This is a genomic window from Rhizobium sp. WCS2018Hpa-16 (assembly GCF_031843705.1).
Classification (GTDB): domain Bacteria; phylum Pseudomonadota; class Alphaproteobacteria; order Rhizobiales; family Rhizobiaceae; genus Agrobacterium; species Agrobacterium tumefaciens_C.
Genome location: NZ_JAVTIX010000001.1, coordinates 224,124 through 281,794 on the forward strand (window position 1 = coordinate 224,124; position 57,671 = coordinate 281,794).

52 protein-coding genes (2 of these 52 cut by a window edge) are annotated in these 57,671 nt (G+C 56.7%); 27 read left to right on the forward strand and 25 right to left on the reverse strand.

Annotated features, from left to right (window positions below; genetic code table 11):
- The 6 genes from RQI55_RS01165 to RQI55_RS01190 form a co-directional block, all read left to right on the forward strand.
- Positions 1-604 carry the 3' portion of a DUF1045 domain-containing protein gene (locus RQI55_RS01165; protein WP_192064260.1) on the forward strand. It extends 104 nt beyond the left edge of the window, so the window shows 604 of its 708 coding nt (coding positions 105-708); its start codon lies beyond the left edge, outside the window; it ends in the stop codon at positions 602-604.
- A 75-nt stretch (positions 605-679) separates the two neighbouring features.
- The gene (puuE, locus tag RQI55_RS01170) at positions 680-1,603 is read left to right on the forward strand and encodes an allantoinase PuuE (protein WP_243255236.1); all 924 of its coding nucleotides are present in this window, start codon (positions 680-682) and stop codon (positions 1,601-1,603) included.
- A complete protein-coding gene (uraD, locus tag RQI55_RS01175) occupies positions 1,603-2,136 on the forward strand; it encodes a 2-oxo-4-hydroxy-4-carboxy-5-ureidoimidazoline decarboxylase (RefSeq protein WP_243255238.1) in 534 nt (177 codons plus the stop codon). Before puuE ends, uraD begins: the two co-directional genes overlap by 1 nt.
- A gap of 7 nt (positions 2,137-2,143) precedes the next feature.
- The gene (locus RQI55_RS01180; protein ID WP_311272327.1) at positions 2,144-2,644 is read left to right on the forward strand and encodes an ureidoglycolate lyase; all 501 of its coding nucleotides are present in this window, start codon (positions 2,144-2,146) and stop codon (positions 2,642-2,644) included.
- Positions 2,641-2,997, forward strand: coding sequence for a hydroxyisourate hydrolase (uraH, locus tag RQI55_RS01185; protein ID WP_311272326.1), 357 nt, complete (start codon positions 2,641-2,643; stop codon positions 2,995-2,997). The genes RQI55_RS01180 and uraH overlap by 4 nt, the downstream gene beginning before the upstream one ends.
- Positions 2,998-3,002: 5 nt before the next feature.
- Entirely contained in the window at positions 3,003-3,743 is a 741-nt protein-coding gene (locus RQI55_RS01190; protein ID WP_311272325.1) for a metallophosphoesterase family protein, read from the forward strand.
- Here RQI55_RS01190 and RQI55_RS01195 read toward each other — a convergent pair whose 3' ends face one another.
- From RQI55_RS01195 to RQI55_RS01240, 10 genes are all read right to left on the reverse strand, one after another.
- Positions 3,744-4,988, reverse strand: a complete 1,245-nt coding sequence (locus RQI55_RS01195; RefSeq protein ID WP_311272415.1) for a D-alanyl-D-alanine carboxypeptidase — start codon at positions 4,986-4,988, stop codon at positions 3,744-3,746.
- A 491-nt stretch (positions 4,989-5,479) separates the two neighbouring features.
- A complete protein-coding gene (locus tag RQI55_RS01200) occupies positions 5,480-6,616 on the reverse strand; it encodes an alpha-hydroxy acid oxidase (protein WP_311272324.1) in 1,137 nt (378 codons plus the stop codon).
- Positions 6,617-6,801: 185 nt separating this feature from the next.
- Positions 6,802-8,760: a methyl-accepting chemotaxis protein gene (locus RQI55_RS01205; protein WP_311272323.1), complete on the reverse strand. Its 1,959-nt coding sequence runs from the start codon at positions 8,758-8,760 to the stop codon at positions 6,802-6,804.
- A 226-nt stretch (positions 8,761-8,986) separates the two neighbouring features.
- Positions 8,987-10,303 (reverse strand): guanine deaminase, encoded by a 1,317-nt coding sequence (gene guaD, locus RQI55_RS01210; RefSeq protein ID WP_311272322.1) that lies wholly within the window; start codon positions 10,301-10,303, stop codon positions 8,987-8,989.
- Positions 10,300-11,547 (reverse strand): urate hydroxylase PuuD, encoded by a 1,248-nt coding sequence (puuD, locus tag RQI55_RS01215; protein ID WP_243255246.1) that lies wholly within the window; start codon positions 11,545-11,547, stop codon positions 10,300-10,302. The genes guaD and puuD overlap by 4 nt, the downstream gene beginning before the upstream one ends.
- A gap of 115 nt (positions 11,548-11,662) precedes the next feature.
- A complete protein-coding gene (locus RQI55_RS01220; RefSeq protein WP_243255247.1) occupies positions 11,663-12,556 on the reverse strand; it encodes a LysR substrate-binding domain-containing protein in 894 nt (297 codons plus the stop codon).
- 224 nt (positions 12,557-12,780) lie between these two features.
- A complete protein-coding gene (gene xdhC / locus RQI55_RS01225) occupies positions 12,781-13,638 on the reverse strand; it encodes a xanthine dehydrogenase accessory protein XdhC (RefSeq protein WP_243255248.1) in 858 nt (285 codons plus the stop codon).
- Between the two features lie 15 nt (positions 13,639-13,653).
- Complete coding sequence (xdhB, locus tag RQI55_RS01230) at positions 13,654-15,993, reverse strand: xanthine dehydrogenase molybdopterin binding subunit (RefSeq protein ID WP_311276905.1); 2,340 nt, start codon at positions 15,991-15,993, stop codon at positions 13,654-13,656.
- A gap of 5 nt (positions 15,994-15,998) precedes the next feature.
- A complete protein-coding gene (xdhA, locus tag RQI55_RS01235) occupies positions 15,999-17,468 on the reverse strand; it encodes a xanthine dehydrogenase small subunit (RefSeq protein WP_243255250.1) in 1,470 nt (489 codons plus the stop codon).
- Between the two features lie 23 nt (positions 17,469-17,491).
- Positions 17,492-18,268, reverse strand: a complete 777-nt coding sequence (locus tag RQI55_RS01240; protein ID WP_243255251.1) for a 3-hydroxybutyrate dehydrogenase — start codon at positions 18,266-18,268, stop codon at positions 17,492-17,494.
- Positions 18,269-18,425: 157 nt separating this feature from the next.
- On the opposite strand from RQI55_RS01240, the gene glpK reads away from it, so the two are divergent.
- The 4 genes from glpK to sbmA all read left to right on the forward strand — a co-directional run bounded on the left by glpK (position 18,426) and on the right by sbmA (position 23,331).
- The gene (gene glpK / locus RQI55_RS01245) at positions 18,426-19,919 is read left to right on the forward strand and encodes a glycerol kinase GlpK (RefSeq protein ID WP_243255252.1); all 1,494 of its coding nucleotides are present in this window, start codon (positions 18,426-18,428) and stop codon (positions 19,917-19,919) included.
- A gap of 116 nt (positions 19,920-20,035) precedes the next feature.
- Entirely contained in the window at positions 20,036-21,097 is a 1,062-nt protein-coding gene (locus RQI55_RS01250) for an LLM class flavin-dependent oxidoreductase (RefSeq protein ID WP_243255254.1), read from the forward strand.
- A gap of 17 nt (positions 21,098-21,114) precedes the next feature.
- The gene (map, locus tag RQI55_RS01255) at positions 21,115-21,867 is read left to right on the forward strand and encodes a type I methionyl aminopeptidase (protein ID WP_243255256.1); all 753 of its coding nucleotides are present in this window, start codon (positions 21,115-21,117) and stop codon (positions 21,865-21,867) included.
- 186 nt (positions 21,868-22,053) lie between these two features.
- A complete protein-coding gene (gene sbmA, locus RQI55_RS01260; RefSeq protein ID WP_243255258.1) occupies positions 22,054-23,331 on the forward strand; it encodes a peptide antibiotic transporter SbmA in 1,278 nt (425 codons plus the stop codon).
- 54 nt (positions 23,332-23,385) lie between these two features.
- On the opposite strand, the gene RQI55_RS01265 is transcribed toward sbmA, so the two are convergent.
- Positions 23,386-24,369, reverse strand: a complete 984-nt coding sequence (locus tag RQI55_RS01265) for a polysaccharide deacetylase family protein (RefSeq protein WP_243255260.1) — start codon at positions 24,367-24,369, stop codon at positions 23,386-23,388.
- A gap of 195 nt (positions 24,370-24,564) precedes the next feature.
- Between RQI55_RS01265 and RQI55_RS01270 the strand changes: the two genes are divergently transcribed.
- The 4 genes from RQI55_RS01270 to RQI55_RS01285 all read left to right on the forward strand — a co-directional run bounded on the left by RQI55_RS01270 (position 24,565) and on the right by RQI55_RS01285 (position 28,156).
- Complete coding sequence (locus RQI55_RS01270; RefSeq protein WP_311272320.1) at positions 24,565-25,149, forward strand: NnrU family protein; 585 nt, start codon at positions 24,565-24,567, stop codon at positions 25,147-25,149.
- A gap of 156 nt (positions 25,150-25,305) precedes the next feature.
- A complete protein-coding gene (locus RQI55_RS01275; protein ID WP_311272319.1) occupies positions 25,306-25,977 on the forward strand; it encodes a tetratricopeptide repeat protein in 672 nt (223 codons plus the stop codon).
- A gap of 33 nt (positions 25,978-26,010) precedes the next feature.
- Positions 26,011-27,447 carry a ribosome biogenesis GTPase Der gene (gene der / locus RQI55_RS01280; protein ID WP_192064242.1) on the forward strand — a complete coding sequence of 479 codons (1,437 nt, stop codon included), beginning with the start codon at positions 26,011-26,013 and terminating at the stop codon, positions 27,445-27,447.
- Positions 27,448-27,547: 100 nt separating this feature from the next.
- Entirely contained in the window at positions 27,548-28,156 is a 609-nt protein-coding gene (locus RQI55_RS01285; protein WP_311272318.1) for a DUF2026 family protein, read from the forward strand.
- A 147-nt stretch (positions 28,157-28,303) separates the two neighbouring features.
- Here RQI55_RS01285 and RQI55_RS01290 read toward each other — a convergent pair whose 3' ends face one another.
- Positions 28,304-29,392: a bifunctional monoglucosyl/glucuronosyl diacylglycerol synthase gene (locus RQI55_RS01290; protein WP_311272317.1), complete on the reverse strand. Its 1,089-nt coding sequence runs from the start codon at positions 29,390-29,392 to the stop codon at positions 28,304-28,306.
- Between the two features lie 96 nt (positions 29,393-29,488).
- Positions 29,489-30,406 (reverse strand): sugar kinase, encoded by a 918-nt coding sequence (locus RQI55_RS01295; RefSeq protein ID WP_042617364.1) that lies wholly within the window; start codon positions 30,404-30,406, stop codon positions 29,489-29,491.
- A gap of 163 nt (positions 30,407-30,569) precedes the next feature.
- Here RQI55_RS01295 and RQI55_RS01300 point away from each other — a divergent pair, with 163 nt between their 5' ends.
- Positions 30,570-32,237 (forward strand): alpha glucosidase, encoded by a 1,668-nt coding sequence (locus RQI55_RS01300; protein WP_311272316.1) that lies wholly within the window; start codon positions 30,570-30,572, stop codon positions 32,235-32,237.
- Between the two features lie 12 nt (positions 32,238-32,249).
- On the opposite strand, the gene RQI55_RS01305 is transcribed toward RQI55_RS01300, so the two are convergent.
- The 3 genes from RQI55_RS01305 to RQI55_RS01315 all read right to left on the reverse strand — a co-directional run bounded on the left by RQI55_RS01305 (position 32,250) and on the right by RQI55_RS01315 (position 36,238).
- Positions 32,250-33,200 (reverse strand): HD-GYP domain-containing protein, encoded by a 951-nt coding sequence (locus RQI55_RS01305; RefSeq protein WP_311272315.1) that lies wholly within the window; start codon positions 33,198-33,200, stop codon positions 32,250-32,252.
- A gap of 102 nt (positions 33,201-33,302) precedes the next feature.
- A complete protein-coding gene (gene ade / locus RQI55_RS01310) occupies positions 33,303-35,000 on the reverse strand; it encodes an adenine deaminase (protein WP_243255270.1) in 1,698 nt (565 codons plus the stop codon).
- A 131-nt stretch (positions 35,001-35,131) separates the two neighbouring features.
- Positions 35,132-36,238, reverse strand: coding sequence for a branched-chain amino acid ABC transporter substrate-binding protein (locus RQI55_RS01315; RefSeq protein ID WP_192064235.1), 1,107 nt, complete (start codon positions 36,236-36,238; stop codon positions 35,132-35,134).
- A 271-nt stretch (positions 36,239-36,509) separates the two neighbouring features.
- On the opposite strand from RQI55_RS01315, the gene RQI55_RS01320 reads away from it, so the two are divergent.
- Positions 36,510-37,679 carry a DUF3095 domain-containing protein gene (locus RQI55_RS01320; RefSeq protein ID WP_042617359.1) on the forward strand — a complete coding sequence of 390 codons (1,170 nt, stop codon included), beginning with the start codon at positions 36,510-36,512 and terminating at the stop codon, positions 37,677-37,679.
- Positions 37,680-37,787: 108 nt separating this feature from the next.
- Here the strand turns inward: RQI55_RS01320 and RQI55_RS01325 are convergent, their stop codons facing one another.
- From RQI55_RS01325 to RQI55_RS01340, 4 genes are all read right to left on the reverse strand, one after another.
- Positions 37,788-38,105 carry a helix-turn-helix transcriptional regulator gene (locus RQI55_RS01325; RefSeq protein ID WP_042617358.1) on the reverse strand — a complete coding sequence of 106 codons (318 nt, stop codon included), beginning with the start codon at positions 38,103-38,105 and terminating at the stop codon, positions 37,788-37,790.
- A gap of 459 nt (positions 38,106-38,564) precedes the next feature.
- Positions 38,565-39,611 carry a choline ABC transporter ATP-binding protein gene (gene choV / locus RQI55_RS01330; protein ID WP_042617357.1) on the reverse strand — a complete coding sequence of 349 codons (1,047 nt, stop codon included), beginning with the start codon at positions 39,609-39,611 and terminating at the stop codon, positions 38,565-38,567.
- Positions 39,608-40,459 carry a choline ABC transporter permease subunit gene (gene choW, locus RQI55_RS01335; protein ID WP_311272314.1) on the reverse strand — a complete coding sequence of 284 codons (852 nt, stop codon included), beginning with the start codon at positions 40,457-40,459 and terminating at the stop codon, positions 39,608-39,610. Before choW ends, choV begins: the two co-directional genes overlap by 4 nt.
- Positions 40,460-40,546: 87 nt before the next feature.
- On the reverse strand, positions 40,547-41,506 hold the full coding sequence (locus tag RQI55_RS01340; protein WP_409233673.1) for a choline ABC transporter substrate-binding protein: 960 nt from the start codon (positions 41,504-41,506) through the stop codon (positions 40,547-40,549).
- Positions 41,507-41,706: 200 nt separating this feature from the next.
- Between RQI55_RS01340 and RQI55_RS01345 the strand changes: the two genes are divergently transcribed.
- The 4 genes from RQI55_RS01345 to RQI55_RS01360 all read left to right on the forward strand — a co-directional run bounded on the left by RQI55_RS01345 (position 41,707) and on the right by RQI55_RS01360 (position 45,383).
- Complete coding sequence (locus RQI55_RS01345) at positions 41,707-42,288, forward strand: thymidine kinase (protein ID WP_243255272.1); 582 nt, start codon at positions 41,707-41,709, stop codon at positions 42,286-42,288.
- A gap of 119 nt (positions 42,289-42,407) precedes the next feature.
- Positions 42,408-42,857 carry a pseudoazurin gene (locus tag RQI55_RS01350; protein WP_243255274.1) on the forward strand — a complete coding sequence of 150 codons (450 nt, stop codon included), beginning with the start codon at positions 42,408-42,410 and terminating at the stop codon, positions 42,855-42,857.
- Between the two features lie 93 nt (positions 42,858-42,950).
- Positions 42,951-43,976: a hypothetical protein gene (locus RQI55_RS01355; RefSeq protein ID WP_243255275.1), complete on the forward strand. Its 1,026-nt coding sequence runs from the start codon at positions 42,951-42,953 to the stop codon at positions 43,974-43,976.
- 210 nt (positions 43,977-44,186) lie between these two features.
- Positions 44,187-45,383 carry a DUF2333 family protein gene (locus RQI55_RS01360; protein ID WP_243255276.1) on the forward strand — a complete coding sequence of 399 codons (1,197 nt, stop codon included), beginning with the start codon at positions 44,187-44,189 and terminating at the stop codon, positions 45,381-45,383.
- Between the two features lie 32 nt (positions 45,384-45,415).
- On the opposite strand, the gene RQI55_RS01365 is transcribed toward RQI55_RS01360, so the two are convergent.
- Together RQI55_RS01365 and RQI55_RS01370 are read right to left on the reverse strand one after the other, a co-directional pair.
- Entirely contained in the window at positions 45,416-46,132 is a 717-nt protein-coding gene (locus tag RQI55_RS01365) for a LuxR C-terminal-related transcriptional regulator (RefSeq protein WP_311276906.1), read from the reverse strand.
- A gap of 241 nt (positions 46,133-46,373) precedes the next feature.
- A complete protein-coding gene (locus tag RQI55_RS01370; protein ID WP_243255277.1) occupies positions 46,374-46,895 on the reverse strand; it encodes a TIGR00645 family protein in 522 nt (173 codons plus the stop codon).
- Between the two features lie 314 nt (positions 46,896-47,209).
- On the opposite strand from RQI55_RS01370, the gene RQI55_RS01375 reads away from it, so the two are divergent.
- The gene (locus RQI55_RS01375; protein WP_243255278.1) at positions 47,210-49,456 is read left to right on the forward strand and encodes a TonB-dependent hemoglobin/transferrin/lactoferrin family receptor; all 2,247 of its coding nucleotides are present in this window, start codon (positions 47,210-47,212) and stop codon (positions 49,454-49,456) included.
- Between the two features lie 55 nt (positions 49,457-49,511).
- On the opposite strand, the gene RQI55_RS01380 is transcribed toward RQI55_RS01375, so the two are convergent.
- Positions 49,512-50,369 (reverse strand): extensin family protein, encoded by an 858-nt coding sequence (locus tag RQI55_RS01380; RefSeq protein ID WP_243255279.1) that lies wholly within the window; start codon positions 50,367-50,369, stop codon positions 49,512-49,514.
- A 266-nt stretch (positions 50,370-50,635) separates the two neighbouring features.
- On the opposite strand from RQI55_RS01380, the gene RQI55_RS01385 reads away from it, so the two are divergent.
- The 5 genes from RQI55_RS01385 to queF all read left to right on the forward strand — a co-directional run bounded on the left by RQI55_RS01385 (position 50,636) and on the right by queF (position 55,788).
- The gene (locus RQI55_RS01385; RefSeq protein WP_243255281.1) at positions 50,636-52,825 is read left to right on the forward strand and encodes an anthranilate synthase; all 2,190 of its coding nucleotides are present in this window, start codon (positions 50,636-50,638) and stop codon (positions 52,823-52,825) included.
- Positions 52,826-52,893: 68 nt separating this feature from the next.
- Positions 52,894-53,595, forward strand: a complete 702-nt coding sequence (locus tag RQI55_RS01390) for a TIGR02117 family protein (protein ID WP_243255282.1) — start codon at positions 52,894-52,896, stop codon at positions 53,593-53,595.
- 37 nt (positions 53,596-53,632) lie between these two features.
- Complete coding sequence (locus RQI55_RS01395; protein WP_243255283.1) at positions 53,633-54,268, forward strand: LysE family translocator; 636 nt, start codon at positions 53,633-53,635, stop codon at positions 54,266-54,268.
- A 134-nt stretch (positions 54,269-54,402) separates the two neighbouring features.
- Positions 54,403-55,320, forward strand: coding sequence for a cation diffusion facilitator family transporter (locus tag RQI55_RS01400; protein WP_192064220.1), 918 nt, complete (start codon positions 54,403-54,405; stop codon positions 55,318-55,320).
- A gap of 3 nt (positions 55,321-55,323) precedes the next feature.
- Positions 55,324-55,788 carry a preQ(1) synthase gene (gene queF, locus RQI55_RS01405; protein WP_243255285.1) on the forward strand — a complete coding sequence of 155 codons (465 nt, stop codon included), beginning with the start codon at positions 55,324-55,326 and terminating at the stop codon, positions 55,786-55,788.
- 16 nt (positions 55,789-55,804) lie between these two features.
- On the opposite strand, the gene RQI55_RS01410 is transcribed toward queF, so the two are convergent.
- Together RQI55_RS01410 and RQI55_RS01415 are read right to left on the reverse strand one after the other, a co-directional pair.
- Positions 55,805-56,575: a DUF2076 domain-containing protein gene (locus RQI55_RS01410; protein WP_243255287.1), complete on the reverse strand. Its 771-nt coding sequence runs from the start codon at positions 56,573-56,575 to the stop codon at positions 55,805-55,807.
- Between the two features lie 111 nt (positions 56,576-56,686).
- Positions 56,687-57,277 (reverse strand): HupE/UreJ family protein, encoded by a 591-nt coding sequence (locus tag RQI55_RS01415; protein WP_243255289.1) that lies wholly within the window; start codon positions 57,275-57,277, stop codon positions 56,687-56,689.
- 220 nt (positions 57,278-57,497) lie between these two features.
- Between RQI55_RS01415 and RQI55_RS01420 the strand changes: the two genes are divergently transcribed.
- A protein-coding gene (locus RQI55_RS01420) for an ATP-dependent Clp protease proteolytic subunit (RefSeq protein ID WP_042617342.1) crosses the window boundary here: on the forward strand, positions 57,498-57,671 show its 5' end (the start). The gene runs 408 nt beyond the window's last position; 174 of the gene's 582 nt are visible here — the first part of the coding sequence; its start codon is at positions 57,498-57,500; its stop codon lies off the right edge, out of view.

A 57,671-nucleotide genomic window follows, 5' to 3' on the forward strand; every position in this document is an offset into this window, starting at 1 on the left:
ACCTGCGGTTTCGAGCCTTGGCATGCAGGAAATCTCCTATCACACGGCCCTGCCGCGTCGTTATGGTTTCCACGGCACGATCAAGGCGCCGTTTCGGTTGTTGAATGATGTCAGCGAAGCCGCACTTCTGCGCGGGCTGATGCATTTTGCCGGAACCCATCAACCTTTTTCACTGCCACCGCTGGAAATTGCGAAACTGGGCAATGTCTATGGTCTGGTACCATCATGGCCATGTGAGATGCTGAATTTCCTTGCCGCCAGTGTCGTTCAGGAATTTGATCACTACCGCGCACCCTTGTCCGATGCTGATATTGATCGTGCCGACCCGGATCGCCTTTCGGCCACTCAACTCACGAACCTGCATCGCTGGGGCCATCCCTATGTCATGGATGAGTTTCGCTTCCAGATGACGTTGACCGGTGGGGTGGCGCCCGCAGATTGCGCGCGCGTGGAGCGGGCAGTGCGCAGCGTCTTTGCGCCAGCGCTTGAACGGCAGATCGAGTTTTCCAATCTGGCACTGTTTGTCGAGGATGAGCCGGGTGCGCCTTTCAGGGTCCATTCGCTGCATCCCATGGGGCGTGTGTCTGCCCGCAAGAGTGCATGACGCTGCTTTTGAAAATGCTCTCGACTTTCCGGCCCGCGATGTTACCGTTCACGAAATTTGCGTGAAGGTGATTTGATGATTTCCGCTGACTATCCCCGTAATCTCATTGGTTACGGCCGCCACACCCCTGATCCGAAATGGCCTGGTGATGCAAGAATTGCGGTGCAATTCGTGATCAATTACGAAGAAGGTGGCGAAAGCTGCATTCTGGATAGCGATAAGGCTTCAGAATCGCTTCTGTCGGAAATTGTCGGTGCACAACCCTGGCCGGGGCAGCGCAACCTCAACATGGAATCGATCTATGAATATGGGTCGCGCGCCGGTTTCTGGCGGCTGTGGCGCATGTTTACCGATCTCGGTGTCACGGCAACCGTTTATGGCGTTACCTCTGCCATGGCGCGCAACCCGCAAGCGGTCGCCGCGATGAAGGAAGCCGGATGGGAAATTGCCAGCCACGGTTATCGCTGGCTGGAATACAAGGACTTTTCCGAGGAAGACGAGCGCAAGCATATTCTCGAAGCGGTGCGCCTGCACACGGAACTGACGGGCGAACGCCCCTACGGCATGTATCAAGGCAAGCCATCCGACAACACGCTGCGGCTTGTCATGGAAGAAGGGGGCTTCCTCTATTCGTCCGATAGCTATGCGGATGATCTGCCGTTTTGGGTCAAGGGCCTGAAAGACGATCCGTTCCTCATCATTCCCTACACGCTCGACGCCAATGACATGCGCTTTGCAACGCCGCAGGGCTTCAACTCCGGCGATCAGTTCTTCACCTATCTGAAGGACACGTTCGATGTGCTTTATCAGGAAGGCGCAGATGGTGCCGCCAAGATGATGAGCATCGGTCTTCACTGCCGTCTGGTTGGCCGCCCCGGTCGCGCAGCAGCACTGCGCCGCTTCATGGAATATGTGCTTGGCCATGAGAAGGTCTGGATACCGCAGAGGGTCGAGATCGCCCGTCACTGGCATGAGCATCATAGACCGGAGGCTGTGTAATGGTGGACCGTCTTGAGTTTATCAGCCGTTTCGGCGGCGTATTCGAGCATTCGCCCTTTATCGCAGAGCGGGCCTTTGATGCCGGGGACATCCACGAGCCTCTGACGGCGGGGAGTGTCCATACGGCACTTGCCAAGCAATTTCGTGCCGCGAGTAACGAAGAGCGGCTCGGCGTGTTGCGCGCCCACCCTGATCTTGCCGGAAAGCTGGCGATTGCGGGCGGTTTGACCGAAGACAGCCGCAACGAGCAGGCCGGGGCGGGTCTGGACCGTCTTTCGCCAAGTGAACATGCACGCTTCACGCAGCTCAACTCTGCCTATGTCGAGAAGAATGGCTTCCCGTTCATCATCGCCGTCAAAGGTCTGACAAAGGACGACATTCTGCGTGCTTTTGAGACGCGCATCGATAACAATGCGAAGGACGAGTTCGCCACCGCGACGGAACAGGTCGAGAAAATCGCCCTGCTGCGATTGTCTGCTCTGCTGCCGGAAAACGCTGAGGGTTCCGATCAGGCGCGCGCGGACCAGAGGTGAATGTATTGTGACTGACTTTTTGGAAATCCGGCCTCTGACCAAGGCGGCATTCGCGCCCTTTGGCGATGTGATCGAGACAGACGCCGCCACCATAAGGCTCATCAATGGTGGCAACACCGAACGGCACCATGCGCTGGCAGCAACAGATGTGACGGGTGAGGGCGCGCGGGTCGTCCTGAACATTTTTCGTGGCAAGCCTCGGCAGTTTCCCTATGCTGTTGATATGATGGAGCGGCATCCGCTGGGGAGCCAGAGCTTTACGCCCTTGAGCGGCAATCCGTTTCTGGTGGTTGTGGCGCAGGATGATGAGGGCAGACCCGGTAAACCTCACGTGTTTCTGGCGCGGGCAAGTCAGGGCGTGAACTATCATCGCAACGTCTGGCACCACCCATTGATGACGCTGGCTTCGACCAGCGATTTTCTGGTTGTCGATCGCGATGGCCCGGGCAACAATCTAGAAGAGTTCTTTTTCGATCAGCCCTATTTCATTGCGGAGCCCCAGCCATGACCGGCCTTACCACCCATGTTCTCGATGCCGCCCAGGGCACGCCTGCGCAAGGATTGAAGATCGACCTTTACCGGCTGGATGGCGAAAGCCGCGAAAAGCTGAAAACCGTTGAAACCAATAGCGACGGGCGCGTGGATGGCGGCCCCTTGTTGATCGGGGAGGCATTCCGCGCCGGGCAATATGAACTTGTGTTTCATGCAGGCGATTACCTGCGAACAAAAGGTCTTGTTCTGCCGGAGCCAGCCTTTCTCGACATCATTCCCATTCGTTTCGGCATCGCGGATGAAAGCGGGCACTATCACGTGCCACTGCTGCTTTCGCCCTATAGCTACTCGACCTACCGGGGAAGTTGAGCACCATGATCTTTGCCGCCATCGCTGATATCCATGGAAATTGCGCCGCTCTGGAGGCCGTTCTCCGCGATATCGAGAGGCTTGGCATCACCGATATCGTCAATCTGGGTGATTGCTTCAGCGGCCCGCTCGATGCTGGCCGCACGGCTGATATTCTGGTGGGGCAAGCCATGCCGACGGTGCGCGGCAACCATGATCGCGCCTTGATTGACCGCCCGTTTGAAGAGATGGGCGACTGGGAAAAGCCTGCATATCAGCAGCTTTCGCCAGCCCATATTGCATGGCTAAAGGCTTTGCCTTTCGACCTCGTTTTCAAGGATGTGGCCTATTGCTGCCACGGCTCACCGGTGGATGATCTGGGTTATTGGCTGGAGCAACTGGCGCCGGAAGGGTTTCTCCATCAGCGCGCGCTGGCTGAGATTGAGGCTCTGGCCGATGGTATCAAGCAGCCGCTCATGCTGTGTGGCCACACTCACATCGCCCGCACGGTTCAGCTTTCGGATGGTCGGCTGATCGTGAACCCCGGCAGTGTCGGGTGCCCGGGCTGGAAGGATACCGAACCGTTTTACCATCAGGTTGAGGCGGGCCATCCGCTTGCCAGTTACGCCGTGCTGGAACAAACGGCGCAGGGCTGGCAGGTTTATTTCCGGCAGGTGCGTTATGACAGTGCGACAGCGGCAGAGCTTGCACGAGCCAATGGCATGCCCGCTTTGGGCAAAGCCATTGCCACCGGCTGGCTCGGCTGATTATCCCTCATTCGCCATCACGACACAGGAATAGGACTGCGCCTTCAAATCCTTGCAGGCGGAAAGGGCTGCCGCCTGGCTATCGAAGCCGGTAAACCGGGCGCGATAGAGCGTCGTTGCGCCGCTTCGCACCGCTTCGGTGTAGGGCGCAATTCCTGTGTATGCAGAGACTATGGTTGGGCGGGCACGGCGCAGCAGCGACATGGCGGCGGCTTGGGTATCCGCTGCCGCGATCTGCACTTCCCAGTCGCTGCGCTGAGGGTCGGCCAAGGGATGAGCCGATGAAGCGTCGACCATCGCCATGGCGTTGCTGGCTGTGGCGATCTGCATGGCCACAGGATCTGTCCGGCGTTCCCGGAACATCGGCAATGGCACGGTGGCTAACGCAACATCGAAGGTGCGGCTTGTGCTGGCACTGGCAACCAGCTGCTGATTGACACCTGACCTGGATGCCTTCGGCACCGTCTGGTCCAGAAGAGACGCCATCCGGGCATCGCGGCTACGGGCGGTCTTGCCGCCAAGAACCACGCCTACGACACTGCGGCCATTGTGGTTGACCGCGCTGACCAGATTGAAACCGGAGGCATTGGTATAGCCGGTCTTGATGCCATCGACGCCGGTATAGCGCGCCATCAGGCGGTTGTGGCCGCGTATGGTCTTGCCACGAAATTTGAAGGACTGCGTGGCGAAGAGTTTGTATTCTCTCGGGAAATCACGCTGAAGCGCCAGGCCGAGCTTGGCCATGTCACGCGCCGTTGTGACCTGCGACTTGTTGGGCAGGCCGGATGCGTTGCGGAAAGTCGTTTTCGTCATGCCAAGCTGGCGCGCCTTGCGCGTCATCATCTGTGCGAATTTCGCTTCGGAGCCACCGATGTGATCTCCCATGCCTTCCGCCATATCATTGGCAGACTTGACGATCATGCCATAGACCGCCTCACGCACTGTAAAGGTCGTCCCAGCCTTGACCCAGAGTTTCGAGGGGATCACGGAGGCTGCGTGTCTGGACATGGTGATTTTCTGATCCCAGCGCAGCCGTCCCTCGTTCAAGGCTTCGAAAACCATGTAGAGCGTTATCATCTTAGTGAGGGAGGCTGGATAATTGACCGTATCGGCATTTTGCGACGCCAGCACTTTTCCCGTCTTGGCATCCATGACGAAATGCGCGTAGCCCGCATGGGCCTCAGATGCTTGTAACGCGAAGACCATACTGAGGAACGCCAATGCAAAGATCCATGCTCCAGCCATTCCTTGTTTGATCGGTCCCAGCATCAATTCACCCCTTGTTCGTCCATGTCTTCTGGTCCCGAGCCTACCGATAGATTGAGGCAACGAAACCGCTCAAACTTTAAAGATCGCTTTCATCCCTAATTAAGTATGAAAATCGACCCCTATTGGTGGCGGGTTATTTTCTTGGAGGATGACCGCCGCAAGAGACGTTTCCGCCCAAAATCTTGCTCAGAGCGAGATGAGGAAATGCCGTTGGGTTCGCGCAGTGATCTGGCCAACAGTGCGACCAAACGCGCTGGATATTAGGGATTTTGCGGGGCTTTACGCATGCGGGCGGTCGTGCCTCTGACGAGACGGAGCGTGGGCTGTTCTAGTCTGGAAGGCAGCCGTGGATGTTAAACGTCCCGGCCATTTTTCTGGGTAAATTGAAGAAAGTGCCTCACGGGATCGTGACGACCGCGGTCGCCTCGAAACTGCCTGCGCTCTCTTTTGAGAGCGCAGGCTTGGCCTCAACGAACGAGAATGCTGCGATCCACATCGGTCAGCAGGCGCTTGCCGCACAGCGCCATGGTCACATCCATTTCCTTGCGGATGATTTCCAGAGCGGTGGTTACGCCCTGCTTGCCTGCTGCGCCCAGGCCATAGAGGAAAGGGCGGCCGATATAGGTGCCCTTGGCGCCGATGGCGATGGCCTTCAGCACGTCCTGACCGGAGCGAATGCCGCCATCCATATGGACTTCGATCCTGTCACCAACGGCATCGACAATCCTCGGCAGGATCTCGATGGAAGACAGCGCGCCATCCAGCTGCCGACCGCCATGGTTGGAAACGATGATGGCATCGGCTCCCGTATCGGCTGCGGCGCGGGCGTCTTCCTCATCCAGAATACCCTTGAGGATCAGCTTGCCGCCCCAGCGCTCCTTGATCCATTCGACATCTTTCCAGGACAGGCGCGGGTCGAACTGTTCCGCTGTCCAGGAAGATAGCGATGACAGATCGGCAACATTCTTGGCATGGCCGACAATGTTGCCGAAGGTGCGGCGTTGTGTGCGGGCCATGTCGAGGCACCATTGCGGGCGCGTTGCCATTTGCCAGATGTGTTTTGGCGTGAATTTCGGCGGAGCAGACAGTCCGTTGCGCAGATCCTTGTGGCGCTGGCCGAGGATTTGCAGGTCTAGTGTCAGGACCAGCGCCGAGCATTTGGCGGCGTTGGCGCGGTCGATGAGGTTGTTGACGAAATCACGGTCCCGCATCACGTAAAGCTGGAACCAGAAGGGGCGGGAGGTGACAGAGGCCACGTCTTCGATGGAGCAGATGCTCATGGTCGACAATGTGAAGGGAACACCGAACTCCTCGGCTGCCTTGGCGGCCAGCATTTCTCCGTCAGCGTGCTGCATGCCGGTCAGGCCGGTGGGGGAGAGCGCCACCGGCATGGAAACCTTTTCGCCGATCATTTCGGTTGCCAGCGACCGGTTGGTCATATCCACGAGCACACGCTGGCGAAGCTTGATCTTGGCGAAATCATCTTCATTGGCGCGGTAGGTGCTTTCGGTCCATGCGCCACTGTCCGCATAATCAAAGAACATCTTCGGCACGCGGCGTTGAGCCTGTTTCTTCAAGTCAGAAATCGTCAGTGCTTTGCTCATGGATGAAGCCTTCAAATTTGAATGTCTTCTTCACCTACCATGAGCGCGGGATTTGTAACATTGAAAATGTTGGCCTGTGGTCTGCGACGCGCAGCAAAAAATGCGGAGGACAAAACCGCATCACAGGTAAAAGCTCATAAAAAAAGGGCGGCACAAGCCGCCCGATTTTCGGTCTATCGTTGCTTTCAGAATTCTTCCCAGCTGCTTTGAACTGCGGCAGCCGATGCGCCGCCGCCGAAAGCGCCTGCGATCTTGCGGCCAAGGGCGCGGGCAGGGGATGGCGCGGGTTTGGACGCGGTTGACGCTGCTCTGACCGGTGCGGCCTGTATCGGTGCCGCACGGGCTGCGCCATCTGAGGCGCCGAGGTTGAAGCGCTGCAGCAACTGGTTGAGGGATGCTGCTTCCTTGGCAAGGCTATGGCTGGCCGCAGTCGATTGCTCGACCATGGCAGCATTCTGCTGCGTGCCCTGATCCATGGTATTGACGGCGGTGTTGATCTCCTGAAGTCCAACAGACTGTTCACGCGAGGATTCAACAATCGCCGTGATGTGACGGTTGATTTCCTGCACTTCGCCAACGATGACTTCCAGAGCGCGACCGGTTTCACCGACCAGATGCACGCCAGAGCGAACGTGTTCGCCAGAGGTGGTGATCAGTGCCTTGATTTCTTTCGCGGCCTTTGCAGAGCGCTGGGCCAGTTCACGCACTTCCTGTGCAACAACAGCAAAGCCCTTGCCCGCTTCGCCCGCACGTGCGGCTTCGACACCGGCATTGAGCGCGAGAAGGTTGGTCTGGAACGCGATTTCATCAATGACGCTGATGATGTTGGTGATTTCACCCGAAGAGTGCTCAATCTCGTTCATTGCAGTCACAGCCTGACGAACGACATCGCCGGATTTTTCCGCACCTGCACGCGCCTTGGCCACGAGACGGCCGACTTCTTCGGCGCGGTTGCTGCTATCTTTCACCGTTGTGGTGATCTCTTCCAGCGCCGCTGCCGTTTCTTCGACAGAGGCCGCCTGCTGTTCTGTGCGTTTGGACAGATCGTTGGCAGCAGAGCGGATTTCATTGGCACCTGCATCGATCCCGCGGGCGTTCTGTCCCACAGCACGCAAAGCGTCATTCAGGTTGCCGACGGAATCGTTGAAGTTGGCGCGCAGCGTATCGAGATGGGCCACGAATGGCGTGTTGATGCGATAGCCAACATCACCGGCGGCCAGACGTCCGAGACCCCGGGCCAATTCATCAACGGCAAACTGGGTATCAGCTGCGTCCTGCTCTTTCTGGGCTTCGCGCTCCAGGCGTTCTTTCTCGGAAAGGCTGCGGCTTGCTTTGGCTTCATCTTCCAGACGCGTGCGCTCCAGCGCATTTTCGCGGAAGATGGACACTGCCTTTGCCATCAGTCCAACTTCGTCGTTGCGGTCCTGTCCATCCACAGGGGCAGCGGTTTCACCCTGTGCAAGGGTCGTCATGCGTTCACGCAGCGCGGCAATGGGTGTTGTAATTCCCTTGGCGGCAACAATAAGCGCGGCAAGAATTCCAAATGCGAATACGCTGCCGACGACAGTGAGGCCCATCAGAATGGCGGAGTTCGTCGCGTCGGTCAGACCGTCACTTTCTTCTGCTACCGATTCTACGATCTTATCCAGAGCGCTTGCATTGTCTTTGGTCAGGGGAATAATCAGGGCGTCAGCCTTGGCCAAAACCGCGGCAGCTTCGGTGTTGCGGTCTTGCTGACCCAACAGAACGGCCTGATCGGTGAGGATGGTAACTTCCTTCGCTCTGGATATCAGCGCATCGATGGCTGCCGTTTCTTCGGGAAGGTTGTCTTTCGCCCCCTGAAGGCGCTTGAACATCGCCGTCTTGCTTTCATTATAAAGGGTAACCGCCGCCTGCAGACGCGGATCCTCTTTGTTATATGAAAGTGTTTGGTAGGCAGAGTAAGCGGCGGCAACCAGATTTCTGTTGGCGCGAGCCAGTTCAACAGTGGACGTATTATCCTTGGAGATGAACTCGCTGTAAGCGTCGTCTGCTGCTTTGAACTGGACTGAAATATATGCAGTGCCGCCCATTCCTACGATGCAGAGCGGGACAATTAAAGATAGGATTTTGGTGCGAATACTCGCATTTTTTAAAAAAGACATCTTCCCTCGCGATTGGGTAATGGGTGCGAAAACGGTGCATCTGAGCGGCAGCGTGGGAGTCGCTTCGTTTCAAAGCAGAATGTTTTCGTGAAATGACGCTGCATGACAGGAGGGGATGCCGTCATGGCGACCGTGGGCATTACTGTCACTTCCACGATTAGAAAGTTACAGTTTACACAAACTTAATTTTGAATTGCGTGTTTTAGTAGTGCTAGTTCTCGCAGGATTATTTAAGCTCAATAAAGCTTTTGGTTGCGACGCCGGCTAAATATGTTTCGCTGACGGTTCTGTCGTCCCCCATGGTCAGCATCAGGAACAATTCTTCCGTCAGGCTTTTGACCACTTCCATTTTAAGCGCCATGGCGGGCGTGGATGACGCGTTGAGAACGGTTATATCCGCATCGGTGCCAAACTCCAGAGTGCCGATGCGATCAACCATCGACAGGGCCTCGGCATTGCCGCGGGTCATCATATACCAGCTTTCGAGCGGATTGAGGCGCTCACCCAGAAGCTGTTGAATCTTGTAAGCCTCGTCCATGGTGCGCAACATGGAATAGCTGGAGCCGCCGCCAATATCGGTGGCAATCGCGATGCGCACGGGCTTTTCGCGCCGCTGCAACTTTCTCATCGGGAACAGGCCGGAGCCGATGAACAGGTTTGAGGTTGGGCAGTGCACGGCGACCGCGCCTGTCTCTGACAAGACATCCGCTTCCCGATCCGACAGGTGAATGGCGTGGCCGAGCAGGGTCTTGTTGCCCATCAAACCGTAACGCACGTAAATATCCGTGTAGTCGATGGCCTCAGGGTAAAGTTCGCAGGTATATTTGATCTCGTCCAGATTTTCCGACAAATGCGTCTGGATGAAGAGATCAGGAAACTCCTGCGCCAGTGCCTGCGCTGCTTCCATCTGCTTTGGTGTGGATGTGATGGCAAAGCGTGGTGTGATGGCGACGTGGTTGCGGCCTTTGCCGTGCCAGTCCGCAATCACCTGGCGTGTCTCATCATAGCCCTGTTCAGGCGTATCGAGCAGACCCTGCGGGGCATTGCGGTCCATCATGACCTTGCCGCCCACCATCAGCATGTTGCGCTTCATGGCCTCGGCAAAGAATGCATCGGCGGAGGTTTTGTGGACAGAGCAATAGGCAACCGCCGTGGTGGTGCCGTGGCGGATCAGCTCATCGTAAAAATGCGTGGCGATGCGTTGCGCATGCGCGCTTTCCACAAAACGGCATTCTTCCGGGAAGGTGTAGGTGTTCAGCCATTCCAGCAGATTTGCCGCATAGGAGCCAATGACCTGCATTTGCGGAAAGTGCACATGCATGTCGATGAGGCCCGGCACGATGAGGTGAGGGCGATGATCCTTCTCGAGGACACCTTCAGGGGCCTGTGCGCGGATGTCTGCATAGTCTCCGATAGCGCTGATCTTGCCGTCTTTAATCAACAGGCCGCCATCTTCGATATAGAGATAGCTGGCCGTATCATCGATGGAAAGCGGTGCGCGATTGAAGCTGAAAAGACGTCCGCGCAGCAGGAGCATGCTCATTGTGTTTTTCCTTGAGACACGGCGCTTTCATACCAGGCGGTCAGCACCTTGCGTTCTTGCGGCGTTATCGCCGTGATGTTGCCGGGGGGCATGGCATGGCTGCGGCCTGCCTGTAAATAGATTTCCCGCGCATGGGCTGCAATCTGTGCATCCGTTTCCAGTTTCACCCCCTTCGGTGGGAAGGGAACGCCCTCCCAGACGGGCTCTGCCGCATGGCACATGGAACAGCGGCCCTGCACCACATCGCGTGCGGATGCAAAATGCATATCGCTGGCGAAAAGTTGCTGGGTGGGGGAAAGCATTGCGGCTTTTTCTTCCTGCTCGCCGGTCAGTATCTTCGGCACGGTGGACAGCCACATGATGACGATGAAGATCAGCAGCGTGACCAGCCACGTCCATGTTGGCCGACCCTTGCGTGCATGGGTGGTGTTGAACCAATGACGGATCGTCACGCCCATCAGGAACACGAGCGCGGCGATGATCCAGTTGAACTGCGTGGCAAATGCCAGAGGATAATGGTTCGACAACATGAAGAAAATGACGGGCAGCGTCAGGTAGTTGTTGTGCAGCGAGCGCTGCTTGGCAATGCGGCCATATTTCGGGTCTGGCGTGCGTCCTGCGATGAGGTCTGCGACGACGATCTTCTGGTTAGGAATGATAATCATGAAGACGTTGGCCGACATGATGGTGGCGGTAAACGCGCCCAGATGCAGGAAGGCGGCACGGCCGGTAAAGACCTGCGTATAGCCCCATGCCATGCCCACCAGCGCAATATAGAGCACGACCATCAGGCCCCAGGTGTTGTTGCCAAGCGGAGATTTGCAGAGGAAATCATAAAACAGCCAGCCGACGGCCAGCGATGCGAGCGAAAGACAGATGGCCTGAAACTGCGTGAGTTCCAGCACCGAATGGTCGATGAGAAACAGATCTGCGCCGCCGTAGTAGACGATGCACAGCATCGCAAAGCCGGAAAGCCATGTGGCATAGCTCTCCCATTTGAACCAGGTGAGATGTTCCGGCATCTGCGCAGGCGCCACCAGATATTTCTGGATATGATAGAAGCCACCGCCATGGACCTGCCACTCTTCGCCATAGGCGCCGACAGGCAGATGCGCGCGCTTGACCAGTCCCAGATCGAGCGCGATGAAATAAAAGGATGAGCCAATCCAGGCAATGGCGGTAATCACGTGCAGCCAGCGGACGGCAAAAGCCATCCATTCCCACGCAATGGCGTATTCGTACATTCTGTTCCCCTGACGTTGCACCGCACTGTGCGAGAAAATCCCACGTTAGAAAAGAGGGAACCGTTGTCTCGCCGCCCGTTGTCCGTCTGTTTTTTGATGAGTGATGGCTTGATGCTTACTTGGCCTGTGGGACAAGACTGAAAATCCAATCACAGAACAAGGCGATCTTGCGCGATCGGCTGCGGTTTTCCGGATAAACCAGCCAATAGTTCGCGGCGTCATAGCTTAAAATATCGAAAGGCTGGATCAATCGCCCCAAGGCGATCTCGTCTGTATAGAATTCAGGCGTGAGAATGGCGACGCCCTGTCCGGCAATGGCCGCTGCCGCTTCGAAAGTCTGTGCGCCCATGCGGCTGCCCGTTCGCTGTAAAAACGAGGGGTCGTCTATGCCTGCGGCCTTGAACCAGAGCGTCCACCACGGGTCGGTTGGATCGATGATGCGAAGCTTCAGCAGGTCTTCAGGGGTCTTTACGCCTCCGATACTATCTGCCAGCGAGGGGCTGAGCATGGGGCTAAAGCCCCCACGCATCAGCAAATGCGACTTCAATCCTGGCCAATTGCCTGAGCCAGCGCGGATTGCGAGATCGACATTCAGCCCGCTAAAGTCCACGAAGTCCTGAGAGGTTTCGAGCCTGACGGCAAGATCGGGATTTTCGATCTGGAACGAGACAAGGTGGCGAGAAAGCCAGCGCGCCGCAAATGTCGGCGTCGTATGAATGAACAGCGTGCCTCCAGTGCTTTGCTTGAGGTCGGAGACCGCCTCCACAAGAGTCGTCAAACCATCTGTCACGCGCGGTGCTAGCCGCTTTCCGTTTTCCGTCAATCGAAGCTGACGGGGCTTGCGCTCAAAAAGTGCGGAGCCGACGAAATCCTCCAGCAGCTTGATCTGATAGCTGACCGCCGTCTGCGTCATGCCCAACTCCTCGCCAGCTTTGGTGAAGCTGAGATGTCGGGCGGCGCTGTCGAAAACGCGCAACGCGTTCAACGGAAAATTGCGGGACAGCTTCATAGATAAGTTCTCTTTATCCATAAGGTCTGAAGTTTCATTGGTTATTCCATAAAAACAGGAGCATTAGTCTCTCATAGCATCAAAAGAGCTCAGGAGAAATACAATGCGTACAGCCGCTTTCAGCGTCTGGCCACGGCTATTGGCGCGCCTATGGATTGGGATGAGATTTCCGCGTTACGTGACAATCCCCCAGGATTGCCCGGAAGAAGAATTACCGGATCATCTCAAGCGAGATCTTGGGCTTTTGGATGGAAGGGAAGGGGTTGGTCCGGGGCGACGGCGGCAGAGCGATGCAATGCGTGAAGCACTTGCGCTACCACCAAGGCCGCTATGACGGCGGGGCGTTTGTCTTTGACTGCCTCTCCACCAATTGGCAGAACCAGCCGCTCCAGTGTGGACCTCGGCGCACCCTCACGCTCCAGCCAGTGCGCAAATGTTGCCCGCTTGGTTTTCGAGCCAATCATGCCGACATAGGCAAGGTCGTTACGAGCGAGTGCTTCCTTCGCAATCAGGAAATCGAGCGCATGGTCATGGGTCACGATGATGGCCGCGCCGCCTGCCGGAATATTCTTCACGAAGCCTTCTGGCATGGCTGTCAGCTTCGATGAAACGGTGACGGGCAAGCCTTCCAACTCGTCAGCGCGTGTTTCGATCACAGTCACGGATAGTGGAAGCAGCGATAGCGCTTGTGCCAATGCCTTGCCCACATGGCCCGCGCCGAAAATCACGACAGCGGGGCGCGACTGATCATCCTGCGCCAGCCGGGCTTTTACGGCGTCCGCGATCTGCTCTGAAACCGGCGTAAACCGAAGCAGGGTGCGCCCGCCGCAGCACTGGCCGATTTCGGGGCCCAGCGGAATGTCCATGCTATCGAGCACTGTCTTGCCAGCCAGCATCGCCCGGGCGTGGTCAATCGCCATATATTCGAACTGCCCACCACCAATCGTCTGCCAGATCAGATCTTTTGAAACCAGCATGAAGGTGCCGGCCTCGCGCGGGGCCGAGCCTTTGATAGACTCGATCTCGATGAGAATGCTGGGGTTTTCGCCGTCCAGAAAGAAGGAGATGGGGGTATCAGCCATGGGCGCGGGCTCCGGTCAAACCTTCCTCAGCCGTTCCACCGCCATCAGCACCCTCTCTGGCGTTGCGGGTGCATCCAGCCGCGGGCAGACCTTGTAATCGGCAACGCTTGCGACCGCCATGGACAGGGCTTCCAGAACCGAGATCGCCAGCATGAAGGGTGGCTCGCCCACGGCCTTGGAGCGGCCAATGGTCGGCTCCACATTCTGCGACCATTCCGCCAGCTTGATGTCGAAAATCTTCGGACGGTCGGAGGCAAGGGGGATCTTGTAGGTCGAGGGCGCGTGGGTACGCAGCCGTCCCTTGTCATCCCACCACAATTCTTCCGTTGTTAGCCAGCCCATGCCCTGCACGAATGCGCCTTCCACCTGACCGATATCTATGGCCGGGTTGAGGGATTTTCCGACATCGTGAAGAATATCGGTTCGCTCCATCATATATTCGCCGGTCAGTGTATCGATGGAGACTTCGCAGCAGGAGGCGCCATAGGAGAAATAATAGAACGGCTTGCCTCTGCCCGCCGCCCGGTCCCAGTGAATTTTCGGGGTCTTGTAAAAACCCGCAGCGGACAGTTGAACGCGGGCGAAATAAGCCTGTTTGATAAAGTCGTTAAAGGCGATTTCTTCCGTTCCGACTCTGACACGATTGGGCAGAAACGCGACCTCGTCTTGACCAACCTTCCATTTCTCCATCGCAAACTGAACAAGGCGCTCCTTGATCTGGCGTGCCGCATCATAGGCTGCCATGCCGTTGAGGTCGGTGCCTGACGAGGCGGCGGTCGCGGAGGTGTTGGGCACCTTGCCAGTGGTTGTTGCGGTGATCTTGACGCGTTCGATATCCACCTGAAACGCATCGGCAACCACCTGAGCCACCTTGGTGTAAAGCCCCTGGCCCATTTCCGTGCCGCCATGGTTCAGGTGAATGGAGCCGTCATTATAGACGTGGATTAGCGCGCCAGCCTGATTGAAGGCGGTCATGGTGAAGGAAATGCCGAACTTGACCGGCGTCAGGGCGATGCCCTTGCGGATGACAGGGCTGGTCTTGTTGAATTCGATGATCGCATTTCGCCGTGCCTGATAATCGCTCGACGTTTCCAGCTCTTCCACGATGCGGGCAATGATGTTGTCTTCGACCTCCTGATGGTAGGGCGTGGTGGTACGGCCCGAGCCGGTCTGGCCGTAGAAATTCAGCTTGCGGACCTCCAGCGGGTCCTTGCCGACAGCATAGGCGATTTCCTCGATGAAGCGTTCTGCGCCCAGCATGCCCTGTGGCCCGCCAAAACCTCGAAACGCGGTGTTGGAAACGGTGTGCGTTTTCAGTGGCTTGGATTGAAGTTTTACATGAGGATAGAAATAGCTTGAATCCGCGTGGAAAAGCGGGCGGTCGGTGACCGCGCCTGACAGGTCCGAGGAGAAACCGCAGCGTGCCGCATAGGTCGCATCAACCGCATGGATACGGCCTTCGTCATCGAAGCCTAGCTCATAATCGACTCTGAAATCATGGCGCTTGCCCGTTGCCACCATGTCCTCGTCTCGATCAGGGCGGATTTTTACGGCGCGGTTCAGTTTCTTGGCTGCAATGGCACAAAGGGCCGCGAACTGGTTGCCCTGCGTTTCCTTGCCGCCAAAGCCACCGCCCATGCGCCGCACCTGCACGGTCACAGCATGGGAGGGCACTTGCATTATATGGCTGACGATGTGCTGTATTTCGCTGGGGTGCTGGGTGGAACTCCACACCGTGACCTCATCATCCTCACCGGGAACCGCCATGGCAATATGGCCTTCCAGATAAAAATGTTCCTGCCCGCCGATGCGCATGGTGCCAGTCAGGCGGCGGGGTGCGACGTCCATTTCGACCTCGGCATCGCCGCGTTGAAGCACCATGCCGGGCGTCACCAGTGGCTCGCCGTTTTCCATCGCGCTGTCGATATCGCTCCAGTGAGGAAGGTCATTGTAGGTGATTTTCGCCTTGCGGGCGGCCTTGCGCGCAATGTCGCGCGTCTCCGCGAAGACGGCAAAGATTGGCTGGCCGTGAAATTGCACGAGCTTTTCCGCCAGCAAGGGCTCATCGTGACGCCCGCCGGAGGAAACGTCGTTTTCGCCCGGAACATCTTTTCCGGTCATCACCCAGAGAACGCCGGGGGTTGCTTCAACCTGCGACAAATCCATGGAGACGATTTCCGCATGGGCTCGATCTGCCATGCCCAGCGCGCCGTGGATCAGACCAGCGGGTTCGGGAATATCGTCGATATATTCAGCACTTCCGGTGACATGCTTGTGTGCTGAATCATGGCGAATAGATCCGTGAAGTTCGCCGTTTACTGCTGTTTTCTTGCGCTCGAATGTGTTGGTATCCATGGCCTTCACGCCTCCGCCAGCGCAAAGCGCTGCAACTCTTGGGCCTCACCTGTGGTTTCCAGGAAAAAGCGGGTCAGCAGGTTTTTCGCGGTCAGCAGCCGGTATTCTGCCGTGGCGCGCCAGTCGGTCAGCGGCTGAAAATCTGCTTCGATCACATCCCGAACCGCTTGAATGGTTTCAATGTTCCAGGCTTTGCCCTTGAGTGCGCCCTCAAGTGCCACGGCGCGCTTGGGCGTTGCCGCCATTCCGCCAAAGGCAATGCGTATGTCTTCCACGACGCCTTCGGCATCCAGCTTCAGATGATAGGCGGCACAGAGTGCTGAAATATCCTCATCGCGGCGTTTGGAAATCTTGTAGATCGCGCAATGGGTAGCGGCTGAAGGTATCGGCACGAAAAGCTTTTCCACGAACTCGCCGGGCAGGCGGTCCTGCTTGCCGTAGTCGATGAAATAGTTTTCGAGCGGCATTGTCCGGCTGCCGGTTGATGAGCGCAGCGTCAGCGCGGTCCCAAGTGCGATCAGCGCTGGCGGTGTGTCGCCGATGGGTGAGCCATTGGCAATGTTGCCGCCAATCGTTCCCATGTTGCGAACCTGCTGGCCACCGATGCGGTCAATCAGACGGCCAAGCGAGGGAATATGCTTTGCCAAGTGTGCGAAGGCATGGGCGTAAGTCACGCCAGCGCCTATCGAAATGCCACCATCTCTTACCGAAATGGACTGAAGTTCGCTCAAGTGATTGATGAAGATGACGGAGGTCAGCGTCCGCATCTGCTTGGTCACCCACAGGCCGACATCGGTGGAGCCAGCCACGATGGTGGCCTTGGGCTCAGCCGCATAGGCGGAAGCGAATTCGGAAATGTTCGACGGTATGATCGTGCGACAGTCGTCTTTGGTGATGATGATCGTTTCAGTCTGCTGGATCGCCCAGAGGCGCGACATGATGCTGGAGCGGTCCCGCTCGATCGGGTCGAAAAGGGTGCTGGGTCTGGCAGCTGTCACGCTTTCAGCGGCGCGAATGATCGGCTCGTAGCCGGTGCAGCGACAGAGGTTGCCCTGCAACGCCTTTTCGATATCGGCGCGAGATGGCTTGTTGCTGGTGAGCCAGAGGCCGTAAAGCGACATGACGAATCCGGGTGTGCAAAAGCCGCATTGGGAGCCATGATAGTCCACCATGGCCTGTTGCACCGGGTGCAGCACGCCATTCTTGCCCGCCAGATGCTCTATGGTGACGATATGCGCGCCATGCAGCGACCCGATGAAGCGGATACAGGCATTGACGGTCTCGTAGCGCAGCGAGCCATCCAGAAGACGACCGACAAGAACGGTGCAAGCGCCGCAATCGCCTTCGGCGCAGCCCTCTTTTGTCCCGGTCAGTCTTTTTTGCAGCCTCAGATAATCGAGCAGCGTTTCGGTCGGGCCGAAGTCCCTGATCGAAACGGTCTCGTTGTTGAGGATGAAGCTGATTGCGTCTTTCATGCCGTGCCTTCGTCTGCGTATGATTATTGTGCGGTCCAGCCGCCATCGATAGAAATATGCGTGCCTGTGATCTGTTTTGCGGCATCGCTGGCCAGGAAGATGGCAGTTGCGGCCACATCCTCAACCTTCACAAATTCTTTCGTCGCCTGCAGTCTCAGCAGAACGTCGTTCTTGACCTCATCCTCGCTGATGCCGCGTGCTTTGGCCGTATCGGGTATCTGCTTTTCCACCAGCGATGTCAGCACATAGCCCGGACATATGGCGTTGACGGTAATGCCGGTTTCGGCAAGTTCCAGCGCTGCGGATTTCGTCAGTCCGATGATACCATGTTTTGCCGCCACATAGGCAGATTTATAGGGCGAGGCAACGAGGCCATGGGCTGAGGCGATGTTGATGATGCGGCCTTTCCCGGCGGCTTTCATGAGCGGGATAGCGGCGCGCATGGTGTGAAACGCGCTGGTCAGGTTGATGGCGATGATCTGGTCCCATTTTTCCGGAGGAAAATCTTCCACCGGTGCCACGTGCTGCACACCCGCATTGTTGACCAGAATATCGACTGAGCCGAGCTTGTCATGGGCGGTTTTCACCAGATCGGCAATTTCATCGGGCTTTGTCATATCCGCCGGGTGGTAGAGAACGCGGGTGCCGCTTTCTGCTTCCATCAGCAGGCGGGTATCTTCGATCTCGCTCTCAACGCCGAAGCCATTCAGCATCACGTTGCAGCCATCATTGGCAAAAGCTTGTGCTATGGCTAGACCAATGCCGCTGGTTGAGCCTGTCACGATTACGGTTCGGTGCATGGCGTTTCCCTTTGCCCAACGTTGCAACGCTCGCTGGCAGGTTATGCTTAAAGCAGGGGAACTGGCAATCATATTTGACATGTGATGCGCATGCCGTGGCTTGACATTGTGAGCCGCGCATATTGTCTTGCGCCAAACTTTATTCCGGGAGGCATGCATGGGCGGTTATATTCTCGCCATCGACCAAGGCACGACATCGACACGCGCCATCGTTTTTGATGGTTCGATGCGGGTGGCAGGGACGGGGCAAAAAGAGTTCCGGCAGATTTTCCCTGATTCCGGATGGGTGGAGCATGATCCGGAAGAGATCTGGGAAAGTGTCGTCTGGTCGATCAAGCAGGCTTTGGAAAAGGCCGGAGTGAAGGCGTCTGACATCGCCGCCATCGGCATTACCAACCAGCGCGAAACCACGCTTTTGTGGGAGCGTGACACCGGCAAGCCGCTGCACAATGCCATTGTCTGGCAGGACCGGCGCACCGCCAAGCTGTGCGAAAAGCTGAAGAAGGACGGGCACGAGAAGGTGTTCGCCAAGAAGACCGGCCTGCTGCTCGATCCGTATTTTTCTGGCACAAAACTGTCCTGGCTGCTTTCGAAGGTCAAGGGTGCGCGCAAGCGCGCCGAGAAGGGCGAGCTGTGCTTCGGCACGGTCGATACATTCCTTATCTGGCGGCTGACCGGCGGCAAGTCCTTCGTGACGGATGCCACCAATGCGTCTCGCACGCTGATGTTCAACATCGAAAAGAACGCCTGGGACAAGCAGCTTCTCGAAATTCTTGATGTGCCAGCGTCTGTTCTGCCTGAGGTTCTGGATTGCGCCGCCGAATTTGGCGTGGCGGATGCCGAACTTTTTGGTGCGCCTATCCCTATTCTCGGTGTGGCGGGTGACCAGCATGCAGCCGTGATCGGGCAGGCCTGCTTTGAGCCGGGCATGCTCAAATCCACCTATGGCACCGGCTGCTTTGCACTTTTAAACACCGGCAAAGACATGGTTCGCTCCAAGAACCGGCTGCTGACAACCATTGCCTACCGTCTGGATGGCAAGACCACCTATGCGCTGGAAGGGTCCATCTTCGTCGCCGGTGCTGCCGTTCAATGGCTGCGCGATGGGATGAAGGTCATCGGTTCCGCATCCGAAACCGGTGCTCTTGCCGAGAAGGCAGACCCATCGCAGGACGTTTATCTGGTGCCTGCCTTCGTTGGTCTTGGCGCGCCCTGGTGGGATGCGGATGCGCGTGGCGCCATGTTTGGGCTGACGCGCGGCACCGGTCCGGCAGAGTTTGCGCGCGCTGCATTGGAAGCCGTCTGCTACCAGACCGGAGATCTGCTGGATGCCATGCACAAGGACTGGAAGAACGCCAATGGCGACACCGTGCTGCGTGTCGATGGCGGCATGGTAGCCTCTGACTGGACGATGCAGCGCCTGTCCGACCTCATCGATGCACCGGTTGACCGCCCTGTGATCCTTGAAACGACAGCCCTTGGTGCCGCCTGGCTTGCGGGCAGCAAGGCGGGTGTCTGGCCGGATATGAAGGCGTTTTCTGAAGCCTGGTCTCGCGACAACAGGTTCGAGCCGCAAATGGATGACGAGACCCGCGAGCGCAAGATCAAGGGGTGGCGAAATGCCGTGCGGCGCACCCTGAGTTCAGTCTAGAACCGAAGCGCCGCCGTCTGGCCTATCGAATCTCTCGATAGGTCCTTTCGGCTTTTTGGGTTTGCCTCGCTCTCATTCTATCCCTATCTCTCAAGAAACATCATTGAGGGTTAGACATGGAATTGGGTCTCTATACATTTGCGGATGTCGATCCGAACGCGCCTGGCGGCAAGGGTGCCGAGGGTGCGCGCAGGCTGAAAGACCTTCTGGAAGAAATCGAGCTTGCCGATCAGGTGGGGCTGGATGTGTTTGGTCTGGGCGAACATCACCGCCCGGATTATGCGGTTTCATCGCCATCAACAGTGTTGGCTGCAGCAGCCGTGAAAACCAAGAACATCCGGCTGACGAGCGCTGTTTCCGTGCTGAGCTCGGATGATCCGATCCGGGTGTTCCAGCAATTTGCAACGGTGGATCTCCTGTCCAATGGCCGTGCCGAAATCATGGCGGGCCGCGGCTCCTTCATCGAGTCCTATCCGCTGTTTGGATATAATCTTGAAGACTACGACGAATTGTTCAGCGAAAAATTGGATTTGCTTCTGACGCTTCGCGAGAAGGAAATCGTGACGTGGTCCGGCTCCAAGCATCCGCCCATCAACGGACGCGGAGTTTATCCGCGCCCCTTCCAGGACCATCTGCCGATATGGATTGCCGTCGGTGGCACTCCGCAGTCCGTGGCACGGGCAGGGGCCATGGGCTTGCCTGTGGCGCTGGCGATTATTGGCGGCGAATACCGCCGCTACGCGCCGCTATTTGATCTTTACCGCGAGGCAGCACGCCGCGCCGGGCAGGAGCCAGCGAAGCAGAAAACCAGCATCAATGTGCATGGTTTTATTGCCGATACGACCGAAAAGGCCGCCGACCAGTTCTACGGGCCGCAGGCCGAGGTCATGAACCGCATTGGGCGTGAACGCGGCTGGGGACCGACCAACCGTGCGCATTATGACGTGGCGCGCGGTCCTGAGGGCAATCTGTTCCTCGGTGACCCCGAGCTGGTCGCGGAAAAGATCATCAAGGCACATAGTGTCTTCAAGAACGATCGTTTTCTGCTGCAAATGGCCATTGGCCTCATGCCGCATGACCAGATCATGCGCGGTATCGAGCTTTACGGCACCAAAGTCGCCCCGATTGTGAGAAAAGAATTGACTGGCAGGAGCGATAGCGCGAAAGCCACGGCCTGAAAAACAACGGGACGACAATGGTTATTTCCTCCGAAGAAGAACTGGCGAAGCTGAAAGAGATCGGCCGCATCTGCGGGTTTGCGATGCAGACCATGGCCGATGCGATGGAGCCGGGCATGACGACGCTGGAAATGGATGCCATCGGTCGCAAGGTGCTGGAAGACAATGGCGCGCAATCTGCCCCGGAATTCTGCTATCAGTTTCCGGGTGCGACCTGCATCAGCGTCAATGAAGAAGTGGCGCACGGCATTCCCGGCCCCCGCATCATCAAGGCGGGCGATCTCGTCAATATCGATGTGTCGGCGGTGAAAGATGGCTTCTTCGGAGATACCGGCGCGTCCTTTGCCGTTCCGCCTCTCAAGAAAGAGATCGAGCGGCTGTGCCGGGATGGCAAGCGCGCCATGTGGACCGGTTTGCAGCAGATCAAGTCAGGCCGTCCGCTGGCCGATATCGGCAATGCCATCGGCGCCTTCGCCAAGAAAAACCGCTACACGCTGATCACCAATCTCGCCAGCCACGGCATTGGCCGCTCCCTGCACGAAGAGCCGACCGAGCTTGCCACATGGCCGGACAAGGATGAAACCCGCATCATGACCGAAGGCATGGTGTTTACGGTCGAGCCCTTCCTGTCCATGGGTGCCTATTGGGCCGAAGATGGCGATGACGATCCATGGACGCTGTTCAGCGACCCTAGCGCACCAACGGTCCAATTTGAGCATACCGTCGTCGCAACCAAGAATGGTCCATTGATCCTAACGCTTGCAGAGTAATGCCAGGTGGCTGCACGCATGCCTTGTTTAAGGGTTTCCTCATCTCCGGCTGCGGCAGCGCGCATCTACCTTACATCTTCGTAAGTTAGCGTTTGTTGCATTGCTGCACACGGATTTCTGCCCTAGTTTCCCGCAAAACTGCTTCGCCAATAATGGCTGACCTCAAAGCTCGCGAGAGTTCAAAACGTGTTTCATTCCTTCTTCCCAAAACCCAAACTGTTTTTCACGTCTGCCGTCGTCTGGTCGCTTCTTATGATCGGGCTTTGGTACGCTGGTGCAAGAGGGTGGGGCAATGCAATTGGGCTGCCCGACCTGCCTGCGGGCCAGCCGCCTGCTACCGGCGTTTCCGTTTTCTGGTCGACCCCATTTCTGTGGTTCTATCTCTATTATACAGCGGCCGTCGCACTGTTTGCGGCGTTCTGGTTCATCTACAGCCCGCACAGATGGCAGAACTGGTCAATTCTGGGCTCGGCGCTGATTATTTTCGCGACCTATTTCTCGGTACAGGTCAGCGTGGCAATGAACGCGTGGTACGGTCCCTATTACGACCTCGTCCAGCAGGCTCTGGCCAAGACGGCGCCTGTTACGGCAGAGCAGCTCTATATGGGGCTTGTCGGCGTTACTGGTATTCTGTTCTTCGCCATCACAGTTGGCGTGCTCAATCTGTTTTTCGTCAGCCATTATATCTTCCGTTGGCGCACCGCGATGAACGAATTTTATATGGCCAACTGGGATCGCCTGCGCCACATTGAAGGCGCTTCGCAGCGTGTTCAGGAAGACACGATGCGTTTCTCCAGCACCGTCGAGGGTTTGGGCGTCGGTCTGGTGCGAGCGATCATGACGCTGATCGCATTTCTGCCCGTTCTCTTCACCTTCTCCGAGACAATCACGGAACTGCCGATCATCGGTGAGATTCCGCATGCGTTGGTGTGGGCCGCAATTGTTTGGTCACTGTTCGGCACTGGCTTCCTCGCTCTCGTCGGCATCAAGCTTCCCGGTCTTGAGTTCCGCAATCAGCGCGTTGAAGCGGCGTACAGAAAAGAACTTGTTTATGGCGAGGACCATGAAGACCGCGCCCGCCCTGCTACCGTGGCGGAGCTCTTTTCGAATGTGCGGAAAAACTATTTCCGTCTTTATTTCCACTATCTGTACTTCAACGTCGCTCGTATCTTCTATCTTCAGGCCGATAATCTCTACAGCCTTATCGTGCTCATTCCATCGATTGCGGCTGGGAAGATCACGCTGGGTGTGTTCACGCAGATCGGTAACGTCTTCGATCAGGTGCGTGGGTCGTTCCAGTATCTCATCAATTCCTGGACAACGATCGTTGAGCTTCTTTCCATCTATAAGCGCTTGAAGGCCTTCGAAGCTGCAATCGACGATAAGCCGCTGCCGGAGATCGATCAGCGTTACCTCAAGCGTGAAGCTGAGGATGGCGAGTTGGCTGCGAACAAGCCGACCTGACACAGAAAAGGGTGGCCATGTGCCACCCTTTTTCATTTCAAACCCATGCGGTTTTCAGCCCTGCGATTTCTGCGCCCGCCGTGCCTCGATCATCGGCATGGCCTGCGCGTAAGTCACGCAGGCGACATCCTGCCTGTTGCAGACCTCACGCAGCAGGCGCTCCAACGCATTCCAGTAGGCGCCGCCATTCATCTTTACAAAGTGAAAGCCGAGTTGGAGCGGCACGCGCTCGCCATCATATTGTCTGTCGAAGGCGGCGCGGAAGGCCTGATAGGCGCGTTCCTCGAATTCAGCTGACTTTTCTCTGTTTTCGATGGCCATGGAATGGCGCACGAACAGATTGTAGTCCATGGCGATGATGGGCCGGTTGCTGGGGCCTTCGGGAATGAGCGGCAGACCGAAATGCTGGATGCCGTTTTTCATGGTCGGCCATGCCGGGCCTTTGGTAATGCTGGTGGCATCATAGACGAAGCCGTGTTTCTTCTGGGCGGCGGTGAGTGCATCGCTTTGCGATAGATAGGGCGCGCGGAAGCCATTGATGCCGTGAACGAAATCCCGCCAGCCCTGCGGCTCCACATCCTTCTTGCCAATCATCTGCCACGCATTTTCCATGGTGCTGGTAAAGTTGGTGAATTCGGCATCCCACTGTTCTTCACTCCAGTTGCCACCATCAAAATGGCCACAGGTGTGGTTGGCAATTTCGTGGCCTTCCTGCCTGGCTGACCAGATATTCTGAAGGCGTGCCTCGACCTCTTCAACCGACTGGCCGAAGCCGACATTGGAGCGGCCAGCTTTCATGCCCGGTCCCTGATAGCTCTTGGCGCTCGTCTTGCGGTCCATAACCAAGGTGCAGGCGAGGAAATAAGTGAAATGCGCGCCCACCTCTTTTGCGGTTGCGCGGCTTCGCTCCCACAGCGAGTTATCGCCTGCGCCATCGAAGGAAACCAGGAGCAATTGTTTTGGCTTTTCCACCGTCTGTGCGCTGACGGGCGCGGCAAAGGCGACTGATAAGGAAAGAAGAGCAATAGAACGTAACATTATGACCACATCTGCAAAAGGTGGTGCTTCATGACCATGCAATAAGGCGAAGCTTTGATTTGTCTGCAAATTTCGTTAAATCGCGGCCGTTCGCGGGGCAAGGCAAAATCAGCAGCAGATTAAGGCTGGCGCTTTCGCAGCATTGTTTTAAGCATAGGCTCATACGCTTTGCGCGACATATTCAAAGGGCTCTCCATGCTATTGCTTGTTATCTCTCTCATCGTTCTTCTGGGCACGCATTCGGTTCGGATATTCGCGCCGGGCTTTCGCAATAAAATGATCGCGCAGATGGGTGAGGGACCATGGAAAGGCGCCTATTCCGTCGTTTCCATTCTGGCCGTCGCCTTCGTCGCCTATGCCTTCGGGCAGGCACGTCAGGTTACCGGCATTCTCTATTCCCCACCCATCTGGACCAGCCATATCGCGCTGACCCTGATGCTGTTTTCGATGATCTGTCTTGCCGCCAGCCTCCTTCCGGCTGGCCATATCGCAACGAAGATGAAGCATCCGCTGGTTCTGGCGGTCAAGATCTGGGCGCTGGCGCATCTTCTTGCCAATGGAGAGACGTCTTCCGTCTTGCTCTTTGTGGCAATTCTCGCCTGGGGCGTGGTGGTGCGAATTTCGCTGAAACGTCGCGCAAGGGCAGGCGAGGTGGTTACCCGCCCGTTCGTCTCTGCACACTATGACATCCTCGCCGTTGTGCTGGGCATTGTGCTGTGGGCTGCTTTCATCTGGAAGCTGCACGAATGGTTGATCGGCGTTCAACCGCTCGCGATGTAAGAAAAACGAGTTTTCCCCTTACATATAAGGGAAAATAGGCTAGAAGGCCGAGCAATGACCGTGGTTGGCTTTTTGCGCTGGCCTCGGCCAAGGGCTTTGGCATGTCCGCAGACCAGATGAACGGTGACGGATCCGGTGCGGGTAATGGAGAATTCGATGGCAAACGAGAATGATACATTCGTCCGCGAAGTAAACGAGCAGATCCGCGCTGAGCAGATGAGCAATTTCTGGGGACGCTATGGCATTGTTGTCGTGGTTGCCGCCGTGCTCGTGGTTGCCGGGGCCGCCGGAACTGGCATTTATGAATACTGGAACAGCAACCGCGCATCGGCTTCTGGCGATCAGTTTGCCAGCGCGTTGAAGCTTGCCGCCGATGGCAAGAATGACGAGGCGCTGAAGGCTCTGGCCGATCTGGAAACGGCCGGTCACGGTTCTTATCCGGTTCTGGCAAAGTTCCGCTCTGCCACGCTTCTGGCCCAGAAGGGCGATGTACCCGGCGCAATCACGGCCTTTACAGCTATTGGCAACGATACATCCGCGCCACAGGTGTTCCGTGATACGGCCAAGGTTCGCGCCGCGTGGCTGCTGGTGGATACCGGCAGTTACGAACAGGTTTCCGCGCAGGCGGAAGTGCTGGCCAGCGAAGGCCAGGCCATGCGCAATTCCGCACGCGAGGCGCTTGGCCTTGCGGCTTACAAGGCTGGCGATTTCGTGAAGGCCAAGCAGTGGTTTGAGCAGATCATGTCTGATGCCCAGGCCCCGCGCAACGTAACGAGCCGCGCACGTATCATGCTCGATAATATTGCCGCATCCGGCAAGGCAGCGTAAGTTCGCGCCATAGTTTCAAGTTAGGGTTTCCCCATGAGTTTCACCGTCGCCATCGTAGGGCGTCCCAATGTCGGCAAGTCCACACTGTTCAACCGTCTGGTTGGCAAAAAACTCGCGCTTGTGGATGATACGCCGGGCGTGACCCGCGACCGCCGCCCCGGCGATGCGAAGCTCATCGACCTGCGCTTCACCATCATCGATACCGCCGGTCTGGAGCAATCCGGTCCTGAAACACTTCAGGGCCGTATGTGGGCGCAGACGGAGGAGGCCATGGAAGAGGCTGACCTGACGCTGTTTGTCGTGGACGCCAAGTTCGGCCTCACACCTGCTGACCAGACGCTGGCGGAAATGCTGCGTCGCCGAGGCAAGCCTGTGGTTCTGGTTGCCAACAAGTCTGAAGCACGCGGCTCCGATGGCGGCTTTTACGATGCCTACACGCTGGGTCTCGGTGAGCCATGCCCCATTTCTGCCGAGCACGGGCAGGGCATGATCGACCTGCGCGATGCCATCGTCGCGGCCATTGGTGAAGACGTAGCGTTTCCGAAGGACGATTTCGACGAGGCTGAGACGGATGTCGTGCTGCACCGCGGCGAATTTGGCGAGGACGAGGACGACGAGGAAGAAGAGCCCGTTTACGATGAGACCAAGCCGCTGCGCGTGGCAATCATCGGTCGTCCCAATGCTGGCAAATCCACCCTCATCAATCGTTATCTCGGCGAAGACCGCCTTCTGACAGGACCTGAAGCGGGCATTACCCGTGACAGTATTTCGGTTGAGTGGGATTGGCGCGGCCGCACCATCAAGATGTTCGATACCGCAGGCATGCGCCGCAAGGCACGTGTTACCGAGAAGCTGGAAAAGCTTTCAGTAGCGGATTCGCTGCGCTCGATCCGCTTTGCGGAAACCGTGGTCATCGTGTTTGATTCCACCATTCCTTTCGAGAAGCAGGATTTGCAGCTCGTCGATCTGGTCATCCGCGAAGGCCGTGCCGCTGTGCTGGCTTTTAACAAGTGGGATCTAGTCGAAGACCCCCAGGCGTTTCTGGCAGACCTGCGCGAAAAAACCGAACGCCTGCTGCCGCAGGCACGCGGCATTCGCGCTGTTCCCATGTCCGGCCAGTCTGGCTATGGCCTTGACCGGTTGATGCAGAACATCATTGATACCGACAAGATCTGGAACCGCCGCATCTCCACCGCCAAGCTGAACAAATGGCTTGATGCGCAGGTGACCCAGCATCCGCCACCGGCAGTTTCAGGCCGTCGTCTGCGTCTCAAATACATGACGCAGGTTAAGGCCCGCCCACCGGCCTTCATGATTTCCTGCACACGCCCGGAAGCCATTCCGGAGTCCTATACCCGCTACCTCGTCAACAACCTGCGCAAGGATTTTGACATGCCCGGCGTGCCGATCCGGGTGCACTACCGTGGTTCGGACAACCCGTTCGAAAGCAAGGCGAAGAAGAAGCGCTGATTGGCGCACGCCACCCTCGACGTCATCCTCGGCCTCGTGCCGAGGATCTAATCGCGTTGATCAGTGCCCTATCGAATCGTGGAATTTCAGGTAAAAACCCATGCTGATCAAGCAGACCGACTATCACCGCATCTATCGCGTCATCAACAGCCTGCTGGTCAACGAGAACGCTGATCCGGCAACTGCTTCGATGTATTTCAGCACCTTCGGTGCCTTCATTCTGGAGCATCATTACAAGGTCAAAGCCAAGCCCAAGGGTGGGCTTGCGGCCTATAATCTCGATGGCAAGATGATCCTGTTTGCCGACCACCGCGAAGACGGCCACGTGACCGGCGCGGGGGAGAATTTTCACTGCTGGGTCGAGGCAGATGGCTGGGCGATCGATTTCATGGCGCCAGCTTTTGCCGAGGCCGCGCAGGGGCTTTCTGTGCCATCGAAAATGTTTCAGCGTCCATTGTCCGACATGGCAGCGTCGATCAACGACCTCTCGCAGTCAGGCGATTTCTATTACAAATCCGAGCCGGAAGCGACCGCCCGTCGCTTTGCAGATTGGCGCAAGCACGCCATGATCGGGGACCTTGCATCGGTTGCCGCAGGCTGGTTTCGCAAGTCGCCCAGGCAGATGCAGTCATCCATTTCCGTTGTCGATCAAACCGAAAAATCCACGACCATTCCTCTGGTCGGTCATGCCCTTCAGGGCGCGTGGTAAGGCTTTATCGGGGAATTAAAAAGGACGGCCAGCGTGATCTCGCGGCAGCCGCCTGACGTCAATCAGCAGCCCGACCCCGCTCTAAAGATAGCGGCGGTCGCGTCCCGATGCGTCTTGTGACAGCCTTGCCCGGCTTCGTCCACATGTCTATCGGGAAAAAGCGTCGAATTTCAGCATATTTCTGCTGCGGGCCGCAGTTCTTGGTCCAAATTCAGGTAGTCCGCTGCTCGCCGCCGAGGTGACGTTGTCGAGAAACTGGCTCGATGCCTTTTCCCAGGAATAGGTTCGCGATAGAGCAAGTGCAGCTTCACTGGAACAATCCAGCGCATCCATGCAGGCGGTGCGCAAATCCGTGCTCAACGCACCAGCGCGGGGATGGTCGCCGAGAATATCGAGGGGGCCAGTGACTGGAAATGCTGCGACCGGCACCCCGCTAGCAAGTGCTTCTAAAATCGTATTGCCAAATGTGTCTGTCTTGGACGGAAAGACGAAAACATCTGCCTGAGCATAGGCGTCGGCAAGGTCCTTGCCGGTTTTAACGCCGGTAAACAGAACGTCCGGGTATTTTTGCTGGAGCTCAGCGCGTGCCGGGCCATCGCCCACCACGACCTTTGAGCCTGGCAGATCGAGAGAGAGAAATTCAGGTAGGTTCTTTTCCACGGATACGCGACCAACGGTCATGAAGATGGGGCGTGGCAGATCAAACGGTTGGGCCTGTTTTTCGCGGGGAAAGAACTGGGCGGCATCGATTCCACGGCTCCAGCGTTTCAGGTTCTTCACGCCCTTGGCAGTCAATTCGGTTTCAAGGCTTGGTGTGGCCACCATGCAGGCGCTGCCGCCATTGTGGAACCAGCGCACGAAGGCATAGAGCCAGCTTTCCGGTACTGGAAAGCGTGCGGCCACATATTCCGGGAAGCGTGTGTGGTAGCTGGTGGAGAAGCGCATGTTGTGTTTCAGGCACCAGCGGCGTGCCATGAAGCCCAGCGGGCCTTCGGTTGCTATGTGGACGTAGGACGGCTGGCTTTTTGCGATTTCTTTCGAAACACGACCATAGCTGGCGACGGAAAGGCGGATTTCCGGGTAGGTCGGGCAGGGAACGGAATGGAAGTTCTGCGGTGTGACCATGCAGACTTCGACGCCCATGCGCTCAAGTTCAACATTTGTGTTTTCAATGGAGCGCACGACGCCATTGACTTGCGGATGCCACGCATCAGTGACGATGGTTATTCTGGTCATGATATGCCGACCTCCGCGCTGAGGAATCCCGAAAAGATGTCGGGCTCCCACGAGTGTATGGGACAGGCATGTTACAGCTTCATGTCAGGGAGCCGATCAGTCCTTCGGCAGCAGGCCCGGGTCGATCAGCGCACCGTGGTGACCGATGACGGTGGCGGCGGCTTTGGCCGCGAAAGCGGCGGCAGCTTCCGGTGTGCTGCCCGCGACCAGCCTGGACAAGAACGCGCCGTTGAAACTATCGCCTGCGCTGGTCGTATCCACCACCTTTGCTGACTGGACCGCTGGTGCATGGCAGCGTGTCCCTGCGAAATCCAGCGTTGCGCCATTGGCGCCATCCTTGACGACAATGTTCGTCACGCCCAGCGCGCTATAGCGGTGAATTGTAGCTTCAACATCCGCATCGCCGAAATGTGCAGCTTCGTCATCGAAGCTCGGCATGACCAGTGTCGCAGCGCGTGCGCCATCGGTAATGGTGCTCAGCATGGTCTTTCGGTCGGCCCAAAGGCGGGGGCGTATGTTGGGGTCGAAGACCACCTGTTTTCCCGACGCTTTGGCGCGCCGCATTTCTGCGAGAAATGTGTCAACGGCAACCGGCGTGCTGAGAATGGCAAGCGTTATACCGGAGAAATAGACCATATCGGCAGCCTCAATCGTGCCGCGCAGGTGGTCGGCATCCGCTGCCAGCTGGCGGGCGGCTGATGTGCTGCGCCAATAGCTGAATGTGCGCTCGCCATCCTTCAGGTTGATGAGATAAAGGCCGGGCGTACCGCCTTTGAGACGAGAAATATTGGCGGTTTCTATGCCTGCCGCCTTGATGAAGCCGAGCATTTCTTCCGAAAGAGGATCGTCACCGAGGGCCGTGAAATAATCGACAGTCCAGTCTGCTGGCATGCAGGCGCGGGCGTACCAGGCGGTGTTCAGCGTATCGCCGGCAAAGCCTTTGCGCAGCAATCCGTCGCCTGCCTGAGAAAGCTCGACCATGCATTCGCCGATAGAAAGAAACCGTCCGCCCATGCAATTGCCTCCCTTGAATGGATGTCCCGCATTACGATGCTTGCCGCAGGCTGGCAAGGGCAAGTCATCATATGAGTGACTTGTTCGCTGAAACTGATAGGATTGCCGTTTACGAACAGACCTTACCTTTATATGCTTTGACGAGCTTAACCGGAGATTGCCCATGGCCGACCTGATTGCCTCTGCCAACACTTCCACACACTACGGAGACTGGTGGAGGGGAGCGGCGATCTATCAGGTCTATCCACGCTCGTTTCAGGACACGACAGGCGATGGTTTCGGTGATCTCGCCGGTGTGACGGAGCGGCTGCCCTACATCGCGTCGCTTGGCGTGGATGCTATCTGGCTTTCGCCCTTCTTCACCTCACCCATGGCGGATATGGGCTATGATGTCTCCGATTATTGCAATGTAGACCCCATGTTCGGCACTCTGGCGGATTTCGACACACTGATTTCGGAAGCGCATCGCCTTGGTTTGAAGATCATCATCGATCAGGTGATTTCTCACACATCCGACCAGCATCCCTGGTTCAAGGATAGCCGCGCCAGCCGCACCAACCCGAAAGCCGACTGGTATGTCTGGGCAGACCCCAAGCCGGATGGAACGGCCCCCACCAACTGGCTGTCGGTGTTTGGCGGGCCAGCATGGGAATGGGATGGCGTGCGCAAGCAATATTACATGCACAATTTTCTCGCCTCGCAGCCGGACCTGAATTTCCATAATGTCGAGGTGCAGGATGCACTGCTGGAAACCGTTCGTTTCTGGCTGGAGCGCGGGGTGGATGGTTTCCGGCTGGACACGGTGAACTACTATTTCCACGACAGGCTTTTGCGCAACAACCCGCCGCATGCGCCCGATAGCGATGATGCCGGTCTCGATGCGCCCGATGTGAACCCCTACGGCATGCAGAGCCATGTTTACGACAAGACGCAGATCGAGAACATCGCCTTTCTCAAGCGGTTCCGCGCGCTGCTGGATCAATATGAGGCGCGCATGACGGTGGGCGAGGTGGGTGATGGTGCACGGTCGCTGAAAACCGTGGCGTCCTACACCGCCGATGGCGACAAGCTGAACATGTGCTACACATTCGACCTTCTTGGTGGGGAGTTTTCCGCAGACCATATCCGAGGTGCGGTCGGTGGTTTTCAAAAGGCCGTCACGGATGGCTGGGTCTGCTGGGCCTTTTCCAACCATGATGTCGTACGCCATCTCAGCCGCTTTTCCGAAGGGCCGGAGGAGCAGACGCGCGTGGCAAAGCTTGCCTTCAGCGTGCTTGCCACATTGCGCGGCTCCATATGCCTTTACCAGGGCGAAGAGCTTGCCCTGACCGAGGCCGAGCTTGCATTCGAAGACCTGCGAGACCCCTATGGCATACGGTTCTGGCCAGCCTTCAAGGGGCGCGATGGATGCCGGACGCCGATGGTGTGGGAAACGGGACAGCCCAGCGCTGGCTTCACGACGGCGGAAAAGCCGTGGCTGCCGGTGCCCTACGCGCACGCCATGCTGGCCGCCGACGGGCAGGAGCGCAAGCCGGATTCGGTCTTGAACCACTACAAGGCCGTGCTGGCATTTCGCAAAAATCATGCGGCCTTGCGCGATGGCGACATGGTGTTTCTGGACACGCAGCAGGACCTGCTGGCCTTTACCCGAACCAAGGGACATGAGCGCCTGCTTTTCGTGTTCAACCTCACACGGGAGCCGGTGGAGTTCCTCATTCCAACTGATCTCAAAGTTGATGAAGTGCTGACAATGCCGGGCTTCCAGCCGCTGTTCGACGAGACGATGGTAAAGCTCGATGGGCTGGATGTGTTCTGCGCGATTTTGGCGTGAGTGGTGGGCCTCTTAAAAGAGGCCCTTTGTCATCTCCGGGTCAAGACTGAGCACGAATTGCCAGATCAGCTCTTTATCGAACTGGTCGTCTCGTCCCATCATCCAGCTGAGTGCCTGTTGCGATGACCAGCCCTTCTTGTAGGGGCGTGTGGAGGTCAGCGCGTCGAAGACATCACAGATGGTGCTCATGCGCACTTCGGTGCTTATGGCGTCAGCTTTAAGCTGCTCGGGATATCCATTGCCATCCAGCCTCTCATGATGAGAGCGACAGATGTCGAGAACAAGCTGGGGCATATCCGTGTTTGCGGACAGCAGCTCGTAACCCAGGCTGGTGTGTTTTTCCACCACCTTGCGTTCATCAAGGTTCAGGACAGTCTGCTTTTGAAGAATGTGCTTTGGAATATAGAGCTTGCCGATATCGTGCAGCATGCCGGCCATGCACAGGTGCTGGACCGTTTCTTCATCCATGCCCTTGGATCGGCCAAAATGGAGCAGCAGGGCACCAACGGCAACAGAGTGCATGTAGGTTGCGCTATCGCGAGACCGTAGCCGTGACATGCCGATGTAAAGCGATGGATTTTCTTCCATCGTTCTCGCAACATCGTCCACCAGCGGCTTGAAGGATTGCACGGTGACAGCTCGACCCTGGCAAATATCGCTGACCAGTGATTTTGCTGATGCTGCCTGTCCCTGAATTTTCGCGGCAGCTTCCAGCTTTTCCTGTCGGGTGGCGTTCGTCAGGTTTCGCTCGGTGGCGGGTGTGGTCCAGCCGGTGGGGGCGCACCCCAAAGACGTGTTGATGAAGACGCCGCCGCTCTCGGTGCTGCAAATCAGATCGATCTCTTCGCCAGACCGGATAACGAAGCGCCGCCCGAGGGTTGGGCTATCCTGCCACGCACCCTCGATTGCTTCAACGAACATCCCGACTTTGAGTTGCGACTTATCGATCTTCGTTACAGTCACGTGTTGCCCCGATACTCAAGCTCCATCCATCAAAGCTTGTTATCTAGCGCGACTCCGTTAATTCAATATGAGTATTTTCGATTATATTGTTATGGTTGTACTTTATGGAATGAGTGCGAACCGATCCACATCCACCATGCCCATATCCGAAATTTTGAGATGCGGAATGACCGGCAGCGGAAGGAAGGCAACCTGCAAAAACGGTTCTTCCAGCGTTGTTCCAAGTGCGTAGGCGGCCTTGCGTAGCTCGTGCAGCGTATCACGCACGGTCTCATAGGGCTCTAGGCTCATCAGGCCTGCGACGGGCAGGGCGATTTCTCCCGTAACCTTGCCGTCTTCAACCACCACGAAGCCACCCTTGATATCGCTGAGGCGATTTGCGGCGCAGGCCATGTCATCTTCGCTGACGCCAACCACGCAGATATTGTGGCTGTCATGCCCGACGGTTGAGGCGATTGCGCCTTTCTTCAGGCCAAAGCCCTGGACGAAGCCGTTTGCATGGTTGCCGTTCTTGCCGTGGCGCTCGATGACGGCGACCTTGATGATGTCATTGTCCAGATCAAGGCTTGTCTGGTTTCCATCTGTGGGCAGCTTGTAACGACGATGCTCGGTGATGATCTTGCCCGGCATAACGCCGATGACGGATGTTTCACTGTCCGTCACGGGCACGCCGAAATGTGATGCCAGAACGGGGCGAGCCTTGACGCTATCGAGCCCTACAGGCGCAATTGATTTACGCGTGGCGAAAAGCTCATTGGTCACTTTTCGTCCAGCTGAGAACACCATGTTGGCCTTGCAATTCTGCAGACTGTCAATCACCACCAGATCGGCGCGCCAGCCGGGCGCAATGAGACCACGATCGTTGAGGCCGAACGCCTTTGCGGCTGAAATGGATGCGGCACGATAGATGGCTAGCGGCTCCACGCCGCTTCCGATAGCGGTGCGGATCATATAATCGAGATGGCCCTGCTCGGCGATATCAAGCGGGTTGCGGTCATCCGTGCACAGCGCGAGATAGGGCGACAATCGCTCTGTGATGATGGACATCAGGGAGTGGAGATCCTTGGATACCGAACCCTCGCGCACCAGAATATGCATGCCCTTGCGGATTTTCTCCATCGCCTCTGCGGCGGTGGTGCATTCATGTTCGGTGCGAATGCCAGCTGAGAGATAACCATTCAGCGCCGTGCCGGAAAGCAGTGGTGCGTGGCCATCAATGTGCTGGCCCTGAAAGGCCTCCAGCTTCGCCATGCAGATCGGGTCTTTGTGGATCACGCCCGGAAAATTCATGAACTCGGCAAGGCCGATGACCTTCGGGTGGTTGCGGAAAGGCAGCAGGCTTTCGATTGGCAGATCGGCGCCAGATGTTTCCAGATGGGTGGCCGGTACGCAGGAAGATAGCTGGACCCTGATGTCCATGATCGTTTCCATGGACGAATCGAGAAAGAACTGGATACCCTCTTTGCCGAGCACATTGGCAATCTCGTGCGGATCGCAGATGACGGTGGTGACGCCATAGGGAAGGACGCAGCGGTCGAATTCATGCGGTGTTACCAGCGACGATTCGATGTGCAGATGCGTATCGATGAAGCCTGGCACAACGATCTGGCCGGTAATGTCTATCGTTTCGACGCCTTCGTAGCTTTCGCATGTGCCGATGATCGTGTCGCCGCAGATCGCGATATCGGACGCTACAAGCTCGCCTGTGACCAGATCAAAAAAGCGGCCGCCCTTGAGAACGATGTCTGCCTTCTCGCGACCTGTTCCCTGATCGATCCTGCGTTCTAGTGTCGATACCACGCTTCACCTCATTTCGATTTTTATCTGGTCACGATTAAGCCAGACGAGCCGATGGCTTGTCCACCATGATGTGCCATTAAAGAAAACCGGGCGCGTCGCCGCACCCGGTCATATCTGTCATATTAGCGAAATTACTCGGCAGAAACGATCTTGCCGTTTTCCCACTTGTAGAGCGAGAAAGCCTGCGATGTCAGGTCGCCTGTTTCGCCATAGGTCAGCTTGCCGATGGCTGTTGCAACAGGCTCACCAGCCTTCAGAACCTTAGCAACGGCTTCCGCATCTTCAGCGCTACCAGCCTTTTCAATGCCTGCCTTCAGCACTTCAACAGCGGCATAGGCATTCAGCGTGAAGGCTTCTGCGGGAATGTTTGCGGCGGTCAGGGCATCAGCCGCAGCCTTGGAATCGGTGCTCTTGGTTGCATCTGCTGCATTGGTGAAGATGGTGCCCGCAGCAGCGTTTCCGCCAATGCTCCAGAACTCGGAGTTCGACAGGCCATCGCCGCCGATAACGGTTGCCTTGGCGCCAACATCGTTCATCTGGCGAACCAGAAGGCCCGCTTCAGGGTGGTAACCGCCGAAATAGACAACATCGACATTTTCAGACTTGAGGCGAGTCGTCAGCGCGCTGAGGTCTTTGTCGCCTGCCGTCAGTGCATCATACATGACTTCGGTCACGCCGCCTTCATTCAGCGTCTTCTTGAAAGAGTCAGCCAAACCCTTGCCGTATGCACCCTTGTCGTGAATGATCGCAACGCGGCGGTCCTTCAACTGTGCCAGTACGAGTTTGCCAGCGACCTGCGCCTGCTGGTCGTCACGGCCGCAGGTGCGCAACACGTTCCACAGTTCGCGGTTTGTCAGGTCAGGTGCGGTTGCTGTTGGCGTTACCATCAACACGCCGTTTTCCGCAAAGACGTCAGAGGCTGGAATGGCAACGCCCGATGTGACGGGACCGACCACGAAACGGATGCCTTCGGCAACGAGCTGGTTGGCGGCAGATACGCCCTGCTTTGGCTCGCCACCATCATCAGCGAGCTTCAGGACAACCTGCTCGCCCAGAATACCGCCATTCTTGTTGATAACGTCAACGGCGGTCTGCGCGCCTTTTTTGACCTGATCGCCATAGGCTGCAACAGGGCCTGTGAGCGGCGCGATAAGACCGATTACGATCTCAGCATGCGCCATTGGAGCGAAAGCGACCGACGCTGCCAGCGTCAGGCCAGATAAAATTTTGAAGGTCATTCCAGTTTCTCCTTGGGTTGGGTCCCGATGTGCCGCCGGAAGCACTGCGCTAAAAGCGCGCAAACCTCTTTCGGCGGGCGGGACTGGTGTCGTCTCATGTTTGATTTCCGACATCCTGCCGTCGTCATACGCATCAGAGGCGATTTCGCAAGCCATGTTTGATCCAAAGCGTTCTCGGGCGCGTAAATCCTGTGTGAGCGCAAAGTACTGGCCGCGTCAGAATTATAAATGGCTGCTGGTTTTTCATCGCTTATGGAAGGATAATACCGGCATGACGCCGACTGACGAAGAGTTTTTACAGAACCTGCCAGTCTTCCTGCATTTTGAGGATGTGGCAGACCCTATGCTGTACCGTGCCCTGCCGGATGGCTGGGCGCTTGCGCTTGCAGACATTACCGATTCCACCGGGGCGATTGATGCGGGCCGCTACAAATCTGTCAATATGGCGGGTGCTGGCGTCATCTCCGGAATTCTGAACGCCCTGCAAAGGCATGACCTTCCCTTCATCTTCGGCGGAGACGGAGCTGTGGTGGCCATTGCGCCGTCGCAGATCGATGCTGCGCGGGAGGCGCTGTCACGGGTGCAGACGTGGGTCGCCGATGATATCGGCTTGACACTGAGGGCTGCCATCGTGCCGCTTTCAGCCATTCGTGAGCAGGGACTTGATGTTCGCGTGGCCCGGCTGCAAGCCAGCGATGATGTGTCCTATGCCATGTTTTCTGGCGGTGGAAACCACTGGGCCGATGAACAGATGAAAAACGGCCGCTATCTAATCCATCCGGCCGAAGCCGGTGCGCGCCCTGACCTGACGGGTCTTTCGTGCCGTTGGGATCCGATCAAAGCGGCGCGGGGCAAAGTCGTTTCGATCATTGCGCTTCCGGGCCCCAACCAGGATGCGCAGGCTTTTCGGGATCTGGTGGCAGAGATCGTGGCGCTGGCCAATGATGATGGACGTGGTGGCCATCCGGTTCCCGCCGAAGGACCCCCGCTGGGGTTCATCAAAGAGGGAATGTTTCTGGAGGCAAAAGCGCTTTCCAATTACCGCGACCGCATTTCGCAGGTCCGCAAGCTTTCCTGGGTACTCTTCCAGACGGCGATCATCACCGTTCTGTATCGGTTTCGAAAAACGGTGGGACGGTTCGATCCCGTGCAATACAAGCGATCGGTCGCCAGCAATACGGATTTCCGCAAATTCGATGACGGCCTGAAAATGACCGTGGATGTGGACGTCGACAGCTTGAAAAAGATCAGGGCCAGGCTGGAGGGCGCGGCGCGTGAGGGTATCTGCTTTTACGGTCTGCACGAGCAGGATACGGCACTGATGACCTGTATCGTGCCATCCCCGTTATCCAAGGATCATATGCATTTTGTCGATGGCGGTGAGGGAGGCTATGCTTATGCGGCGGCCAACTTGAAGGCGCAGATCCAAGCATTGCAATAGTATTGGAAGAAGCGCCATGCGGCTGGAGGACACATGGCGCTTTGCTCGCTGTCACCCACGCTGTCGGCTTTAATGAAACCATTCAGCGTAGGGTGTTTGCGCTATCATTCAGGCAGCGGTCTTTTCCGCGCTCGGTGCGCAGTAGATTCCCTCGAGTGTCGCCAGGATCTTCTTCACGGAATCCGAAGTGCTGGAATAGTAGATCGTCTGCGCGTCGCGGCGTGTCTTCACCAGGCGCTGTGCGCGCAGCTTGGAAAGGTGCTGGGAAAGCGCTGACTGGCTCAGGCCAACCTGCGTTGCAAGAACGCCGACTGGAACTTCACCTTCAACCAGACTGCAAAGAATCATCAGCCGCTTGGGATTGGCCATGGCGGAAAGGAGACCCGCTGCTGCAGTCGATTGTTCTGAAAGAGTTTCTGTATTCATATTCTCACTTCTCCTGAGTGAACCCGCCCCCGCGGCTGCCTCATTGGCAAAACGAAACGTTATATGCCCTGATTGTACCAATTCGGCCAGATCGTTGTATATACCTAAATCTAGGGTAAAGCCCCTGCTTCATTAGAGAATTTTCACATTCTGTCATTTTTGCTTGTTATTGACGGAAAATAGTCGAATGTTCTACTTTACCTCGTCTCAACCCATTCTTACGGGTTATTTTTTACAGTTTTGCGGCTGTGTGGGTATTTCATTTTTGCGTTTTCATGACTTTGGCGGGTGCGGATTGGTTTACAAATGCTAAGCGCCCCCAAATTCTCTCACCTTAATTTAAAGTGATTGAAAATCGGTCTTACAAATCCGTTTTGGACACTCGTCCGCGTTGACATGACGCCTGTGCATTGCCGTGGCCGGGCTGGCCACGGAGTGATTTGACCGGCATCGGGAGATTTATTTTCGCCGGTGAAGCGTCAATCCACGAACGACATCATCCGAAGTGACCGTGCCGACCACCACGCCATTGTCGACGATACCAATCGCGCCGGGCTGTTTTGCCATGGCATCGAGAATGTCGACTAGCGGTGCGGTGGGGCGGGCCGTGCCGCTGACGGAGAGCCCGGCATTTTCCGCCGTCACGCCTCTTCGCATCACGTCTTCCGCCGTCAGCATGGAGATCGGGTTCATGTTCTGCACGAACTCCGCCACGTAGCTGTTGGATGGGTTCCTGACGATATCTTGCGGCGTGCCGCATTGGATGATGTGCCCACCTTCCATCATGGCGATGCGGTTGCCGATGCGGAAAGCCTCATCCAGATCATGGCTGACGAACAGGATCGTCTTTTTGAGGCGGCTCTGGAATTCCAGAAGCTCATCCTGCAACCGGTGGCGGATGAGGGGATCGAGTGCCGAAAACGGCTCGTCCATCAGCAGGATCGGCGCGCCTGTTGCGAAAGCGCGCGCCAGCCCCACGCGCTGTTGCATGCCGCCGGATAGTTCCCCCACCTTGCGGTCTGCCCAATCGGACAGATTGACGAGTTCCAACTGCTCGGCCACGCGTTTTTTGCGCTGGGCTTCCGGCAGGCCTGCCAGCTCCAGTCCAAAGCCGACATTGTCGGCCACGTTGCGCCATGGCAGCAGCCCAAATTGCTGAAAAACCATGGATACCGTGTGCATGCGCAGATCACGGAGTGATTTTTTCGATGTCTGATAGGGGTCGATATAGCCTTCAGGCGTCTTGACGCTGACGCTGCCGCGCACAACGGGTGCCAGTTGGTTGACGGCGCGAAGCAGTGTCGATTTTCCGGAGCCCGAGAGCCCCATCAGAACGAGAATTTCGCCTTCCTTTACGGCCAGCGAGGCATTGGCCACGCCCAGCACGAGGCCTGTCTCTTCGTTGATTTCGGCTCTGGTTTTCCCTGCATCCAGCATGGCCAGTGCCTTTGCCGGATTGTCTCCGAAGACGATATCAACCCGATCAAATATGATGGCGTCACTCATGCCTCATCCTCCGAGCCAGGTAAGCGGAACAGGCGGTCGAGTATGATCGCGACGATCACGATACAGAGGCCTGCCTCGAACCCCATGGCGATATTGACGGTGTTGAGCGCACGCACCACCGGAACGCCTAGCCCATTGGCGCCGACCAGCGCGGAAATGACAACCATGGACAGTGACAGCATGATGGTCTGCGTCAGTCCGGCCATGATTTGCGGCGTAGCGAAGGGCAGTTCCACCTTGCGAAGCACTTGCGATGGTGTCGCGCCGAACGCGACGGCTGCTTCGACAAGTGCGGGCGGGGTGGAGATAATGCCAAGCCTGGTCAGGCGAATGGGGGCCGGCAGAGCGAAAATGACCGTTGCGATCAGGCCCGGCACCATTCCCAGCCCGAAAAGAACCAGAGCTGGAATGAGATACACGAAGGTTGGAATAGTCTGCATCAAATCGAGAGCGGGGCGCATGATGGAATAGGCCCATTTGCGCCGTGCGGCGAATATGCCGAGCGGAATGCCAAGAACCATGCAGGTCACACTGGAGGCAATGACGAGAGCCAGGGTTTCGGTGGTGGCTTTCCAGTATCCCAGGTTGATGATGAGCAGTAATCCGAGGGCCGTGAACAGCGGCATGCCGATGGAGCGGCGCATCCAGGCTGAGAGCGCAGTGAGCAGCGCCACGATGATGAGCGGATGGGGTGCCTGGAGCAGATAAAGCAGAGCGTCAATGACGCTTTCGAAAATGAACGATAACCAATCGAAGAAAAAAGAGAGATTTGTGGTCAACCAGTCCACAGCCTCTTTGGCGTATCGACCGATCGGTAAACGGTTTTGAGAAGCGCTGAGCCATTCCACGGTAAGAGGAGACCTTTCGTGAACGGAGTCATGATCGTCTTCCGGCAGTGACGCCGGAAGACGGGTTCAAGGCACTGACGTCAACGGCTAAAGGCCGAGGGTCTTTTTCGCGGCGGGCAGGGCATCGGCGCTGCCGTCCTTGGTCTTCACACCTGCAAGCCATGGCTCAATGGCGGATGGATTGGCTTTGAGCCACGCGGTCGCAGCCGCTTCACCCTCTGCGCCATCATTCAGGATCTTGCCCATGATCTCGTTTTCCATGGGCAGTGTGAATGACAGGTTTTTCAGGAAGGTGCCAACATTCGGGCACTCTTGCAGGTAACCTGCGCGCACATTTGTGTAGATGGTGGCGCCGCCGAGATTGGGGCCGAAGACATCGTCACCACCGGTAAGATAGGTCAGCTTGAAATTCGCGTTCATCGGGTGCGGTTCCCAGCCAAGAAAGACGATGGGATCGCCAGACTTCTCAGCGCGTGCGACCTGCGCCAGCATGCCCTGCTCGGACGATTCAATAACGTCGAAGCTCTTGAGGCCGAACGTGTCCTTTTCCACCATGCCGAGGATCAGGCGGTTGCCATCATTGCCGGGCTCGATGCCGTAGATCTTGCCGCTCAGGGCGTCGCTATGGGTGGCGATATCCTTGAAATCCTTGATGCCAAGCTCTGCGCCCTTGGCATTGGTCGCAAGCGTATACTTCGCACCGGTCAGGTTTTCGCGCACCGTCTCGACGGATTTGTCGTCGCGATAGGCCTTGATGTCGCCTTCCATCGTCGGCATCCAGTTGCCGAGGAAAACGTCGATATCCTTGTTTTTCAGGGAGGTGTATGTCACCGGCACCGAAAGAAGCTTCACGTCGGTCTCGTAGCCAAGGCTTTTCAGAATGACGGAGGCTGTTGCAGTGGTGGCGGTGATATCTGTCCAGCCCACATCCGAGAGGCGGACAGTTCCACAACTGGCCGGTTCTGCAGCGGAGGCGCTTGTGGTGAAGAGTGCCATTGCAGAAACTGCTGCGGCGAGGACCAGACAGCGGTGATTTTTTGCAAGCATTGCTTACTCCCTGTTTTTTAAGTTCCCTTGCCATTATCAATATCTTCGAAGCACAATCAACTCACGCGCAATTGCGACACGGCGAAAAAAAATACGTCGCACTTTAGGGTTGCGGCAAAAGCTGTGTTTATTGCCGCCATGGTCTTGCCCTTTGTCTGCTCCAGCCTGCAAAAGACGCCAACACAGGCCTGGAGGGCAAGATGGCAAAGCTCTATTTCAACTATGCGGCAATGAATGCCGGCAAATCCACCATGCTTTTGCAGGCGTCCTATAATTATCATGAGCGCGGCATGCGCACTGTGATTTTCACCGCTGCATTTGATAATCGCGCCGGCTTCGGCAAGGTTGCGTCTCGCATTGGCCTGTCTTCCGATGCGCTGGTGTTCGATGACACCACAGATATTTTCAAGAAGGTGGAGGCGCTGCATGCGCAAGAGCCTGTGGCCTGCGTCTTTATCGATGAGGCGAATTTTCTGTCAGAACATCACGTCTGGCAGCTGGCCGCCATTGCGGACACTCTTGGCGTGCCGGTCATGGCTTATGGGCTGCGCACCGATTTTCAGGGCAAGCTTTTCCCGGCATCTAAAGAGCTTCTGGCGATTGCCGATGAGTTGCGCGAAATCCGCACGATCTGCCATTGCGGGCGCAAGGCCTCGATGGTGGCGCGCTTCGATTCCGACGGCAAGGTCGTGAAGGAAGGCGCGCAGATCGATGTTGGTGGCAATGAGAAATACGTCTCCTTCTGCCGCCGCCACTGGGTGGAGGCCGTCAAAGGCGAATGAAATCCCGCTCTGCGACAGATTGGCCCATTTGATTTTGGTCAAGGACCGCAGCGCCGCGCAGGGATAGGACCGGTGACGAAGAGACCGCATTGTTGCGGTTTCGCACTGGAGTTAGCCTCATGACAAACACTGTTCTGCGCCTTTTGACCGGTATCGCGCTTGCCGGATTTCTGACCGTTCCTGCCATCTCTGCCGAGATCGAAATCAAGATGCTCAACAAGGGCGCTGATGGCAAGGCGATGGTGTTTGAACCCGCAGCCGTCAAGGCAAACATCGGGGATGTCATCACCTTCGTGCCTGTCGACAAGGGCCATGATGCAGCAGCGATTAAGGGCATGATCCCTGACGGTGCCGAGGAGTTCAAGGGCAAGATGAATGAGGCCCTGAAGGTCACGCTTGAAAAAGAAGGGGCTTATGTCTTCAAGTGCACGCCTCACATGGGCATGGGCATGGTAGCACTCGTAGTGGTTGGCGATGCGCCTGCCAACCTGGATGCCGTCAAAGCCGGAAAGTTGCCTAAGAAGGCGCGCGACGTGCTGGATGCAGAGATCGCAACGCTCAATCTTTGATTGGCTGTTTTCATCTCCCGCATTGAGCAAAGGTCGCGCATATTGATATGAGCGGCGCTCTTGCGCGCCAACCGATTCGGGAGACGACCACTCATGGGAAAATTGCCGCCTTTTGATAGCCTGATAGAAAAGGCTAGAGGCGATGCGGAGCGAGTGCACGCACTTTCCGTGCAGCTCGCAGCCGCGCTGGGTGTCGTCCCCGAAGGCTCTTCGAATGGCGTCTACGAAAATGAGACTGCGCACATCGCACAACTGCGTGCCATGAAGGCGGACTTCGAAGCCGCTCTTTTGGCTCTCATTCACGATATCTCAGTGCGCACCGACCGTGCTTATGCTGCTTTCGACGCTGTTGATGAAGTAAGCGGCTTTCAGGCCTTTATGGCATTCTTCAGACGCAGGGAAGCGCCATCCTTCAAGGTCATTCGCACGAGAAAATTGGCCATTGCCGAGAGTCTGAGGATGCTGCTTCTGGAGGCTGCGACCGGGCACGGCCTGATCGATGATGCAAAAAAGCAGTTCTCACCGCTGGTCCTGTCGTGCGAGCCGCAAATCCTGTCCAGCATGGAAAAGCGTCGCGGCATTGTGTCCGCCGTGGATGAGGCGCGGCAGCGCGACAGGGAGTTGGCAGCCTTGATCGGCACGGTGAGACGCAAGATCACCAATGCCAGCGATGAGGATCGCCAGCAAGCATTGCGGGCGGAGGAAGAGGAGGCTGGCACCCGCCATGCGGAAGTTCTGCTTGAGCGCGAGAAGCTGGCTGATGCCCATCAGATTCTTGATCGCCAGGCCGTACTGCTGGCTGATTTGATAGATGTGCTGAACGACCTCATGGTTGTCTTCACGCTCACCATCAACAAGATTTCTGTTGAGGCTGAGCGATGCATTCAACTGTATGATGCCGTTTATGGATCGATGGAGCCGCTATTGGCGAATGCGCGCCCGCATTCCTCGAAAGCCGAAGATGAGCCTGACGCAATACCGCTTGGCGCTTTTCTGCCTTTGCTGATGCTACACACGCAGGGCACCGTGACCATGCAGGATATCGAGAAGCGCAAGGCGCGGGCCGATCAGGCGCTGTCTTTACGCAATTCCGATGCAGCAAAAGCGGGTGCCCAATAAATCTGGTTGGGAAAAACGCTTGTTGTTCCGTTGTATCATGGCTTTCGGCACCATATGTGAAGGACGGTCGATCCGGTCTGGATCGTCATAGTTGTCGTACTGGAGTTCAGGCCGCCTCAATGGGTGGAATTCTCCAGCTTGGTCAAACTGGGCATAAGGTCTTTCGGGTCACCACTTGGTTCCGGGCCATGCGCTAAGGAGAGTTCAACAATGCTCGATCCGGTCATCGCGTTTTTCAAGCGTATTTTCGCAGCGCTTGGGAGAGGTGCATCTGTTGTGATCGCATGGCTTTTCTGGCCGTTCCGCGCTGTGAGTGGCTGGTATGGAAACCGCCAGGGTTTCATCAAGGTGCCGATTGCCGCCGCTCTTGTCTTCCTCGTTGGCCTCTATGGGTATTTTATATGGCAGACGCAGGTCTGGACCAACTTCAATCCTGATTACGTCAACAATTACAAATTTTCCGAACGGACGCTGGCCGCTGGCCAGGAGCTGCCGGTAGCAGCGGTCGCGCCAGCTCCGGCGTCGACCTCCAACTCTGAGACACCAGCCACTGCCACTGCCACCGCACCGGCGCCCGTTGTCGCGCAGGCGAGAAGCTGCCAGAGTTCCGCGATTGTCGATATGTCAGCGGATCTGATCGACTATAATGTGGACCAGAACTCATGGATTTCTTCCATGTTGCTGTACCGTCTCGGTCTGTTCGGCATGGATTGGGACAGCACGCCGTTTCTGGATAACAAGGCGTCATTCCAGCGCGGCGTCAATCAGGCTGTGCGCCGGACATCCGTTGAGTTGGTCGATTCGATCGGCCGCGTCCGTGGCACATCCGGCATTGACGCCAACTTGCAGAGCGCGCGCGGCAATCTTCAGTTCGACGAATATTCCTGGTATTTCGGCCTGAACCCATTCGGCCCGAAGACGCCAAGCCCGAGCTACTACCGGTCTGCGGCTGAAAGCCTGCGCAAGTTCAATGTCAGCCTTTCGCAGTGCAATTCCGTATTCGATGGCCGCGCCGATAACCTCATCCAGTTCATTGATCGCATTGCCAACGATATTGGCGGGACATCAGCCATTCTTCGCGAGCGTTCGGAAAACTACAATGGCGGCTGGTTCGATACGCGGGCGGATGATCGGTTCTGGTTCGCTTACGGTCAGCTTTACGGCTATTACGGCATTCTCTCGGCTGCCGGCGCCGATTTTTCTCAGGTCATCCGTGAACGTAACCTGACGAGCCTGTGGAATGATACGCTGCTACAGACGCGCGCTGCGCTGCGTATTCAACCATTCATGATCTCGAATGGCGATGAGAGCGGCTGGATCATGCCATCACATCTGGCGACGATGGGCTTTTATGTGCTGAGAGTGCGCTCGAACCTTGTTGAACTCAGATCTGTTCTGGACAGATAAGATCCAGGCTGGCGCTTCCTTCGAGGGGGGCGTCAGCTGATCAGCTTGAGGCGGATCGATTTAGCGACGAGCTGTGTGCGGTTGACGCAATCGAGTTTGCGGATCGCATTGTTCAGATAGGCATTGATCGTGTGATCGGACAGCGACAGAATCTGCCCGATTTCGGCTGATGTCTTGCCCTGAGATGTCCAGTGGATGACCTCGAGCTCACGCTTTGTCAGCTTGCGGGTCGCTGCCATTTCCGTCCGGCGCAATTGTTCATAGGCGTCGAACGCATGGATGGCGATCATGCCGATTTCATTCTTGGCAGTTTGCGACGGTTCTTCGCAACTCCCATCGAAACGCACCAGATGCCTGTCTCCGTTTACGGAGTTCGTTGGCACAAGCAGTCCGTTCGCAACGCCCGCCTGCGTGAGCAGCGCGAGGATCCGTTTGACTTCCGGCTTGCTCTCATCGAGGTCTTTCATGTTCCATGATTGCGGGACCATGGATGTTGCTACCCTCGGCAGGACCGGGCAGTAACGCAGCAGTAGCAGCTCATCATATTCGCGGATGAACCGCATCGGAAGGGATGTTTCGACGAGCGTTGTGGCAAGCAAATCTTCGCCGATGCGCGGCACGCGCATCAAGCTTGCATAGGTATAGCCGAATTCCTTTGCCGCGCCCTGAAGAACTTGCAACCAACGCGGGCGGCTCTCTGCCGCCGATAACTCTCTACCAATCAGTGATTGCCGTTCGAGCGCGATCATAATGTTTTCGTTCATAAAATTACTATGTTAACGGTGACAAATATACAAATCCTCCGAAAATTCCACTCTTTATTTCAAGTTTGGTTCCTTGTTCAGACATTATTCCAAATACTTTTAATTCAAATGACTTCTTAAAAAACCTTGACGTCACTTTGCATTTGCAATGGCGCGCATCACTACAGGATAGTCGCCAATGTTTTCTTTAAGATTTAAATAAAAGTCTAATAATATCTTCTCGATTTTATAAATCCGACTTTTCTTTTACATTCTTTGTATTGGACATCAACTGTTCGAGATAGCCAAGCATCACCGCAGAGACCACAAATGCTAGATGGATGATCGTAAACCACATCAACTTGCTGTCTGAATACTGGTTCGCATTCAAGAAAATCTGCAGGAGGTGGATAGAGGAGATGGCAACGATGGATGACGCAACCTTGATCTTGAGGCTACCCGCATCCAGCTTGCCGAGGAAGGAAACCTTGTCTTCGCCTTCGTCGAACCGGCTGACGAAGTTCTCGTAGCCGGAGATCATCACCATAACGATCAGGCTTGCCACCAGTGCGGCGTCAATTAGCGCCAGCATTGCCAGAATCATCTCTGCATCCGTGTAGACGAAAACATTCCCCGCGATTTTCAGGAATTTGAATCCGAAGGAAATGGCATAGACGGCCAGAGCAGCCACCAGGCCCAGGTAAAACACGACTAGAAGCCATCGGCTGGACAATATGATGCGTTCAACGAGTAGCTCCAGAGATTTCATCGGATCTTTCCAGATTGGTTGAATGGGTGAACAATGGTTTTTCGTGCACTGATCTAGGCAGTCTCCCAAAAAGGTTCAAGGTTGCTATCAAACCGCGCCGCACGGGAATGTAGGCGTAATATTTCTGCAACAGTGAAGCGCCCTGAGATATATGAGACAAAAAATCATATTTTAATAATTGACTCTAATAATCATGTTTTATAGGTCTCGAACCACGGCGGGGCCGTGAAGATTTAAGGGTATTTATCAAGCCACATTGCGACGGCACCTCGCGTTGCCGCGCGCTTTCGTGTGCTCGCATTCAGGGGGTTCCAATGACGATCCGCGGTTCTCAATCAGCCTTGCTGGTTTGCACAGCTATGGCGCTCATTTCCAGCAATTCCGCAGGTCATGCTAAGGAAACAACTACTCAAAACAACGGCACGACCGTTCTCGAGCGCATTACGGTTAAGGGCAAGCGCGTCAAGGCGGGCGATGTTGCAGCCAACACGCCGCTGGCAAGCAGGACGACTGCGGAAGAGATCAGAAAAAAAGACATTACGAGCCTTGGTGATCTCGGCAACACCACAGAACCCGGTGTTGATTACGTGGATCCCAAGCCTGGTCGGATTGGTGGATTGTTCGTCCGTGGTCTCGGCGGAGCTCGCGTTGTCACGCTTGTGGACGGCATTCCTATCCCGTTTTTCGAAAATTTTGCCCGCGCAGGTCAGGCAACGTCGACCATGAGCAGCGGTGCCTCCAGCTTTGATTTCTCGGCTCTTTCTGCTGTCGACGTCATTCGTGGCTCCGATTCTAGCCGCATCGGCTCAGGTGCGCTGGCCGGTGCATTGGTCTTGAAAACACTGGAACCAGAAGATCTGATCAAGGATGGGCGTGACTGGGGCGGTGTTGCCAAGCTGACCTATGATAGCGAAGACAAGAGTGTTGGTGGAGCCGTTGGCGTTGCGCGCAAGATCGAGAACACCTCTGTTCTCTTCCAGGGCGCGTACAAGCGCGGGCAGGAAACAGATAACAATGGATCCAACGATATCCTTGGAATTCGTCGCACCACTCCAAACCCCGGTGATTACGATCAGAATAACCTGCTGTTCAAACTCCGGCAGGATCTAGAAGGTGGCCATCGTATCGGTTTTACGGCTGAACGTTTCCAGTTGAAAAGCGACACGGATCTGAAGACGCTGCACGGCACATATCTGCCCGGCGCCTATTCCGGTTATGATGATACGTTGCGCGAAAGATTGTCGATCGATTACGAGTTCGAGGCGCCATCGGCGGATATGTTGATCGATTCAGCCCGTCTGACTGGCTACTGGCAGGCCTTGTCTAAAGAGTCCGGTTCGGGTGGTTTGCAGCTTAGCAATGCTCCTATCGCTCGTGATGATTCCATGCGCGAAAGCACGTTTGGTCTCACCGGCGGTTTGGTTTCCACCTTTGACACGGAAAATCTCAATCACACGGTCCGTATTGGCGGAGATGTCTCGGTCTTCGACTTCAAAGAGTGGTTCACCTCGGTCACGGGGGCGTCCTCAGCCGCCTCCTCGGCAGATATTCCGCATGTCGATGGCCGTCGTGTTGGACTTTACGCAGAAGACGAAATTGCTTTCGCCAATACTGGCTTTCGTCTGACGCCCGGCATCCGCTTCGACTATTTCGACTACGACCCATCAGGCGATATCGCTACGCATTCGGCCTATGCGACGCTGGGCCTTCCCAAAGATCGGGATGGTTCGCGCTTCTCGCCAAAGCTCATGGCAAGCTATGATCTGACGCCCGAGGTAGAACTGTTTGCGCAGTGGTCGATGGCTTACCGCGCGCCAACCGTGAATGAGCTTTATCTCAGCTTCCCCAGCATCTCGCGCGGTTATTCAGTTGAGGGAAATCCTGAGCTCGAGCCCGAAACCAGCAATGGCTTCGAGATTGGTGCGAATTACGATACTGCCGATCTGAAAGGTCGGGTTGCGGTATTCCACAACAAATACAAGAACTTTATCGAGCAATATCAGACGACGACAAGCCTGTTTCCAACCCCTGCAACGCCGGGTGTTCCTGGCTCGGGCAGCCCCTTTGGTTCGCTGTTTACCTATCGCAACCGGGCCCATGTTGAAATATCCGGTGTCGAAGCGAAGGTCCGCAAAGAATTTGCCAATGGCTTCTTCGCGCATGGATCGCTTGCATACGCCTACGGCAAGGACACCGACAACAACGAGTTGATCCGCACGGTGGCTCCATTCAAGTCTGTTTTGGGTGTAGGATATTCTGCTGAAGTCTGGGGCACAGAGTTGACCGGCATCTTCACTTCCGGAATGCGTGACGACCACAAGGCCAACACCTTCGATGCGCCCGGCTATGGCATTGCAAACCTGACTGCTTGGTGGGAGCCAGAGCAAACAAAGGGACTGCGTATCCAGGCAGGCGTCTACAATCTGTTTGATAGGAAGTATTGGAATGCAGTCGGGGTGCGCGATGTCAATCCGACAACTGTGTCGAGTGCCAACCAGCCGGTCGATTTCTATTCCGAAGCCGGTCGCTCCTTCAAGGTCTCTCTCACGCAAACGTTCTAGTGAGCGAGTTTTTCAGCAAAGGAAAGGCGGGGCTACGTGTCCCGCCTTTTCCGTTTTAACGGCAATATAGATACCCACCCTTGCGCTCCAGCACATCCATATGGAGGTGATCCTGGTGGGTGGCGTCGCTGCCGGGGGAGAGAACGGTGCGGAAGAAGAGGCATGCGGCGGTGGTTATGGTGCGCTGGAACGCGCCTTCCATGGTGCCGTCTTCGTCACGCGGCTTCATGACAAGCGGTTCGCCCTTGTCGAAGGTCAGTGTCGCAATATCGACAGCACTGCCTTTTGCGTGTTCGGAAATCTTGCCGGTGCTTGCACTGTTGCGGTTGCGGCAAATATAGGTCGAGGCATTGCCGAAGGCGGTGACGCTTCTGTCTGGCAAAGCGATTTTTGCCGTCGGGACCACAACGTTCTTGGCCCAGCGCGAGAGCGCAAGGGCTGCTTCACAGCGCATCGTGCCTTCCGGCTCCAGTTTGATGCCGGGGATCACCACGGAGAGTTCCAGCGGCGAAGCGATGCCGCAGCCGTCCTCTTCACCCGGGATCGGCGGAAGTTCCTTGAATTGCGCACCTAGCTCTTTGAGTTCTGTAAGGCAGGCTTTGAGCTCTTCGGGATTTTCTGCCTTTACCGGATCGCGCGGCGGCTCTTCAGGCTTTTTCTCGTCTTCTTTCTTTGGCTCACCCGGCTTTGCGGTGGGTTCCGGTTTTTCCTCCGGCTTCGGCACGGTGCTTTCCGCAGGTGGTGGAACCGGCGCGTCTTCTGCTTTCTTCTCCGTAGGAGAAGGAGTAGGGGCGGCTGCGGGCGCTGCGTCCTGCTGCTCCGGTTTGGGCTGGGGAACCGGCACATCCTGTGGCGGTTGCGAGGCGGAGATCAGCAGCCCACTGGCTGCGATTATCATAAGGCGGAAAAGCATGTGACCGATCAGTCCCCCATTGCGGCACAGGCTCAACGCTTCAACATGCTTTCGGTTCAAATCCGCTTGCCATCGCGTGCGGTTGCCGCTAACAATTTGCTCCATGAACACACAGTCGAAGAACATTGCTATCTGGTGGTGGGGCAGCTTTACGCGGCCTTGAGCACCCATGTCCTTAGACTAAGTCCAAGCCGCCCGAAGTTTCAGGCGGCTTTTTTGTTTTATGCCGCCCTCTCATCGGGCTTTAGAAACGGGAAGCGGAAGAGATGGTAACGATTATTCAGGATGACGGCTCGGAAACATACGAGACCAAGGGCGGCGTGAAAGTGACACGTCAGCGCCGTCCCGCAGAGTACGCAACGGCAATCGACAGCTATGTATCGGGGCTGGATGAGCGCCGTGGTGCGGTCTTTTCGTCAAACTATGAATATCCCGGTCGCTATACCCGTTGGGATACCGCCATCATCGATCCGCCGCTTGGCATTTCCTGCTTTGGCCGCACCATGTGGATCGAAGCCTATAATGGCCGTGGCGAAGCGCTTCTGTCGTTCATCACCGAGAAGCTGAAGGCAACGCCTGATCTGACGCTCGGCGCCTCCACCGCCCGCCGTCTGGACCTCGTCGTCAACGAGCCGGACCGGGTGTTTACGGAAGAAGAACGCTCGAAAATCCCAACCGTGTTTACGGCCCTACGCGCCATTGTGGACCTGTTCCATTCCAGCGCCGATTCGGCCATCGGTCTATTCGGGGCCTTCGGTTACGATCTTGCTTTCCAGTTCGATGCCATCAAGCTCTCGCTGGAGCGCCCGGAAGACCAGCGTGACATGGTTCTGTTTTTGCCCGATGAGATTCTCGTGGTGGATCACCATTCCGCAAAGGCCTGGATCGACCGTTATGATTTCGAAAAGGACGGCGTCACCACCTTCGGCAAGCCTCAGGACATCGCGCCTGAGCCATTCGTGAAGACGGACACCATTCCGCCGCGCGGAGATCACCACCCCGGCGAATATGCACAACTGGTGACGCACGCCAAGGAGAGCTTCCGTCGTGGCGATCTGTTCGAGGTTGTGCCCGGCCAGAAATTCATGGAGCGTTGCGACAGCAATCCTTCGGCCATTTCGCGACGTCTGAAAGCCATCAATCCATCGCCTTACTCCTTCTTCATCAACCTTGGCCAGCAGGAATATCTGGTTGGTGCTTCGCCGGAAATGTTCGTGCGCGTCTCCGGTCGCCGCATCGAGACATGCCCGATTTCAGGCACCATCAAGCGCGGCGAAGACCCGATTGCCGATAGTGAGCAGATCCTCAAGCTGCTCAATTCCAAGAAGGACGAGTCCGAACTGACCATGTGCTCCGACGTTGACCGCAACGACAAGAGCCGCGTGTGCGAACCGGGCTCGGTGAAGGTCATCGGCCGCCGCCAGATCGAGATGTATTCGCGTCTTATCCACACGGTGGACCACATTGAAGGCCGCCTGCGCGACGATATGGATGCGTTTGATGGCTTCCTGTCCCACGCATGGGCCGTCACCGTTACCGGTGCGCCAAAGCTCTGGGCCATGCGCTTCATCGAAGCCCATGAGAAGAGCTCGCGCGTCTGGTATGGCGGCGCCATCGGCATGGTCGGCTTCAACGGCGATATGAATACGGGCATGACGTTGCGGACCATCCGCATCAAGGATGGCATTGCGGAAGTGCGGGCAGGGGCCACCTTGCTCAACGATTCCAACCCGCAGGAAGAAGAAGCCGAAACCGAATTGAAGGCATCCGCCATGATCTCAGCCATTCGCGATGCAAAGGGCCAGAACTCCGCAGCCACCCAGCGGGATTCCGCCAAGGTCGGCACCGGCGTTAAAATCCTGCTGGTGGACCACGAAGACAGCTTCGTGCATACGCTAGCCAACTACTTCCGCCAGACGGGCGCCACGGTCTCCACCGTGCGTTCCCCGGTTGCGGCAGAAGTGTTTGATCGCTTCCAGCCTGACCTCGTCGTCCTGTCTCCCGGACCGGGCAACCCAAGCGATTTCGATTGCAAGGCGACCATCAAGGCGGCGCGTTCGCGCGACCTGCCGATATTTGGTGTGTGCCTCGGTCTTCAGGCGCTGGCGGAAGCCTATGGCGGCGAGCTTCGTCAACTTGCTGTTCCGATGCACGGTAAGCCATCGCGCATTCGCGTACTGGAACCCGGTCTGGTGTTTTCAGGCCTCGGCAAGGAAGTCACCGTTGGTCGTTACCATTCGATCTTTGCTGACCCGGCGACGCTTCACCGCGATTTCATCATCACCGCAGAGAGCGAAGATGGTACGATCATGGGCATCGAGCACAGCAAGGAACCGGTCGCAGCGGTTCAGTTCCACCCGGAATCCATCATGACGCTGGGCGGCGATGCCGGCATGCGGATGATCGAAAACGTGGTGACGCATCTGGTGCGTAAGGCAAAAACCAAAGCGGCCTGAGGGCATCGATAACATCGGCGGTGTCATGAGACGCCGCCGGTTTCCTTGAGCCGCGTGGGTGATTCTGAGTGAAGGCCTTCAAATATCTGAGCATCGCGTTCACGCTTATTCTCTGCATCATCGCGCTGGGCACGCTGGTTCCCGCACCCGTAGCCAAAGACCACGCATCTGTGGCCGCGCAGCCATCGCGCCGCATCCTCATTCTCGATAATCCCATCCACACGGATATCGCCCTGCCGGTTGATGCCGAGCTGCTGGAGCGTTTTGCGTTCTTGCGTGAGGCAAGCCTTGCTATTGATGAGCCCGGCGTGCGGTATCTCATTTTCGGCTGGGGCGGGCGGGCATTTTACACGCAAACGCCGACATGGGCCGATTTGAAGCCGTTGCCGGTGTTGAAAAGCCTGACGCTCGACCGCTCGGTCATGCACATCGCCCTTGCAGGCGACATTTCCCCCACCGACGCCCATGTCGCGGCGCTCGATCTTTCTGAGAAGGGCTATCGCGATATTGTCGATTTCATTCTTGGCAGCTTTGCTGAGGTCGAAGGCAAAAGAATGCCGCTCATCGGGCAGTCCTACGGACAATATGACGTGTTTTTCGAGGCGAATGGCACTTTCAACGTCCTGCTCGGCTGCAACACCTGGACGGCGGCAGCACTTCGGCAAGCTGGTCTGCGTACCGGGTGGTGGACGCCTTTGCCGCCACTGCTTTCTGCCTCACTGTGGTTGCACAACGATGCTGCTCCATCGTTGACAAGAACACAGCGATGACCACAATCTGGATTTCTTTGGACAGGGGCGCGCGACGATGATCGACTTTCACCAGCTATTGCTGGTCTACATTGCTTATATCATCGCCGTGGCCAGTCCCGGCCCCAGCAACATGACCGTCATGGGCATCGCCATGAGCCGGGGGCGAGCACCGGCGCTCGTTCTGGCCATGGGCGTCATGACCGGCTCGCTGTTCTGGGCAGCGCTCACCGCCACCGGACTTTCCGCCGTTCTGGCGACCTATGCCAACGCTCTGTTTTTCATTAAGATCGCAGGCGGCATCTATCTTCTTTATCTCGCCTATAAGTCTGCGCGTTCAGCTTTCTCTCCAGCGGCTGCGCAAGCCATTGTCGATGAAACACCAGTCGGTCGTGCCGAATATTGGCAGCTCTACCGTCGCGGCTTGCTGCTGCACCTGACGAACCCCAAGGCCATCCTCGGCTGGATAGCCATCATGTCGCTGGGTCTGAAACCGGGCGCCGATGCGACGACGCTTGTCGCCATCATCGGTGGCTGCGGCTTGCTGGGCATGGTCATATTCTGCGGTTACGCGCTGGTGTTTTCCACAGCCCCTGCCATCCGCATCTACCAGCGCTCCAAGCGCTACATTGAAACGGTTCTCGCATTGTTTTTTACCTTTGCCGGTATCAAGTTGCTAATAAGCCGCGTGTAATCTCTTGACCTGGCGACGGCTTTAATCATAGAAGCCGCTTAAATGAACCGCGCGCACGGAGCCATCCGTGCGCGCGGTTCGTGCGTTTTGGGGTCCAATTCTGCAATTCATTCGCAACCGCATGGGGACAGGACATGAACGAACAGGGTCACGCGCTCGTCAGGAAACTCGCTTTCTGGGGCATCCCGTTTTCCATTATGGTGTTGTGCCTGAAGCTATCTGCCTGGTGGGTCACCGGCTCGGTCGCGCTGTTGTCGGATGGCCTGGAATCCACCGTCAATGTGGTCGCGGCCTTCATAGCCTATTTCGTGATCCGCTATGCGCAAAAGCCCGCCGATGACGATCACCAGTTCGGTCATCACAAGGCGGAATATTTGTCAGCTGTGGTCGAGGGCGTGCTGATCGTCGTTGCAGCTCTCCTCATCGTGAAGGAAGCGTGGAGTGGCCTGATGGCGCCGCGCCTGCCGGATGCGCCGGCGCTTGGTCTCGCCATCAACGCCTTCGCCGGTATTTTGAATGGCATATGGGCAACGATTCTCATCCGCGTTGGAAAGAAACATTCCTCTCCGGCACTTCTGGCAGATGGACACCACATCATGTCGGATGTGGTCACCTCGGGTGGTGTTCTGATCGGTCTGGTTCTGGCAATCATGACGGGCTACGCCATTCTTGATCCGGTTCTGGCTATTGTCGTTGCCATCAACATCCTGTTTCAGGGTTCCAAGGTCATTCTGCATTCCCTCGGCGGCCTCATGGACCGTGCCGTGGAGCCGGACGAAGATGTGGCGATCAAGAAAGCCATTGCGGAGAACTCGACTGGCATTCTCGGCGTCCATGATCTCAAGACGCGCAGGGCAGGGGCGGTCGCATTCATCGACTTTCACGTCGTCGTTCCCTCGGCTTTGTCCGTGGGTGCTGCGCATGAAATTTGCGACCGGCTTGAAGATGCCATAAAGGGCGTGATACCCGGTGCCGTCCTCGCCATTCATGTGGAGCCTGAAAGTGAACAGGCGCATGGCGTTCGGGTAGAGTTTCAAGAAGCAGGAGTTTGAACCATGTCAGTCACGGATGTTTCCGGCCTGTCGCAGCTGGGCGCGCAAGTCGCTTCCCCCGAAAGCCCTGAAAAGGCCGTTCTGGAAAAAGTGCCGAATGGCAATGCCGGTACGGATTATGTCGTGCGCTTCACTGCGCCGGAATTCACGTCGCTTTGCCCCATGACCGGGCAGCCGGATTTTGCCCATATCGTCATTGACTACATTCCCGGTGATTTTCTCGTGGAATCCAAGTCGTTGAAGCTTTTCCTGCATTCCTTCCGCAATCATGGTGCGTTCCATGAGGATTGCTCGATCTATATCGCCAAGCGCCTTGTGGACCTGCTTCAACCCAAGTGGCTGCGAATCGGCGCCTACTGGTATCCACGCGGTGGTATCCCAATCGACGTATTCTGGCAGACCGGCGCGCCACCAGAGGGCGTCTGGCTTCCCGAGCAGGGCGTCGCGACCTATCGCGGTCGCGGCTAACCCTTTGCCCGATCGTTCAGACGAAGGAACCGCTGTCGCCTGAGTCGAAATCAGCGTCGTCTGCGCTGTCGTCGTAGTCAGCCTGTTGCACATCAGAGTTGTCGTCATTGCTGGCGACATCCTGCTGCTTGTCGTCATCACCGTAATAGTTGTTGATGACGGTTTCCTCGACTGGCGCTGCCGCAGTTCCTGCACCGCCCAAAGCCGATCCCCAACCGGATGAGGCGACATGGTTGGAAAATATGCCGCTCAGCGAATTCGCAAGCAGCATGCCACCGGCAACGCCCGCTGCCGCGCCCAGCGCCCCTTGCAGAAAACCTCCGCTGCCACCGCTCGCACGCCCAAAGGCCGAGGGCTGCTGGTTGCTCCAAGGGCCACTGGGCTGCGGAGCATCGTTGCTTCGTCCCCATGGTCCCTGCGCCTGAGAAGGCTGAGATTGACCTGACATGTCATTGCGATAGCTCGGTGCTGGCGCAGGTGCAGCGGATGCTTGCTGGGTGCCACCGAAAATCGAGCTGAGGAAGCCGCCTTGCTGTACTGTCTGTGGTGCCGGGTTATTGTTTTCAAGCTGGTGGACGCGGTCTTCCAGCTGGCGAATATGTGCCGCTGCCGCTTCCAGACCTTTTTCCTGCACGATGACGGCTTGCGCCAGATAATAGGGGGCGGAGGGATCGTCCTTCACGGCCTGCGAGATCAGCGTTTCCGCCTGAGGATCGCGCGGCGTTGAGGATGCAGACTTGACCCTGTCGAACAGGGATCTGATGAGTTGGGTTTCTTCTGGTGACATTGGTAGCCTCCTTGGCGTGCCGAGAAACGCACACCAAGGAAGTAGGGTTCAATTTCGACTTTTAAAAGCCGTCTGCGCCTTACATTTTTGTAAGGTTGAAGACCTCGATCTTCAGCCGCCGAAGACCAGCGAAAGACCTGTGAGTGCGGTCAATCCACCGAGGATGCGCACTGCGACGGTGCCAAGCTTTGCAATGGCCATTCCAAGCGCGATGCCTGCAACATGAAGGCCCATAGTGGCGACCACGAAGCCGACGCCGAATTGAAGCGCACCTGCGCTGCCCAATTCGCCGCCATGCGCGTGACCGTGGAAAAGCGCAAACACGCCGACGATGGCAGCCGCAACGCTCACCGGAACGCGGGTTGCCATGGCAACCAGCAGGCCAAGCGCGATAATGGAGGCCAGAATTGCCGGTTCAACGAATGGCAGTTCGATACCGCCAAGAGCCAACAGAAAGCCCAAGGCCATGGTGCCGACGAAGGCAGCCGGAATTATCAACAGTGCCTTGCGATTATCTGCAGATGTAGCGATCTGGGCTGCCCAGATGCCGACGGCGACCATGACGAGAATATGATCGGCACCGAACAGCGGATGTGAAAACCCTGCCATGAAGGAGCCGTGTTCTTCCGGGTTCAAATGGGCGAAGGCCGGGAGTGTGGTTGCGGCCAGCGTTGCAGCGGCGAGTGATAGTCTTTTGAACATCGTTCCCTCTTCAATCTTTTTAACGCGAGGCAAAAGGCGCTTGGGTCGCCGGATCAAACCTCGCTATTAACGATATCGTAGTGACGAATAGGCTGTCCATGCGTCATTTGACGGTGCCTTGTTTATTAAGCAGTTCCGCGCCTTGTCTTTTTCGCTCATTGTTTTACGACACAAATCACACTATGTCCGGTAGGTAATGAATTACGTTGGAGACCGCCACATGAACGAAGACGAAGACGACAAGAGCAAGGAACTGCCGATCGGCAAGGAAACGGAAGCGAATCTTTTCAAGTCGCGTTCGATCTTCATCTATGGCGGCATTACCCAGGAATTGGCGCAGAAGGTTTGCACGCAGCTCGTGGCACTTGCCGCAGCCAGCGATGACGACATCCGC

Bases quoted from the DNA above. Each gene is read 5' to 3' on its own strand.
- RQI55_RS01315 (WP_192064235.1), bottom strand. From the start codon at position 36,238: ATGACCTTCAAAATTTTATCTGGCCTGACGCTGGCAGCGTCGGTCGCT.
- RQI55_RS01195 (WP_311272415.1), bottom strand. From the start codon at position 4,988: ATGGCTGGAGCATGGATCTTTGCATTGGCGTTCCTCAGTATGGTCTTC.
- RQI55_RS01385 (WP_243255281.1), top strand. From the start codon at position 50,636: ATGGTAACGATTATTCAGGATGACGGCTCGGAAACATACGAGACCAAG.
- RQI55_RS01250 (WP_243255254.1), top strand. From the start codon at position 20,036: ATGGAATTGGGTCTCTATACATTTGCGGATGTCGATCCGAACGCGCCT.
- map (WP_243255256.1), top strand. From the start codon at position 21,115: ATGGTTATTTCCTCCGAAGAAGAACTGGCGAAGCTGAAAGAGATCGGC.
- der (WP_192064242.1), top strand. From the start codon at position 26,011: ATGAGTTTCACCGTCGCCATCGTAGGGCGTCCCAATGTCGGCAAGTCC.
- uraH (WP_311272326.1), top strand. From the start codon at position 2,641: ATGACCGGCCTTACCACCCATGTTCTCGATGCCGCCCAGGGCACGCCT.
- RQI55_RS01375 (WP_243255278.1), top strand. From the start codon at position 47,210: ATGACGATCCGCGGTTCTCAATCAGCCTTGCTGGTTTGCACAGCTATG.
- xdhA (WP_243255250.1), bottom strand. From the start codon at position 17,468: ATGAAAGACGCAATCAGCTTCATCCTCAACAACGAGACCGTTTCGATC.
- RQI55_RS01400 (WP_192064220.1), top strand. From the start codon at position 54,403: ATGAACGAACAGGGTCACGCGCTCGTCAGGAAACTCGCTTTCTGGGGC.
- RQI55_RS01240 (WP_243255251.1), bottom strand. From the start codon at position 18,268: ATGCACCGAACCGTAATCGTGACAGGCTCAACCAGCGGCATTGGTCTA.
- glpK (WP_243255252.1), top strand. From the start codon at position 18,426: ATGGGCGGTTATATTCTCGCCATCGACCAAGGCACGACATCGACACGC.
- RQI55_RS01345 (WP_243255272.1), top strand. From the start codon at position 41,707: ATGGCAAAGCTCTATTTCAACTATGCGGCAATGAATGCCGGCAAATCC.
- RQI55_RS01365 (WP_311276906.1), bottom strand. From the start codon at position 46,132: ATGATCGCGCTCGAACGGCAATCACTGATTGGTAGAGAGTTATCGGCG.
- RQI55_RS01285 (WP_311272318.1), top strand. From the start codon at position 27,548: ATGCTGATCAAGCAGACCGACTATCACCGCATCTATCGCGTCATCAAC.
- RQI55_RS01415 (WP_243255289.1), bottom strand. From the start codon at position 57,277: ATGTTCAAAAGACTATCACTCGCCGCTGCAACGCTGGCCGCAACCACA.
- RQI55_RS01410 (WP_243255287.1), bottom strand. From the start codon at position 56,575: ATGTCACCAGAAGAAACCCAACTCATCAGATCCCTGTTCGACAGGGTC.
- RQI55_RS01360 (WP_243255276.1), top strand. From the start codon at position 44,187: ATGCTCGATCCGGTCATCGCGTTTTTCAAGCGTATTTTCGCAGCGCTT.
- xdhC (WP_243255248.1), bottom strand. From the start codon at position 13,638: ATGGCTGATACCCCCATCTCCTTCTTTCTGGACGGCGAAAACCCCAGC.
- RQI55_RS01270 (WP_311272320.1), top strand. From the start codon at position 24,565: ATGCTATTGCTTGTTATCTCTCTCATCGTTCTTCTGGGCACGCATTCG.
- puuE (WP_243255236.1), top strand. From the start codon at position 680: ATGATTTCCGCTGACTATCCCCGTAATCTCATTGGTTACGGCCGCCAC.
- puuD (WP_243255246.1), bottom strand. From the start codon at position 11,547: ATGTACGAATACGCCATTGCGTGGGAATGGATGGCTTTTGCCGTCCGC.
- RQI55_RS01265 (WP_243255260.1), bottom strand. From the start codon at position 24,369: ATGTTACGTTCTATTGCTCTTCTTTCCTTATCAGTCGCCTTTGCCGCG.
- RQI55_RS01290 (WP_311272317.1), bottom strand. From the start codon at position 29,392: ATGACCAGAATAACCATCGTCACTGATGCGTGGCATCCGCAAGTCAAT.
- RQI55_RS01190 (WP_311272325.1), top strand. From the start codon at position 3,003: ATGATCTTTGCCGCCATCGCTGATATCCATGGAAATTGCGCCGCTCTG.
- RQI55_RS01275 (WP_311272319.1), top strand. From the start codon at position 25,306: ATGGCAAACGAGAATGATACATTCGTCCGCGAAGTAAACGAGCAGATC.
- RQI55_RS01200 (WP_311272324.1), bottom strand. From the start codon at position 6,616: ATGAGCAAAGCACTGACGATTTCTGACTTGAAGAAACAGGCTCAACGC.
- RQI55_RS01380 (WP_243255279.1), bottom strand. From the start codon at position 50,369: ATGCTTTTCCGCCTTATGATAATCGCAGCCAGTGGGCTGCTGATCTCC.
- queF (WP_243255285.1), top strand. From the start codon at position 55,324: ATGTCAGTCACGGATGTTTCCGGCCTGTCGCAGCTGGGCGCGCAAGTC.
- RQI55_RS01320 (WP_042617359.1), top strand. From the start codon at position 36,510: ATGACGCCGACTGACGAAGAGTTTTTACAGAACCTGCCAGTCTTCCTG.
- uraD (WP_243255238.1), top strand. From the start codon at position 1,603: ATGGTGGACCGTCTTGAGTTTATCAGCCGTTTCGGCGGCGTATTCGAG.
- RQI55_RS01370 (WP_243255277.1), bottom strand. From the start codon at position 46,895: ATGAAATCTCTGGAGCTACTCGTTGAACGCATCATATTGTCCAGCCGA.
- RQI55_RS01205 (WP_311272323.1), bottom strand. From the start codon at position 8,760: ATGTCTTTTTTAAAAAATGCGAGTATTCGCACCAAAATCCTATCTTTA.
- RQI55_RS01220 (WP_243255247.1), bottom strand. From the start codon at position 12,556: ATGAAGCTGTCCCGCAATTTTCCGTTGAACGCGTTGCGCGTTTTCGAC.
- RQI55_RS01325 (WP_042617358.1), bottom strand. From the start codon at position 38,105: ATGAATACAGAAACTCTTTCAGAACAATCGACTGCAGCAGCGGGTCTC.
- choV (WP_042617357.1), bottom strand. From the start codon at position 39,611: ATGAGTGACGCCATCATATTTGATCGGGTTGATATCGTCTTCGGAGAC.
- RQI55_RS01295 (WP_042617364.1), bottom strand. From the start codon at position 30,406: ATGGGCGGACGGTTTCTTTCTATCGGCGAATGCATGGTCGAGCTTTCT.
- RQI55_RS01355 (WP_243255275.1), top strand. From the start codon at position 42,951: ATGGGAAAATTGCCGCCTTTTGATAGCCTGATAGAAAAGGCTAGAGGC.
- RQI55_RS01350 (WP_243255274.1), top strand. From the start codon at position 42,408: ATGACAAACACTGTTCTGCGCCTTTTGACCGGTATCGCGCTTGCCGGA.
- RQI55_RS01300 (WP_311272316.1), top strand. From the start codon at position 30,570: ATGGCCGACCTGATTGCCTCTGCCAACACTTCCACACACTACGGAGAC.
- RQI55_RS01395 (WP_243255283.1), top strand. From the start codon at position 53,633: ATGATCGACTTTCACCAGCTATTGCTGGTCTACATTGCTTATATCATC.
- guaD (WP_311272322.1), bottom strand. From the start codon at position 10,303: ATGAGCATGCTCCTGCTGCGCGGACGTCTTTTCAGCTTCAATCGCGCA.
- RQI55_RS01340 (WP_409233673.1), bottom strand. From the start codon at position 41,506: ATGCTTGCAAAAAATCACCGCTGTCTGGTCCTCGCCGCAGCAGTTTCT.
- xdhB (WP_311276905.1), bottom strand. From the start codon at position 15,993: ATGGATACCAACACATTCGAGCGCAAGAAAACAGCAGTAAACGGCGAA.